56 protein-coding genes, 1 tRNA gene and 2 riboswitches (2 of these 59 running past the window's edge) are annotated in these 54,354 nt (G+C 70.6%); of the genes, 34 read left to right on the top strand and 23 right to left on the bottom strand.

From position 1 onward, the window contains the following. Positions 1-474: the 3' portion of a S16 family serine protease gene (locus tag ACIGEZ_RS05455; protein WP_399825955.1), read on the top strand. The gene continues 321 nt to the left of window position 1, outside the view; the window shows 474 of its 795 coding nt (coding positions 322-795); its start codon lies beyond the left edge, outside the window; the stop codon is at positions 472-474. On the opposite strand, the gene ACIGEZ_RS05450 is transcribed toward ACIGEZ_RS05455, so the two are convergent. The 4 genes from ACIGEZ_RS05450 to ACIGEZ_RS05435 form a co-directional block, all read right to left on the bottom strand. Then, positions 407-1,729, bottom strand: coding sequence for an MFS transporter (locus tag ACIGEZ_RS05450; RefSeq protein ID WP_399825952.1), 1,323 nt, complete (start codon positions 1,727-1,729; stop codon positions 407-409). The two genes, ACIGEZ_RS05455 and ACIGEZ_RS05450, sit on opposite strands and share 68 nt — an antisense overlap. A 43-nt stretch (positions 1,730-1,772) precedes the next feature. Next, entirely contained in the window at positions 1,773-1,952 is a 180-nt protein-coding gene (locus ACIGEZ_RS05445) for a hypothetical protein (RefSeq protein ID WP_399825950.1), read from the bottom strand. Positions 1,953-1,981: 29 nt separating this feature from the next. Further along, entirely contained in the window at positions 1,982-2,599 is a 618-nt protein-coding gene (locus ACIGEZ_RS05440) for an ArsR/SmtB family transcription factor (protein ID WP_399825948.1), read from the bottom strand. Between the two features lie 118 nt (positions 2,600-2,717). After that, positions 2,718-3,197: an Lrp/AsnC family transcriptional regulator gene (locus ACIGEZ_RS05435; RefSeq protein WP_399825945.1), complete on the bottom strand. Its 480-nt coding sequence runs from the start codon at positions 3,195-3,197 to the stop codon at positions 2,718-2,720. Positions 3,198-3,318: 121 nt separating this feature from the next. Here ACIGEZ_RS05435 and hppD point away from each other — a divergent pair, with 121 nt between their 5' ends. Further along, entirely contained in the window at positions 3,319-4,464 is a 1,146-nt protein-coding gene (gene hppD, locus ACIGEZ_RS05430; RefSeq protein WP_399825942.1) for a 4-hydroxyphenylpyruvate dioxygenase, read from the top strand. Positions 4,465-4,596: 132 nt separating this feature from the next. Here the strand turns inward: hppD and ACIGEZ_RS05425 are convergent, their stop codons facing one another. Continuing rightward, positions 4,597-6,033 (bottom strand): tetratricopeptide repeat protein, encoded by a 1,437-nt coding sequence (locus ACIGEZ_RS05425; protein ID WP_399825939.1) that lies wholly within the window; start codon positions 6,031-6,033, stop codon positions 4,597-4,599. 97 nt (positions 6,034-6,130) lie between these two features. Between ACIGEZ_RS05425 and ACIGEZ_RS05420 the strand changes: the two genes are divergently transcribed. After that, on the top strand, positions 6,131-7,519 hold the full coding sequence (locus ACIGEZ_RS05420) for an FAD-binding oxidoreductase (RefSeq protein WP_399825937.1): 1,389 nt from the start codon (positions 6,131-6,133) through the stop codon (positions 7,517-7,519). A gap of 98 nt (positions 7,520-7,617) precedes the next feature. On the opposite strand, the gene ACIGEZ_RS05415 is transcribed toward ACIGEZ_RS05420, so the two are convergent. Next, positions 7,618-8,109: an SsgA family sporulation/cell division regulator gene (locus tag ACIGEZ_RS05415; RefSeq protein ID WP_399825934.1), complete on the bottom strand. Its 492-nt coding sequence runs from the start codon at positions 8,107-8,109 to the stop codon at positions 7,618-7,620. Positions 8,110-8,465: 356 nt separating this feature from the next. On the opposite strand from ACIGEZ_RS05415, the gene ACIGEZ_RS05410 reads away from it, so the two are divergent. Together ACIGEZ_RS05410 and ACIGEZ_RS05405 are read left to right on the top strand one after the other, a co-directional pair. Continuing rightward, positions 8,466-10,295, top strand: a complete 1,830-nt coding sequence (locus tag ACIGEZ_RS05410) for an RDD family protein (protein ID WP_399825932.1) — start codon at positions 8,466-8,468, stop codon at positions 10,293-10,295. 146 nt (positions 10,296-10,441) lie between these two features. Beyond that, positions 10,442-11,200 carry an RDD family protein gene (locus ACIGEZ_RS05405; RefSeq protein WP_399825929.1) on the top strand — a complete coding sequence of 253 codons (759 nt, stop codon included), beginning with the start codon at positions 10,442-10,444 and terminating at the stop codon, positions 11,198-11,200. 21 nt (positions 11,201-11,221) lie between these two features. Here ACIGEZ_RS05405 and ACIGEZ_RS05400 read toward each other — a convergent pair whose 3' ends face one another. Next, on the bottom strand, positions 11,222-11,488 hold the full coding sequence (locus ACIGEZ_RS05400) for a hypothetical protein (protein ID WP_399825926.1): 267 nt from the start codon (positions 11,486-11,488) through the stop codon (positions 11,222-11,224). A 362-nt stretch (positions 11,489-11,850) separates the two neighbouring features. Between ACIGEZ_RS05400 and ACIGEZ_RS05395 the strand changes: the two genes are divergently transcribed. Both ACIGEZ_RS05395 and ACIGEZ_RS05390 read left to right on the top strand, forming a co-directional pair. Further along, positions 11,851-14,259, top strand: a complete 2,409-nt coding sequence (locus ACIGEZ_RS05395; RefSeq protein ID WP_399825923.1) for an immune inhibitor A domain-containing protein — start codon at positions 11,851-11,853, stop codon at positions 14,257-14,259. A gap of 144 nt (positions 14,260-14,403) precedes the next feature. Next, positions 14,404-14,706, top strand: a complete 303-nt coding sequence (locus ACIGEZ_RS05390) for a hypothetical protein (protein WP_399825920.1) — start codon at positions 14,404-14,406, stop codon at positions 14,704-14,706. A gap of 12 nt (positions 14,707-14,718) precedes the next feature. Here ACIGEZ_RS05390 and ACIGEZ_RS05385 read toward each other — a convergent pair whose 3' ends face one another. Together ACIGEZ_RS05385 and ACIGEZ_RS05380 are read right to left on the bottom strand one after the other, a co-directional pair. Then, entirely contained in the window at positions 14,719-15,309 is a 591-nt protein-coding gene (locus ACIGEZ_RS05385) for an isochorismatase family protein (RefSeq protein WP_399825917.1), read from the bottom strand. A 127-nt stretch (positions 15,310-15,436) separates the two neighbouring features. Further along, a complete protein-coding gene (locus ACIGEZ_RS05380; protein ID WP_399825915.1) occupies positions 15,437-16,765 on the bottom strand; it encodes a nicotinate phosphoribosyltransferase in 1,329 nt (442 codons plus the stop codon). Between the two features lie 100 nt (positions 16,766-16,865). On the opposite strand from ACIGEZ_RS05380, the gene clpS reads away from it, so the two are divergent. From clpS to ACIGEZ_RS05330, 10 genes are all read left to right on the top strand, one after another. Continuing rightward, positions 16,866-17,171 carry an ATP-dependent Clp protease adapter ClpS gene (gene clpS / locus ACIGEZ_RS05375; RefSeq protein WP_128981538.1) on the top strand — a complete coding sequence of 102 codons (306 nt, stop codon included), beginning with the start codon at positions 16,866-16,868 and terminating at the stop codon, positions 17,169-17,171. Continuing rightward, a complete protein-coding gene (locus ACIGEZ_RS05370; protein WP_399825912.1) occupies positions 17,171-17,755 on the top strand; it encodes a DUF2017 domain-containing protein in 585 nt (194 codons plus the stop codon). Before clpS ends, ACIGEZ_RS05370 begins: the two co-directional genes overlap by 1 nt. 328 nt (positions 17,756-18,083) lie before the next feature. After that, positions 18,084-19,511: an amino acid permease gene (locus tag ACIGEZ_RS05365; protein WP_399825910.1), complete on the top strand. Its 1,428-nt coding sequence runs from the start codon at positions 18,084-18,086 to the stop codon at positions 19,509-19,511. Between the two features lie 76 nt (positions 19,512-19,587). Continuing rightward, the gene (locus ACIGEZ_RS05360; protein WP_399825907.1) at positions 19,588-20,013 is read left to right on the top strand and encodes a Mov34/MPN/PAD-1 family protein; all 426 of its coding nucleotides are present in this window, start codon (positions 19,588-19,590) and stop codon (positions 20,011-20,013) included. 44 nt (positions 20,014-20,057) lie between these two features. Next, positions 20,058-20,129, top strand: a riboswitch (cobalamin riboswitch). A 62-nt stretch (positions 20,130-20,191) separates the two neighbouring features. Then, positions 20,192-21,160 (top strand): ABC transporter substrate-binding protein, encoded by a 969-nt coding sequence (locus ACIGEZ_RS05355; protein WP_399825904.1) that lies wholly within the window; start codon positions 20,192-20,194, stop codon positions 21,158-21,160. Beyond that, positions 21,157-22,191, top strand: a complete 1,035-nt coding sequence (locus tag ACIGEZ_RS05350) for a FecCD family ABC transporter permease (RefSeq protein ID WP_399825902.1) — start codon at positions 21,157-21,159, stop codon at positions 22,189-22,191. Before ACIGEZ_RS05355 ends, ACIGEZ_RS05350 begins: the two co-directional genes overlap by 4 nt. Beyond that, positions 22,188-22,973 carry an ABC transporter ATP-binding protein gene (locus ACIGEZ_RS05345; RefSeq protein WP_399825899.1) on the top strand — a complete coding sequence of 262 codons (786 nt, stop codon included), beginning with the start codon at positions 22,188-22,190 and terminating at the stop codon, positions 22,971-22,973. The genes ACIGEZ_RS05350 and ACIGEZ_RS05345 overlap by 4 nt, the downstream gene beginning before the upstream one ends. Before the next feature lie 44 nt (positions 22,974-23,017). Next, positions 23,018-23,134 (top strand): putative leader peptide, encoded by a 117-nt coding sequence (locus ACIGEZ_RS05340; protein WP_365756632.1) that lies wholly within the window; start codon positions 23,018-23,020, stop codon positions 23,132-23,134. A 123-nt stretch (positions 23,135-23,257) separates the two neighbouring features. Next, a complete protein-coding gene (locus ACIGEZ_RS05335) occupies positions 23,258-23,536 on the top strand; it encodes a MoaD/ThiS family protein (protein ID WP_399825896.1) in 279 nt (92 codons plus the stop codon). Between the two features lie 5 nt (positions 23,537-23,541). After that, a complete protein-coding gene (locus ACIGEZ_RS05330) occupies positions 23,542-24,492 on the top strand; it encodes a PLP-dependent cysteine synthase family protein (protein ID WP_399825893.1) in 951 nt (316 codons plus the stop codon). A gap of 21 nt (positions 24,493-24,513) precedes the next feature. On the opposite strand, the gene ACIGEZ_RS05325 is transcribed toward ACIGEZ_RS05330, so the two are convergent. Beyond that, on the bottom strand, positions 24,514-24,975 hold the full coding sequence (locus ACIGEZ_RS05325; protein WP_399825890.1) for a type II toxin-antitoxin system PemK/MazF family toxin: 462 nt from the start codon (positions 24,973-24,975) through the stop codon (positions 24,514-24,516). Positions 24,976-25,175: 200 nt separating this feature from the next. Between ACIGEZ_RS05325 and ACIGEZ_RS05320 the strand changes: the two genes are divergently transcribed. Next, entirely contained in the window at positions 25,176-25,928 is a 753-nt protein-coding gene (locus tag ACIGEZ_RS05320; protein ID WP_399825888.1) for an MBL fold metallo-hydrolase, read from the top strand. Positions 25,929-25,989: 61 nt separating this feature from the next. Here the strand turns inward: ACIGEZ_RS05320 and ACIGEZ_RS05315 are convergent, their stop codons facing one another. Continuing rightward, on the bottom strand, positions 25,990-27,255 hold the full coding sequence (locus ACIGEZ_RS05315) for a PTS transporter subunit EIIC (protein ID WP_399825886.1): 1,266 nt from the start codon (positions 27,253-27,255) through the stop codon (positions 25,990-25,992). A 302-nt stretch (positions 27,256-27,557) separates the two neighbouring features. Continuing rightward, the gene (locus tag ACIGEZ_RS05310; RefSeq protein ID WP_399825884.1) at positions 27,558-28,859 is read right to left on the bottom strand and encodes a PTS transporter subunit EIIC; all 1,302 of its coding nucleotides are present in this window, start codon (positions 28,857-28,859) and stop codon (positions 27,558-27,560) included. Positions 28,860-29,092: 233 nt separating this feature from the next. Here ACIGEZ_RS05310 and ACIGEZ_RS05305 point away from each other — a divergent pair, with 233 nt between their 5' ends. The 4 genes from ACIGEZ_RS05305 to rdgB all read left to right on the top strand — a co-directional run bounded on the left by ACIGEZ_RS05305 (position 29,093) and on the right by rdgB (position 31,272). Continuing rightward, the gene (locus ACIGEZ_RS05305) at positions 29,093-29,326 is read left to right on the top strand and encodes a glucose PTS transporter subunit EIIB (RefSeq protein WP_093660495.1); all 234 of its coding nucleotides are present in this window, start codon (positions 29,093-29,095) and stop codon (positions 29,324-29,326) included. A 93-nt stretch (positions 29,327-29,419) separates the two neighbouring features. After that, complete coding sequence (gene rph, locus ACIGEZ_RS05300) at positions 29,420-30,151, top strand: ribonuclease PH (protein WP_399825881.1); 732 nt, start codon at positions 29,420-29,422, stop codon at positions 30,149-30,151. Between the two features lie 91 nt (positions 30,152-30,242). Beyond that, the gene (locus ACIGEZ_RS05295) at positions 30,243-30,629 is read left to right on the top strand and encodes a hypothetical protein (RefSeq protein ID WP_399825878.1); all 387 of its coding nucleotides are present in this window, start codon (positions 30,243-30,245) and stop codon (positions 30,627-30,629) included. Positions 30,630-30,669: 40 nt separating this feature from the next. Beyond that, the gene (gene rdgB, locus ACIGEZ_RS05290) at positions 30,670-31,272 is read left to right on the top strand and encodes an RdgB/HAM1 family non-canonical purine NTP pyrophosphatase (protein ID WP_399825877.1); all 603 of its coding nucleotides are present in this window, start codon (positions 30,670-30,672) and stop codon (positions 31,270-31,272) included. Between the two features lie 55 nt (positions 31,273-31,327). Here rdgB and ACIGEZ_RS05285 read toward each other — a convergent pair. The 4 genes from ACIGEZ_RS05285 to bcp form a co-directional block, all read right to left on the bottom strand. Further along, positions 31,328-31,411, bottom strand: a tRNA-Leu gene (locus ACIGEZ_RS05285). Beyond that, on the bottom strand, positions 31,377-32,414 hold the full coding sequence (locus ACIGEZ_RS05280; protein ID WP_399825874.1) for an HNH endonuclease signature motif containing protein: 1,038 nt from the start codon (positions 32,412-32,414) through the stop codon (positions 31,377-31,379). Before ACIGEZ_RS05280 ends, ACIGEZ_RS05285 begins: the two co-directional genes overlap by 35 nt. 164 nt (positions 32,415-32,578) lie before the next feature. Then, positions 32,579-34,075, bottom strand: a complete 1,497-nt coding sequence (locus ACIGEZ_RS05275) for an MFS transporter (protein ID WP_399825872.1) — start codon at positions 34,073-34,075, stop codon at positions 32,579-32,581. Positions 34,076-34,185: 110 nt separating this feature from the next. Continuing rightward, positions 34,186-34,659: a thioredoxin-dependent thiol peroxidase gene (gene bcp / locus ACIGEZ_RS05270; protein WP_399825870.1), complete on the bottom strand. Its 474-nt coding sequence runs from the start codon at positions 34,657-34,659 to the stop codon at positions 34,186-34,188. A gap of 127 nt (positions 34,660-34,786) precedes the next feature. Here bcp and ACIGEZ_RS05265 point away from each other — a divergent pair, with 127 nt between their 5' ends. From ACIGEZ_RS05265 to ACIGEZ_RS05255, 3 genes are all read left to right on the top strand, one after another. Then, positions 34,787-35,107 carry a DUF3618 domain-containing protein gene (locus tag ACIGEZ_RS05265; protein ID WP_399825868.1) on the top strand — a complete coding sequence of 107 codons (321 nt, stop codon included), beginning with the start codon at positions 34,787-34,789 and terminating at the stop codon, positions 35,105-35,107. A 53-nt stretch (positions 35,108-35,160) separates the two neighbouring features. Continuing rightward, positions 35,161-35,499 carry a GroES family chaperonin gene (locus tag ACIGEZ_RS05260; RefSeq protein ID WP_399825866.1) on the top strand — a complete coding sequence of 113 codons (339 nt, stop codon included), beginning with the start codon at positions 35,161-35,163 and terminating at the stop codon, positions 35,497-35,499. Between the two features lie 63 nt (positions 35,500-35,562). Continuing rightward, positions 35,563-35,635, top strand: a riboswitch (guanidine-III (ykkC-III) riboswitch). A gap of 35 nt (positions 35,636-35,670) precedes the next feature. After that, positions 35,671-35,991, top strand: coding sequence for a DMT family transporter (locus ACIGEZ_RS05255; protein ID WP_399825864.1), 321 nt, complete (start codon positions 35,671-35,673; stop codon positions 35,989-35,991). Here ACIGEZ_RS05255 and ACIGEZ_RS05250 read toward each other — a convergent pair. Next, positions 35,969-38,425 (bottom strand): transglycosylase domain-containing protein, encoded by a 2,457-nt coding sequence (locus ACIGEZ_RS05250; RefSeq protein WP_399825862.1) that lies wholly within the window; start codon positions 38,423-38,425, stop codon positions 35,969-35,971. The genes ACIGEZ_RS05255 and ACIGEZ_RS05250 overlap by 23 nt on opposite strands. A gap of 143 nt (positions 38,426-38,568) precedes the next feature. Between ACIGEZ_RS05250 and ACIGEZ_RS05245 the strand changes: the two genes are divergently transcribed. Then, complete coding sequence (locus tag ACIGEZ_RS05245) at positions 38,569-39,369, top strand: ABC transporter permease (protein ID WP_399826239.1); 801 nt, start codon at positions 38,569-38,571, stop codon at positions 39,367-39,369. A gap of 72 nt (positions 39,370-39,441) precedes the next feature. On the opposite strand, the gene ACIGEZ_RS05240 is transcribed toward ACIGEZ_RS05245, so the two are convergent. After that, the gene (locus ACIGEZ_RS05240; RefSeq protein ID WP_399826247.1) at positions 39,442-39,612 is read right to left on the bottom strand and encodes a hypothetical protein; all 171 of its coding nucleotides are present in this window, start codon (positions 39,610-39,612) and stop codon (positions 39,442-39,444) included. Here ACIGEZ_RS05240 and ACIGEZ_RS05235 point away from each other — a divergent pair. The 3 genes from ACIGEZ_RS05235 to ACIGEZ_RS05225 are packed head-to-tail and all read left to right on the top strand — an operon-like array spanning position 39,581 to position 42,679. Further along, positions 39,581-40,357, top strand: coding sequence for an ABC transporter permease (locus ACIGEZ_RS05235; RefSeq protein ID WP_399826236.1), 777 nt, complete (start codon positions 39,581-39,583; stop codon positions 40,355-40,357). The two genes, ACIGEZ_RS05240 and ACIGEZ_RS05235, sit on opposite strands and share 32 nt — an antisense overlap. A 7-nt stretch (positions 40,358-40,364) precedes the next feature. Continuing rightward, positions 40,365-41,393: an ATP-binding cassette domain-containing protein gene (locus tag ACIGEZ_RS05230; protein ID WP_399825859.1), complete on the top strand. Its 1,029-nt coding sequence runs from the start codon at positions 40,365-40,367 to the stop codon at positions 41,391-41,393. Positions 41,394-41,410: 17 nt separating this feature from the next. After that, a complete protein-coding gene (locus ACIGEZ_RS05225) occupies positions 41,411-42,679 on the top strand; it encodes a DUF445 domain-containing protein (RefSeq protein ID WP_399825856.1) in 1,269 nt (422 codons plus the stop codon). 22 nt (positions 42,680-42,701) lie between these two features. On the opposite strand, the gene ACIGEZ_RS05220 is transcribed toward ACIGEZ_RS05225, so the two are convergent. Together ACIGEZ_RS05220 and ACIGEZ_RS05215 are read right to left on the bottom strand one after the other, a co-directional pair. Continuing rightward, on the bottom strand, positions 42,702-43,001 hold the full coding sequence (locus ACIGEZ_RS05220) for a hypothetical protein (protein ID WP_399825853.1): 300 nt from the start codon (positions 42,999-43,001) through the stop codon (positions 42,702-42,704). Between the two features lie 64 nt (positions 43,002-43,065). Further along, entirely contained in the window at positions 43,066-44,832 is a 1,767-nt protein-coding gene (locus ACIGEZ_RS05215) for a DUF262 domain-containing protein (RefSeq protein ID WP_399825850.1), read from the bottom strand. Positions 44,833-45,038: 206 nt separating this feature from the next. Here ACIGEZ_RS05215 and ACIGEZ_RS05210 point away from each other — a divergent pair, with 206 nt between their 5' ends. Then, positions 45,039-45,827: a hypothetical protein gene (locus ACIGEZ_RS05210; protein ID WP_399825848.1), complete on the top strand. Its 789-nt coding sequence runs from the start codon at positions 45,039-45,041 to the stop codon at positions 45,825-45,827. Between the two features lie 27 nt (positions 45,828-45,854). Here the strand turns inward: ACIGEZ_RS05210 and ACIGEZ_RS05205 are convergent, their stop codons facing one another. Continuing rightward, positions 45,855-48,941, bottom strand: a complete 3,087-nt coding sequence (locus ACIGEZ_RS05205) for a DUF3427 domain-containing protein (RefSeq protein ID WP_399826234.1) — start codon at positions 48,939-48,941, stop codon at positions 45,855-45,857. A 116-nt stretch (positions 48,942-49,057) separates the two neighbouring features. Then, entirely contained in the window at positions 49,058-50,059 is a 1,002-nt protein-coding gene (locus ACIGEZ_RS05200; protein ID WP_399825846.1) for an SEC-C metal-binding domain-containing protein, read from the bottom strand. A gap of 114 nt (positions 50,060-50,173) precedes the next feature. On the opposite strand from ACIGEZ_RS05200, the gene ACIGEZ_RS05195 reads away from it, so the two are divergent. From ACIGEZ_RS05195 to ACIGEZ_RS05185, 3 genes are read left to right on the top strand one after another with little or no spacing between them, the layout of a single operon-like run. Further along, complete coding sequence (locus ACIGEZ_RS05195) at positions 50,174-50,944, top strand: class E sortase (RefSeq protein WP_399825844.1); 771 nt, start codon at positions 50,174-50,176, stop codon at positions 50,942-50,944. A gap of 10 nt (positions 50,945-50,954) precedes the next feature. Then, the gene (locus tag ACIGEZ_RS05190; protein ID WP_399825842.1) at positions 50,955-51,125 is read left to right on the top strand and encodes a hypothetical protein; all 171 of its coding nucleotides are present in this window, start codon (positions 50,955-50,957) and stop codon (positions 51,123-51,125) included. Continuing rightward, positions 51,101-52,762, top strand: a complete 1,662-nt coding sequence (locus tag ACIGEZ_RS05185) for a sodium:solute symporter (RefSeq protein WP_399825840.1) — start codon at positions 51,101-51,103, stop codon at positions 52,760-52,762. Before ACIGEZ_RS05190 ends, ACIGEZ_RS05185 begins: the two co-directional genes overlap by 25 nt. Here ACIGEZ_RS05185 and ACIGEZ_RS05180 read toward each other — a convergent pair. Then, complete coding sequence (locus ACIGEZ_RS05180) at positions 52,725-54,110, bottom strand: MFS transporter (protein WP_399825838.1); 1,386 nt, start codon at positions 54,108-54,110, stop codon at positions 52,725-52,727. The two genes, ACIGEZ_RS05185 and ACIGEZ_RS05180, sit on opposite strands and share 38 nt — an antisense overlap. A gap of 158 nt (positions 54,111-54,268) precedes the next feature. On the opposite strand from ACIGEZ_RS05180, the gene ACIGEZ_RS05175 reads away from it, so the two are divergent. Further along, positions 54,269-54,354: the 5' end (the start) of a winged helix-turn-helix transcriptional regulator gene (locus tag ACIGEZ_RS05175; protein WP_399825835.1), read on the top strand. 445 nt of this gene lie beyond the right edge of the window; 86 of the gene's 531 nt are visible here — the first part of the coding sequence; the start codon lies at positions 54,269-54,271; the stop codon falls past the right edge of the window.

Below are 54,354 nucleotides of genomic sequence, written 5' to 3'. Positions count from 1 at the left end.
AAGTCGGACGAGGAGATCGAGAAGCGCAACCTGGGGCAGATGAAGGAGTCGCAGGACGCGGCCACCCTCGCCGCCCTCGGCTATCTGAAGCTGGATCCGAAGAAGGTGAAGGTCGATCTGCACCTCGCCGATGTCGGCGGGCCCAGCGCCGGGCTGCTCTTCTCGCTCGGCATCGTCGACAAGATCGACGGCGACGGTGACGGCGGCGACCTCACCGGCGGCCGGACCGTCGCCGGTACGGGCACGATCGAGCCCGACGGGACGGTCGGCGCGGTCGGCGGGGTCTCCCTGAAGACACAGGCCGCCGCGCGCGACGGCGCCACCGTCTTCCTGGTGCCGAAGGACGAGTGCTCCCAGGCGCGGTCGGAGCTGCCGAAGGGTTTGCGCCTGATCCCGGTGACCGCCCTCAGCGACGCGGTGTCGTCTCTTCGCGCCCTGGAGCAGGGGCAGGAGTCGAAGGTTCCGAGCTGCTGAGCGTGCTCTTGCCGGGGGCCTCCTGGCCGGGGGACTCCATGGCCCGCCAGGCGGGGAAGACCAGCGGGGCGAGCGTGGCCAGGAAGTAGATGCCGCCGAAGGTGAGCAGGGCGGTGGTCAGGCCTGCCCGCTCGACCAGGAGGCCTGCCGCAAGCCCGCCCAGCGGGGTGGTGAGCAGGACACCGGCCGTGCTGGCGCCGCCCACGCGGCTGCGCAGGTCCTCGGGGACCGTCTCGTAGAAGACGGTGGTGAGGATCGGGTTGAGCACCCCGGCGCCGAGTCCGCCGAGGGCCATCGTCACGAGCAGCGGCAGCGTGGTGTCGGTGAACGCGGCGACCACGTACGAAGGGGCGCCCGCCAGGAGGAAGCCGATCGCGAAGACCGGGCGGCGCGGGAAGCGGTGTCCGACCGCCCCGTAGAGGAGGGCGCCGAGCAGGGCGCTGCCGCCGAAGACCGCCACGAGCAGGCCGAGCGCGGCCGAGCCGCCGAGATCCTGGCGGGCGTGCACCGGCAGCAGCACCGAACTCCAGCTCTGGCCCAGGCCGTTGGTGATCATCACCATGAGGTTGATGCCGAGCAGCAGCCGGGTGCGCAGCAGGAAGGAGTAGCCCTCGCGCAGGTCGGAGCGGTAGGCGGCGAGGGAGAGCGGCGGGGCCTCGCGCAGCGGCTCGGCGGAGGGTATGCCCCGCAGTCCGGCGAGGACGAGCAGCGCGGAGACCGCGAAGGTGGCGGCGTCGACGTACAGCACCGTGTCGGCGCCTATCAGCGCGACGAGCAGTCCGGCCAGCGCCGCGCCGGTCATGCGGGCGCCCCGGGAGACGGCGTCGTACAGGCTCGCGGCGCGGGTGAGCGGTGTGCCGGCCCGGCGGGCGAGGTCGGGGACGAGGACGTGGCGGGCCGTCTCGCCCGGTGCGTGGAAGAGCCCGGTGACGGCCATCAGGGCGCACAGCATCCAGAAGGGGAGCAGGCCGGCCTCGTTGAGGAGCGGGATCGCGGCCAGTGCGAGGCCGCAGACCAGGTCGGAGAGGACGCTGACCCTGCGGCGGCCTATCCGGTCGATGACGGGGCCGCCGGCGATGGCGGAGACGACGACCGGCACGGCGGCGCAGAAGGCGACCAGACCGGCCTTGCCGGGGCTTCCCGTGGTCTCCAGGGCGAACCATGGGACACCGATGAGCGTGAGCGAATTGCCGCTGATGGAGATGGCGTTGGCGGCCAGGACGGTGGCCAGTGGCGTGCGGGCGTGCGCGGGCACGGTGATTCCCCCCGGAATTCTGTTGCTTCGGCAGCCGGCTCGGTCAGGCGGTGGCGCAGATGACCGGGCGGCTCGTGCGCGGCGTGGTCAGCTTCAGGCCGAACTCGACCAGTCTCCACCCCAGTTGGACGCGTACGGGGGTGGAGGGAGCGGTGGTCGCGGCGGTCTGCCGCAGTTCGGCGGCGGTCAGGTGGTGCAGGGTGAGGTGGATGTCGGGGTGCATGCGTTCGGCCTTTCCGGTGGTGGGTCGGGTCAGTTCGCGCCGTGCTGGGGGAAGGCGTGGAGGTGCATCCGGACCCGCTGGCTGTCCGGGGCGTCCGGCTCGGCGGTGTCGCGGTACTCGCCGATCAGCTCGTGGATCCTGCCGTTGAGCTCGCGTGCCCGCTCCGGCGTCAGGTGGAGCGTGAAGTCGCTTATGTCGGAGGCGCCGCTCCACACGTCGACCCACTCGTGCCGGTTGCCGATGAAGGTGTTGAGCTCCTGGGTGTGGATGTTCGCGACCTCGTGGAGGAAGACCTCGACGGCGCCCTGGACCTCGGGGTCGGGGTTCTTGTACAGCGACTCGTCGAAGGCCGTGCCCTGATGGACCGCCTTCCACCAGCGCTCCCGGCCCTTGCCGCGCTCCGGGTCGTCCTCGACGAAGCCGTGGGCGGCGAGCTGGCGCAGGTGGTAGCTGGTGGCACCGCTGGACTCGCCCAGCCGCTCGGCGAGTTGGGAGGCGGTGGCGGGGCCGTGGCGGCGCAGGGAGCGGAGCAGCTGGATCCGCAGGGGGTGGGCGAGGCCGCGCAGGGAGCGCGGGTCGAGCACCCGGCTGCCGGGGGGTGCGGGCTTGTCTTCGGGTGCGGGCTCGGGCTCGGGCTTCTCGGGCATGACTCCACAGTAGAGTTGCAAAGGAATCTCTGCAAGGGTTTTTTGCAGAGACTTCTTTGCAAGTCGTGCCGACGGGTCGCCCCCCGCTGGTGCCCTGCGGCCCCCCGGCACGGGGGCGTCACCGCGGGGCGTCGTCCCCCGCGGCCTGTTCCACCAGCGGGATGATCCGCAGCGGCACCGGGTTCTCCATGACGATCGCCGTGGAGGCCCGGACGATGCCGTCGAAACCGACGACCCGGTCGATCACCCGTTGGAGATCGGCGTTGGAGCGGGCCACGAGCCGGCACAGCATGTCCCCGTGGCCGGTGGTCGTGTGCAGCTCCAGGACCTCCGGCACGGTCGCCAAGTGGCCGCGTACGTCGGCTCCTTGGCCCTGCTTGATCTCCAGGGTCGCGAAGGCCGTCACCGGGTAGCCGAGGGCCGCGGGGTCGACCTCGGGGCCGAAGCCGCGGATGACTCCGTTCGACTGAAGCCGGTCGAGCCGCGCCTGGACCGTGCCGCGCGCCACGCCGAGGCGGCGCGAGGCCTCCAGGACCCCGATCCGCGGCTCCTGTGCGAGCAGCACGATCAGCCGTCCGTCCAGATGATCGATCGCCACGACGCCCTCCCGATGGTCATGATGTACAAGTCGCACCCGAAAACGGGCGCGCCACTGGGCAGACTGACCAGTGGAACAAGAAACTATTGCGCAGCTTGCCGGACGGCGCGACTCTGCTGCCATGACTGAGACCATCGACCACACCCCGACCACCGAGCGCGAGGCCGATCCCTTCCCGGTGAAGGGAATGGACGCGGTCGTCTTCGCCGTCGGCAACGCCAAGCAGGCCGCGCACTTCTACTCCACGGCCTTCGGCATGAAGCTGGCCGCCTACTCCGGACCGGAGAACGGCAGCCGCGAGACCGCCAGCTACGTCCTCACCAACGGCTCCGCCCGTTTCGTGTTCACCTCCGTCATCAAGGCCACCAGTGACTGGGGCCGCTTCCTCGCCGACCACGTCGCCGAGCACGGTGACGGCGTCGTCGACCTGGCGATCGAGGTGCCGGACGCGCGTGCCGCGTACGCCCACGCCGTCGAGCGCGGTGCCACCGGCCTCGTCGAGCCCTACGAGCTCAAGGACGAGCACGGCACCGTCGTCCTCGCCGCCATCGCCACCTACGGCAAGACCCGCCACACCCTCGTCGACCGCTCCGGCTACGACGGCCCGTACCTGCCCGGCTACGTCGCCGCCAAGCCGATCGTCGAGCCGCCGGCCAAGCGCACCTTCCAGGCCATCGACCACTGCGTCGGCAACGTCGAGCTCGGCCGGATGAACGAGTGGGTGACCTTCTACAACAAGGTCATGGGCTTCACGAACATGAAGGAGTTCGTGGGCGACGACATCGCGACCGAGTACTCGGCGCTGATGTCGAAGGTCGTCGCCGACGGCACCAAGAAGGTCAAGTTCCCGATCAACGAGCCGGCGATCGCGAAGAAGAAGTCGCAGATCGACGAGTACCTCGAGTTCTACGGCGGCCCCGGCGTCCAGCACATCGCGCTCGCCACCAACGACATCGTCGCGACCGTGCGCGCGATGCGGGCGGCCGGCGTCGAGTTCCTGTCCGTCCCCGACACGTACTACGACACGCTCGGCGAGTGGGTCGGCGACACCCGTGTCCCGATCGACGAGCTGCGCGAGCTGAAGATCCTCGCCGACCGCGACGAGGACGGCTACCTGCTGCAGATCTTCACCAAGCCGGTCCAGGACCGCCCGACCGTCTTCTTCGAGATGATCGAGCGGCACGGCTCCATGGGCTTCGGCAAGGGCAACTTCAAGGCCCTGTTCGAGGCGATCGAGCGCGAACAGGACAAGCGCGGCAACCTCTGAGGGCTGCCGCACCTGAACGAGGGGCCCGGCCCGGGGACATCCCCGGGCCGGGCCCCTTCACGCCCCGGGCGGGTTACGGGGGGCTCGCCCGGGGCCTCTGCCGCGGTCACGGTCCTTGCGTGACGGCCTTCTCTACGGCACGGCCCTTTGCGTGACGGCCTTCTGCGTCACGGTCTTCGTCGGCGGCGCCTGCTTCGCCGGCTCCTCCGGGCGCAGCTCCTTCGGCAGCTCGTCGGGCGGGTCGCCCAGAGCCGTGACGGCCTCCCTCGCGCGGGGGGCCAGGCGCGGGGAGAAGTACGGGTTGGTACGCAGGGCCTCCGACACGTGGCGGCGGGCCGGGCCGTAGTCGTCGAGGGCGCGCTCGATCTCGCCCCGGTGGTACGCGAAGAGGGCGCTGCGCAGGCCCAGGTCCGTGGCCCGTTTCGCGTACTCCAGCGCCTCCTTGGACTCGCCCGAGCGGTGCAGGGCCCAGCCGAGGGCGTCCGCCACCTGGACCGAGCGGTGGCCCCGGTCCCACTCCGCGCGCAGCCGCCGTACCGCCTGGGCCGGGTCGCCGTGGTCCGCCTCCAGGAGGCCGAGGACCGCCTCCGCGCGCGTCCAGGAGCCGGTCCGCAGCCGCTCGTACAGCGCCTGGGCGTCCCCGTCCAGGTCGAGCGACTCGTACAGCTCGCCCGCCTCCAGGAGGTACTCCGGCAGGGGCAGCCGCTCCAGGGCGGCCCGCCAGGCCTGTACCGCCTCCTGCGGGCGGCCGAGCGCCGCGAGGGCCCGCGCCCGGCCCGCGAGGGACGGCCCGTGATCCCGTACGACACGCAGCGCCGTCCCGTACTGGTTGAGGGCCTCCGCCGGCTCGCCCCGCTCCCACGCCAGGTCGCCGAGGCGGGCGAGCGCCGCGGCCTTGTCGGCGCCCGTCTCCGCCAGCGCCACCGCGTCGAGCGCCGCCGCGCCGGCGTCCTCGCGCCAGCCGTGGTCGCGGAACAGCTGCGCCGAACGCGTGCTGACCGCCGCCCCCGAGTGCAGGTCGGCCAGCGTCTCCGTCGCCTTCTGGGCAGCCTTGTAGTCGCCGAGGCCGTTGTAGGCGTCGATCAGCACCGGATACGCCGACCAGCGCTTCGGGTTCGCCTTGCGCACCCGCTCGCCCCACTCCTTCGCCGACTTCCAGTCGCCGCGCGCGTTCGCCAGGGCGGCCATGCCCAGCTGCGCGTCCACGTTCCCGCGGGCGGCCGGCAGCTCGGCGAGGGAGCGCTTCAGGGCGCTCTCCGCCCGCGGGAAGTCCGCCGCGTCCCCGCGCCGCAGCCCCCGCTCCGTATAGGCCGCGCCGAGCACCGCCCATGAGGCGTCGTCACCGGGGTGGGCCTTCAGCCACTGCTCCCGGTCGCCGATCAGCGCGACCAGGTCCGGCAGCGCCGCCTGCGCCCCCGCGTTCGCCGCGTTCGCCGCCCGCTGCGCGGGACCGGGCGCGGGCGGCGGCGTACGGCCGAACAGTTCGGGTCCGTACAGCAGCGCCGTCGCCGCGAGCACCGCGCCCACCCCGCAGGCCAGCACCGTCCTCGACACGTTCTCGCTCTTCATGGCGCTCACTGTGCTCCCGCGGGCCGCTGTACGAAGAGCACACGAGCTCCCGGTCCGGCGGGTTCACACCGATGGCCCCGGGTGCCACGCTGGACGCATGGACGATCTTCAGACGCGGTCCCGTGAACTCCACGAGGCCCTCCGGGCCGGTCTCCCCGCCGAAGCGCTGCTCACCGACCCCGACGTGACGGCCTCCTACGCCCACGACATGGCGAGCTTCTGTACGGCCGGCACCCCCGCGGCCGTCGTGCTCCCGCGCACCGTCGAACAGGTCCAGCACGTCATGCGCACCGCGACCGCCCTGCGCGTCCCGGTCGTCCCGCAGGGCGCCCGCACGGGTCTGTCCGGCGCCGCCAACGCCTCCGACGGCTGCATCGTCCTGTCCCTGGTCAAGATGGACCGCATCCTGGAGATCAGCCCGGTCGACCGGATCGCCGTCGTCGAACCGGGCGTGATCAACGCCGTGCTCTCCCGCGCCGTCGCCGAACACGGCCTGTACTACCCGCCGGACCCCTCCAGCTGGGAGATGTGCACCATCGGCGGCAACATCGGCACCGCGTCCGGCGGCCTGTGCTGCGTGAAGTACGGGGTCACCGCCGAGTACGTGCTCGGTCTGGACGTCGTCCTCGCCGACGGCCGGCTGCTCAGCACCGGCCGGCGCACCGCCAAGGGTGTCGCCGGATATGACCTGACGAGGCTCTTCGTCGGCTCCGAAGGCAGCCTCGGCATCGTTGTCAGGGCGGTCCTCGCGCTCAGGCCGCAGCCGCCCGCGCAGCTCGCGCTCGCCGCCGAGTTCCCCTCCGCGGCGGCCGCCTGCGACGCCGTCTGCGCGATCATGGAGCGCGGCCACACTCCGTCGCTCCTCGAACTCATGGACGGCACCACCGTCCGGGCCGTCAACAAGCTGGCCCACATGGGTCTGCCCGACACCACCGAGGCGCTCCTGCTGTGCGCCTTCGACACCCCGGACCCTGCCGCCGACCTGGCCGCGGTCGGCGAGCTGTGCCGGGCCGCCGGGGCCACCGAGGTCGTACCGGCCGAGGACGCCGCCGAGTCCGAACTGCTCCTCCAGGCGCGCCGGCTGTCGCTCACGGCCCTGGAGACGATCAAGAGCGCGACGATGATCGACGACGTGTGCGTACCGCGCACCAAGCTCGCCGCGATGCTGGCGGGCACGACGGCGATCGCGGAGAAGTACGGGCTGACCATCGGGGTCTGCGCGCACGCGGGCGACGGCAACACCCATCCAGTCGTGTGCTTCGACCACGCCGACGAGGACGAGTCGCGGCGGGCGCGGGAGTCCTTCGACGAGATCATGGCGCTCGGCCTGGAGCTGGGCGGCACGATCACCGGCGAGCACGGGGTGGGCGTACTGAAGAAGGAGTGGCTGGCGCGGGAGTTGGGGCCGGTGGGGGTGGAGTTGCAGCGCGGGATCAAGCGGACGTTCGATCCGCTGGGCCTGCTGAACCCGGGCAAGCTCTTCTGAAACTATTGGCTCTTCCGGCTCCTTCGGCTCTTCCGGCCCTTTAGGGTCTTCTGCCTCCTCTGGCCCTTCCGGCTCTTCGGGGCTCGCCTCCCGTGGGGTCACGCCTCACCGTCCGTGGACTCGTCCGACGGCCACGGGTCGCGCAGCCACAGGTCGTCGGCGACCACGGTGGTGGCGAGGAGTTCGGCCAGCCCGTCGTCGATGCCGAGCTGCTCGGTCTCGGTGCCCGGCGGCACGGCGCGCAGGGTCCGCTCCAGCCAGGCGGACACCTGCGCGGACGGCGCCTCCAGGAGGGCGTCACCGTCGGGTGAGGAGAGCGCCATCAGGATGACGTTGCGGCCCTCGACCTTGGTCGGCCAGATGCGGACGTCGCCGTGGCCGCAGGGCCGGAACACGCCCTCGACGAGGAGCTCGCGGGCGAAGGTCCAGTGGACGGGATGGTCGGAGCCGACGTGGAAGGTGACGTGGACCGCGTACGGGTCGTCGACGCGGTAGGCGAGGCGGGCGGGGACGGGGATGGAGCGCTCGGGGGAGAGGACGAGCTTCAGCTCGAGCTCGCGCTCGACGACGTTGTTCTCGGTGTTCTGCATGGCGGTGCCGCCTCTCTGGTCGGGGCCCAGGGGTGGGCCTTCATGGGGAGAGAGGGGGGTGGGGCGGATCCATTACGCGACTTCCGAAAACTTTCCGGGGAATTTTTCCGGGAGGGCGGGGAAGGTGGGAAACCCGCGGCGACCGCTGCGGCGGCCCACGCGGCGGGCGCGGCGAACCCACGGCCCGAAGATCACGGTGAGTGACGAAAGGGCGGGTCCGTCCCCCGAAGGCGGGGCTTTCTGGCGGGCTCCTTGTCCCCTCGGGGGCGTTCTTCGTTACTGTCCTCCTTGGGCACGGCGCGGTCGGGGCGTGGCCGTGCGGATCAAAGGCGTTGTGACTGAACGGAGTCGGGGCAGTGGCTACTCCTCCTGGAGGCGGCGGAGACGTACCGCAGGCGGGCTACTACCCGGATCCGTCGATCCCCGGGTACATCCGGTACTGGAACGGCGGCGCCTGGGTCCCCGGCACGAGCCGCCCTGCCCCCAAGGAGGGCGAAGCCCTCCCGGCCCCGCCCGTCTCGGTCGCCCCGCTGCTGGCCTCCAGCCCGGCCCCGGCCCCTGCGCCGGTCCCGGTCGCCGCGGTCGAGGAGACGGGCCCCGTCTTCCTCGACGCCGACCCGGAACCGGCCTCTCAGGAGCCCTCCTCCGCCTGGCAGGCGACGACCTCCGGCCAGACGGGCTTCGGCGGCGAACGCGACCAGAGGGTCTCGTGGGGCACGCCTGACACCGCCGGCGCGCCCGCCGATCCGCGCTCGGCCGCGGCATCCGCATGGCCGGCGGCCGACCCGCGCGAGGGCGGGCAGGGTGCCGGATCGGGGCACGGGACCGGCAGTGCCCGCGACGCCGACGCTCGTACGGGTGACGCTGGGGCCGCCGCGTCCACGAACCGGCCCGCCGGCGGCGGACAGCGGCAGGTGGACCAGGGGTCCGGCGGCTCCTCGGCGGCGGCCGCCTGGCCTGCGGCCGGTGGGCAGGGGGAGCCCGAGCAAGGGTCCGGCGGCGCCGCTGGGGGCGCCCGCGACGGTGGCCGCGTGGCTCGTGCCGCCTCGAACTCCCCGGCCGGGAGCGGCAACACCGGCGCCCCGACCGCGTGGCCCGCGGCCGCCGGCCAGGCGGTGCCGGGCCAGGGACCCGGCGGCGTGGCCGACGCCGGCGCCCGTGGGGGCGGCACCTCCTCGACTCCGGCCGGACCCGTCGCAGGCGGGCAGGTCCCTGCTCCGGACCGGTCGTCCGGCAGCGCCCCGGCGGCCGCCTGGCCTGCGGCCGGTGACGCCGCGCCAGTGGCCGCCCCGGCCCGGCAGGCGAACGCCGGTGCGCCCGCGCCCGCCTGGCCCGCGGCCGGTGGCGCCGCCGATACCGGTCGCGAGGCAGGCTCTGCCTCGGCCCTGCCGGGCCAGCGGCCCGGCGGCGCGGGCGCGGCCCCCGCGCAGGACGCCCCTGCCACCGGCGCTCCCGCCCGGCTCGGCGGCATGCCCGTCACGCCCTCCTGGGCGGCCCAGCAGGCCCCGTCGCAGGCCCAGGCCCAGCAGGCCCAGGCTCAGCAGGCCCAGCCCCACGCCCAGGCCCAGCCGCAGGCCCCCGCCCAGCAGGCTCACGCGCACGCTCCGGCCGTCCAGCAGTCCGCCCCGCAGGAATCCCAGCCCGTCGTCCCGTGGAAGCCGGTCGTCGAGGATCCGTTCCTGTCGGTGGCTCGGGCGCAGGCGTCCGCTCGGCCGGCCGGGATGGGGCGGCGGTTGGCGGCGCGGCTCATCGACACGGTCGTGCTCGGCGCGGCCGTCGGGGCCGTGTCGTACCCGTTCGTCACCGCCGCCCTCCAGCACATCGACGACAAGATCGAGGCCGCCAAGCAGTCCGGCCTCACCGTCCAGGTGTGGCTGATCGACTCGACGACCTCCCTGCAGTTCGGCATCGCCCTGGCAGCCCTGCTCGTGCTCGGTGTGCTGTACGAGGCGCTGCCCACCGCCAAGTGGGGGCGCACGCTCGGCAAGAAGGTGTGCGGGATCGAGGTGCGGGACATCGAGGCGCACGAGCCGCCCACGTTCGGGGCCGCACTGCGGCGCTGGCTGGTCTACAGCGTGCTCGGGCTGCTCGTGCTCGGGGTGCTCAACGTGCTGTGGTGCCTGTTCGACCGCCCCTGGCGGCAGTGCTGGCACGACAAGGCGGCCCGTACGTTCGTAGCCGGTTAGGGCGTGTCCGGCGGATCAGAGCCGGATGGGCCGCCCCTGATCCGGCCTGATCGACGAGGCACCCGTAGCCGGGCCACTTCAGCGCCCGTCCCCCTAACGGGCGGCGATTCCTTGCGGGGGCCCTGGTCCCGGGGTGCACTGCCCCCATGAGCAACGATCAGCCGCCGCCGCCTCCGGGCCAGCCGCCCGAGGAGGATCCGTTCGCCAAGAAGCCCCGGGAACCGAGTCCACCCCCCGGCGGCACCCCGCCCTCCGGTGGCACCCCGCCCCCGGGTCCGCCGCCCGGGGAGGACCCGTTCGGCAAGGGGCCCCAGGAGCCGCCCCCCGGCGGCCCGTCGTCCGGGAACCCGTACGACAACATGCCCCCGCCCCCACCCCCGCCCTACGGCGGCTACGGCGGCGGCTACGGCGGTGCCGATCCGCTCGCCGGGATGCCGCCGCTCGCCGACTCGGGGCGGCGGATCTTCGCGCGGATCATCGACTGGCTGATCATCGCCGTACCGCTCGCGATCATCGGCATCCCGTTCGACATCTACCAGCGGGCGACCAAGAACGACAACGACTTCGGCGACACCCTCAACAGCCTCAACGGAGGCAGCCAGCTCGTCTTCCAGCTCATCACCATCGTCGCGTACGTCGCCTACGACACCGTGATGACCGCCAGGAACGGCCAGACCCTCGGCAAGAAGCTGATGAAGCTGCGGGTCGCGATGCTCAACGACGGCTCCACGCCGCCAATGAACGCCTCCCTCATCCGCGCGATCGTGCTCTGGCTGCCCGCGCTGATCTGCTGCGCCTGCCTGTGGCCGCTGCTGATCCTGATCCTCATCCTGGTGGACAAGCCGTACAAGCAGGGCCTGCACGACAAGGCCGCCAAGACCGTGGTGGTGGCCGTACCCCAGTAACCAGACGAAAGGGACCAGGAGTTACGAACCCATCCGGGTATCGGCCCCCGCGCCCACGGGCGCGGCCGGTACCCGGATTTCGTCCGTGCGGGCGGTGCCGGAGGTCTTGACGGGCGTCGCCCGTACCGGCATCGTCACCGCCACCAGCACCCCGAGCATCAGCCCCGCTGCGCAGATCACCGCGATGCCGAGCGTCGTGGTCGTGCGGGAGAGCAACAGCAGGGCGACGGTCGCTAGCACGACGGTGGCCGAACCGTAGGCGAACTGTGCGGCGTTCGGACGCTGCATGACGGATACCGTCCCTCGAGGATCGGGGTGCGTCGGCGGAGTCGTACTGTCGAGCGACTCTACGACGGTGGATGCCCGAGCGGAACAGGAAGTAAGCGTGACCTAACCCACGGTACCCGCCGGAGTGGTGCACGGGGGGCGCATGGAGTCATCGCGCTGTTCGTTTGTCCGCAATGATGCGCCTGTGCGGTGTTCGACTATCGGAAATCCGCTCCCGCATAGTGCAGTTGGTCTGTCCAAGTCAAGATCTGTCTTTTCTCCTCCAACTCCGGTCGAATGTCGTCACTTGTGACGCGCGAACCCGCCGAGCGGACACCCCACCACCGGTCCGCGGCGAGGGGCGCCGGGGAGGACAAATCCAAGTGACCAACAGACGACGGGCGATCAGAGCGTCCGCAGTCGTCGTGGCGCTCGCGGCCACCGCCGCCACCGCCTCGACCTTCACCACCGCATGGGCCGATAACCACGGAAGCGCTCCGACGAGCGGCGCGCAGGCTGTCGACAAGACCACGGTCGACCACGACCTCGAAGGCCCCTTCAGCCGGCAGCAGGAGCAGCAGCGCAAGGCTGCCCTGGAGCAGGTCATGAGCGGCGAGACCAAGGTCGAGCGCCGTGGCGGCTCCCAGGTGGTCAAGCTCGACAACAAGAAGTACGTCGAGCTCGGCCGCGAGAAGACCGACAAGATCTTCACCATCCTCGTCGAGTTCGGCGACCAGGTGGACAACACCACCCTGGTCGACCGCAAGGACGACGACACGACCGAGCTGAAGCCGAAGTTCGGCGGCCAGCCCGGCCCGCTGCACAACTCCATAGCCAAGCCGGACCGCAAGACGGACAACTCCACGGCCTGGCAGGCGGACTACAACCGGCAGCACTTCCAGGACCTGTACTTCGGCACCGGCAAGGACAAGAACGGCCAGCCGAAGCAGTCCCTGAAGACCTACTACGAGCAGACCTCGTCCGGCCGTTACTCGGTCGACGGCCAGGTCGCCGACTGGGTCAAGGTCCCGTACAACGAGGCCCGTTACGGCTCGAACTACTGCGGCCAGACCAACTGCGCCAACGTCTGGGACACGGTCCGCGACGGTGTCACCGCGTGGGTCGCCGACCAGAAGGCCAAGGGCCGTACCGACGCCCAGATCAAGGCCGACCTGGCGCAGTACGACCAGTGGGACCGCTACGACTTCGACGGCGACGGCAACTTCAACGAGGCCGACGGCTACATCGACCACTTCCAGATCGTCCACGCGGGCGAGGACGAGTCGGCCGGCGGCGGCAAGCAGAAGACCGACGCCCTGTGGGCCCACCGCTGGTACGCCTACGGCACCAACGCGGGCAAGACCGGCCCCGAGGGCAACAAGGCCGGCGGCACGCAGATCGGCGACACCGGCATCTGGGTCGGCGACTACACGATGCAGCCGGAGAACGGCGGCCTCGGCGTCTTCGCCCACGAGTACGGTCACGACCTCGGTCTGCCGGACCACTACGACACCTCGGGCGGCGAGAACTCCACCGGGTTCTGGACCCTGATGTCGTCCGGCTCCTGGCTCGGCACCGGCAAGGACTCGATCGGCGACCTGCCCGGCGACATGACCGCGTGGGACAAGCTCCAGCTCGGCTGGCTGAACTACGCCAAGGTCAACGACTGGCAGCGGGGCACCAAGACCACCCACACGCTGGGCGTCTCGGAGTACAACACCAAGAACCCGCAGGCGCTCGTCGTCGAGCTGCCGAAGCAGAACGTCACCACCGATGTCGTGGCCCCCGCCGAGGGTGCCACCCAGTGGTGGAGCAACATGGGTGACGACCTCAAGAACACCCTGACCCGCCCCGTCGACCTGACCGGCAAGACGAAGGCCTCCCTGGAGCTCCAGGGCTGGTACGACATCGAGCTGGACTACGACTACCTCTACACCGAGGTGTCGACGGACGGCGGCACCAACTGGACCGCCGTGGACGGCACCGCCGACGGCAAGCCGCTCCCGCGTGACGCGTCCGGCGCCCCGGCGCTGACCGACGTCTCCGGCGCGTACAAGAAGCTCGTCTACAACCTGGACGCGTACGCGGGCAAGAAGTTCGACCTGCGCTTCCGCTACCAGACGGACGGCGGCGCCGGCGGCAAGGGCTTCGCGGCCGACGCCATCACCCTGAACGCCGATGGCGCCACCGTCTTCTCGGACAACGCGGAGAACGGCGACAACGGCTGGACCGCCAAGGGCTTCTCACGCATCGGCAAGGGCTTCACGAAGCAGTACGAGCAGTACTACATCGCGGAGAACCGCCAGTACGTGTCCTACGACGCGACCCTCAAGGTCGGCCCGTACAACTTCGGTTTCACGGGTGACAAGGCCGCCTGGGTCGAGCACTACGCGTACCAGAACGGCCTGCTGATCTGGAAGTGGGACCTGTCCCAGAAGGACAACAACACCTCCCAGCACCCGGGCAAGGGTCTGGTCCTCCCGATCGACTCGCACCCGAGCCCGCTGAAGTACTCGGACGGCACCCTGATGCGCAACCGCGTCCAGGCGTACGACTCGCCGTTCAGCCTCTCCCGCACGGACGGCTTCCCGCTCCACAAGGCCGGCGTCTCGACCTGGGTCCCGTCCCAGGCCGGCAACCCGATCTTCGACGACCGCAAGGGCGTCTACTGGTTCAAGGAGACCGAGCGCGCCGGTGTCCAGGTAACTGACACCAACACCAAGATCCAGGTCGTCAAGGAGCCGAAGAACGGCCAGACGATCACGGTCCAGGTGGGCCCGTCGACCAAGTGACGCTGATGTAATTCACATCGTCGCAGGTCAAAGCGTGATCGGCCGTCGCCCTCTAGCGGGCGGCGGCCGATCGTGTTTAGGTGCGTCTTACGGCCTCGGCCGCCCGACCTTATTGACAGTCGACCCACGGGGGAGTGGTTCCGCATGCCCAATGGAGGGTTCTGCAGATTGCCGGGAGGCAGCGTCGTCGTCGCCATCGGACTGCCCAGTCCGGCCGGCGACGGGGCCACCGTCCGCTTCCTCGTGCACGCCGCGAACCGCGCCCGCGCCCTGACCCGGCTGCGGAACCTGGGCCTGCGGGCGGTCTACCTGCGCGGCAACAGCGAGCCGCCGACCCCGGACGAGGTCACGGCCGTCCTGCACCACCCGGACGGCCTGCTGTGGCGGAGCACCGCCCAGGAGCTCTGGCACCCCATACGCTCGCTCCCGAAGGCACCGGCGGCCTGAACCGCCGAGTGGCTACGCCACCACCGGCTTCCCGGTCAGCTCCACGCCCGCCTCCCGCAGCTCCTCCAGCGCGCGCTCGGTGCTCTCCTTCGCCACCCCCGCCGTCAGGTCGAGCAGCACCTGCGTACGGAAACCCTCGCGCGCCGCGTCCAGGGCGGTGGCGCGCACGCAGTGGTCGGTGGCGATGCCGACCACGTCGACCTCGGTGATCTCCCGCTCCCGCAGCCAGTCCGCGAGCGTCTCGCCGTTCTCGTCGCGGCCCTCGAAGCCGCTGTACGCGGCGTCGTACGCGCCCTTGTCGAAGACGGCGGCGACGGCCCCGGAGGCGACGGCCGGCGCGAAGTTCGGGTGGAAGCCGACGCCCTCCGTGCCGGCGAGGCAGTGCTTCGGCCAGGAGACGACGTAGTCCGGCTGCTCGGAGAAGTGCCCGCCCGGGTCGATGTGGTGGTCGCGGGTCGCGACGACGTGCTGGTAGGCGGCGCCCGCCGCGTCGCCGACCAGGTCGGTGATGGCGGCGGCGACGTCCGCGCCCCCCGTCACCGCGAGGCTGCCGCCCTCGCAGAAGTCGTTCTGAACGTCCACAACGATCAATGCGCGGTGCATGGCGGGTGTCCTTAGCGCGTCGGATGGGCTGGGATCGAGCCTAGAGACTTCCCCCTCCGGAGGGGAGGGGGCGTCTCCGTGGCGTTTCGGGGCATCTGCAGGCGCATCGGTACGCCCCCGGGGCCGCTCAGGCGTACTCCGTCGCCAGCACCGGCTCCCCGCGGGACAGCTGGATCGCCGACATCGGCAGCCCGGCCCGGGCCGCGATGTGCCGGGACCGCGCCGCCTCCAGGGGCTCGCGGGCCACCACGTCGCCGCCCTTCACCAGCTCCACCAGGAGCTGACGGTCGACGAGCTCGGCCGGCACGGGACCGGTGCCGATGACCTCGGCCTCGGCGACGCCGGTGGCGTCCGTCCGGCGGGCGGCCCACTTGCGGCCGCCGATGGAGGCCTTGCCGCCCACCGACTTCTTGGCGACCGCGGTCAGCGGGGCCTTCGGGTCGGCCGAGGAGGCGCGCGCGACCAGCTTGTAGACCATCGAGCAGGTCGGGTGCCCGCTGCCGGTGACCAGCTGGGTGCCCACGCCGTACGCGTCGACGGGGGCGGCCGCGAGCGAGGCGATGGCGTACTCGTCGAGGTCCGAGGTCACCACGATCTTGGTGTCCCGGGCGCCGAGCTCGTCGAGCTGGGCCCGTACCCGGTGGGCGACCAGCAGCAGGTCGCCGGAGTCGATCCGTACCGCGCCGAGCCCGGTGCCGGCCACCTCGACGGCGGTACGGACGGCCTCGGCCACGTCGTAGGTGTCGACCAGGAGAGTGGTGCCGCTGCCCAGCGAGTCGACCTGGGCCCGGAAGGCGTCGCGCTCGCTGTCGTGCAGCAGGGTGAAGGCGTGGGCGGACGTGCCGACGGTGGGGATGCCGTAGCGGAAGCCGGCCGCGAGGTCGGAGGTGGAGTCGAAGCCGCCGACGTACGCGGCGCGGGAGGAGGCGACGGCGGCGAGCTCGTGGGTGCGCCGGGCGCCCATCTCGATGAGCCGCCGGCCGCCCGCCGCGGCCGACATGCGGGAGGCGGCGGCCGCGATGGCGGAGTCGTGGTTGAGGATCGAAAGGATCACGGTCTCCAGGAGCACGCACTCGGCGAAGGAGCCCTCGACGCGCAGGATCGGCGATCCGGGGAAGTACACCTCGCCCTCGGGGTAGCCCCAGATGTCGCCGGAGAAGCGGTAGCGCGCGAGCCACTCGAGGGTGGGCTCGTCGACGATCCCGTGCTCGCGCAGGAAGCCGAGCACGCCCGGGTCGAAGCGGAAGTTCTCGACGGCGTCGAGAACGCGTCCGACGCCCGCCACCACTCCGTACCGCCGCCCCTCGGGCAGCCGGCGGGTGAAGACCTCGAAGACGGACCGGCGGTCCGCGGTGCCGGCCCTGAGGGCCGCCTGGAGCATCGTCAGCTCGTACTGGTCGGTGAAGAGCGCCGTCGACGGAACGTCCACCGGCAGCCCAAGGTCCGCAGCGTTCATAGGAGGATGCTACCGCAGTATTCGTCACTCTGACGAATAGGGGAGCTGTGCGGGTGACCCGTTTGTGCGACCGGCCGGTGCGGGTGGCAGCATGGGGTAAGTGAGCGTCGCGCCAATTGAGATCGAACGGACCGAATCGGCCGAGGAGGTCTCCGCCGTCGTCGAACCCGACGTGCCCTGGGTGACCATCGTCCACAACGACCCGGTCAACCTGATGAGCTATGTGACCTACGTCTTCCAGGCGTACTTCGGTTACTCCAAGGACAAGGCGCACAAGCTGATGCTCGACGTGCACAACAAGGGGCGCGCGGTGGTCTCCAGCGGCACCCGCGAGGAGATGGAACGGGACGTGCAGGCGATGCACGGCTACGGCCTGTGGGCGACGCTCTCCCAGGACCGCGGCTGATGGCCGGCCGCTTCGGACCGCTGCCCGGCGGTGGCGCCGCCGTCGCCCTCGACGAGGTCGAGATCTCCATCCTCCGCTCGCTCGCCGTACAGCTCATGGAGCTGATCGGCCCGGGCGACGAGCCCGTGGAGGGCGAGGACCCGCTGGCCGCGCTCTTCGCCGAGGGTCCGAGTGAACCGCCCGCCGACCCGGCGCTGCGCCGGCTCTTCCCCGACGCGTACGGGGACGACAGCGACGAGCTGCGGCAGGCCGCCGCGGACTTCCGCCGCTACACGGAGAACGACCTGCGGGCCCGCAAGCGCGAGGACGCGCTCACGGTGGTCCGCAGCCTCGACGCGCTCTCCACGGACGCGGCCGGCGAGGGCGGGGCGGTCCTCGAGCTGAGCCCGGACCAGTCGCGGGCCTGGCTCGTCGCGCTCAACGACCTGCGGCTGACCATCGGCACCCGTCTCGAGGTCACGGACGACGACGAGAGCGAGCAGCTGTACCGGCTGCCCGACTCCGACCCGCGCAAGCCGATGGTGATGGCCTACCTGTGGCTGGGGGCGCTGCAGGAGTCGCTCGTCGAGACGCTGATGGCGTAGCCGGAGGCCCGTCTCCTGGGGTCGTTCGCTCAGCGGACGCTCAAATCCGGATAACGAATACGTTATTCAGCCGCCCCCGTTGCTCTCTCGGGTCCTTTTTGTCTGCCTTTTCGTGTGGTTCCCGTCACACGCGCCCCCGTCGATCAGTGTGAACACCGTGATAAATCTTCACGACCACCCGAGGACGCCACCCCTGTCCTCGGGGGCGCTTTGACCGGCTGACCGCCGGTGGCACTCCATCCACATCCGGGGGGATCAGGACCTGATCCGCAGCACGAACGGCCCGCGCGGCCGGTGCGCGGATCAGCATGGAGAAAGGCGCACCACCATGACCTCAGTGCAGGTCGACAAGCAGCACGACGGCACCGACGGGGCCGTGGGCGGCGGCGAGGGCTACCAGCGTGGCCTCGGCGCCCGGCAGATCCAGATGATCGCGATCGGCGGCGCCATCGGCACCGGCCTCTTCCTCGGCGCGGGCAAGGCCATCGCCAAGGCGGGCCCCAGCCTGATCCTCGCGTACGCCATCGCGGGTCTGGTCATCTTCTTCATCATGCGGGCCCTGGGCGAACTGCTCATGTACCGCCCCGTGTCGGGCTCCTTCTCGGAGTACGCCCGGGAGTTCATCGGCCCCTTCGCGGGCTTCGTGACCGGCTGGACGTACTGGCTCTTCTGGGTCGTCACCGGCATCACCGAGGTCACCGCCGCGGCGACCTACATGACGTACTGGTGGGACATCCCTCAGTGGCTGTCCGCCCTCGTCTTCACCGTGGTCCTCTACGGCGCCAACCTGATCTCCGTGAAGCTCTTCGGTGAGCTGGAGTTCTGGTTCTCCATGGTCAAGGTCACCGCCATCATCGGCATGATCCTCATCTGCGCCGGCATCCTCACCATCGGCTTCTCCGACGCCGCCGACACCGCGACCGTCGCCAACCTCTGGAACGACCGCGGCTTCTTCCCGCACGGCATCGGCAGCACGCTGATGACGCTCCAGATCGTGATGTTCGCGTTCCTCGCCGTCGAGCTGGTCGGCGTCACCGCCGGCGAGTCCAAGGACCCGAAGACCGTCCTGCCCAAGGCCATCAACACCGTGCCGTGGCGCATCGCCGTCTTCTACGTCGGCGCGCTCGTCATGATCCTCTCGGTCGTCCCGTGGTCCGAGTTCCAGCCGGGCGTCAGCCCCTTCGTCCACGCCTTCGAGAAGATGGGCCTCGGCATCGGCGCCGCCATCGTCAACTTCGTCGTGCTGACCGCGGCCCTGTCCTCCTGCAACTCGGGCATGTACTCCACCGGCCGCATGCTCCGCGACCTCGCGCTCAACGGCCAGGGGCCGAAGGCCTTCACCAGGCTGACGAAGAACGGCACCCCGCTCCTCGGCACCACCTTCTCGGCCGCGCTCATGCTGGTCGGCGTCTGGATCAACTACGTCGCCCCCGGCAAGGCCTTCGAGTACGTGGTCTCCTTCGCCACCATCTCCGGCATGTGGGCCTGGATCATGATCCTGGTCTGCCAGATCCGCTACCGCGCCAAGGCCAACCGCGGCGAGCTGCCCGAGTCCACCTTCAAGGCCCCGGGCGCGCCCTGGACCAGCTGGTTCGCGCTGCTCTTCATCGGCATGGTCATCGTGATGATGGGCATCGACGAGGGCGCCCGCGTCTCGCTGTACTGCGCGCCGCTGTGGGGCCTGATCCTGGGCGTCTCCTACCTGGTGCTCAAGGCCCGCAACCCCGAGGGTGCGGCCTTCGTGAAGCGCTCCTGACCTGCACCGTCTCGGCATTCGGGCCGTTCCGTACCACGCATCGGTACGGGGCGGCCCGTCTGCTTATCCTGTCGGCATGCTGACCATCACCCGAGCCCTGTACGACCGGATCGTGGAACACTCCCGCGCGGACCACCCCGACGAGGCCTGCGGCGTGGTCGCGGGTCCGGTCGGCACCGGCCGCCCCGAGCGCTTCATCCCCATGCTCAACGCCGCGCGCTCGCCCACGTTCTACGAGTTCGACTCCGCGGACCTCCTCAAGCTCTACCGCGAGATGGACGACCGGGACGAGGAGCCCGTGGTCATCTACCACTCGCACACCGCGACCGAGGCCTACCCGTCCCGTACGGACATCTCGTACGCCAACGAGCCGCAGGCCCACTACGTCCTCGTCTCCACCGCCGACACCGACGGCGCCGGGCCCTTCCAGTTCCGCTCCTACACGATCGTCGAGGGCGTCGTGGCGGAGGAAGAGGTCAAGATCGTCGAGGCGTACGAGTGAGAGCCCGAGTGAGAGACTGACCCGGACCAACGGGCGGCAGGACCCAGGAAGCCGGTGCGAACCCGGCGCGGTCCCGCCACTGTGACCGCCCCCTCGGGGGCGGGAGCCAGGAACTGACCTGCCGCCTCTCACCACCGATCGGGGACGTGGAAATCCCCGTCAGGAGGCACGTTCCGTCATGTCCCGGCGCCGCCCGCTGCTGTCCGCCGCCCTTCTCGTACCCCTGCTCGCCGCCTGCTCGGCACCGGCCGCCGAGCCCACCGCGAAGGCCGCACCCGGCTTCCCGTACACCGTCACCAACTGCGGTGTGAAGACCACCTACCAGGCCCCGCCGAAGCGCGCGGTGACCATGAACCAGCACGTCACCGAGGTGATGCTCGCCCTCGGCCTGGAGAAGTCCCTGGTGGGCACCGCCTACCTGGACGACGCGATCCTCCCCGCGTACAAGAAGGCGTACGACACCGTCCCCGTCCTCGCCAAGGAGTACCCCTCCAAGGAGGCGCTCCTCGCCGCCGACCCCGACTTCGTGTACGGGGGTTACGCCAGCGCCTTCGACGCCAAGGCCGGCCGCGGCCGCGACGACCTGAAGCGCTCGGGCATCGACTCCCGCCTCAACACGGAGTACTGCCCCTCCGGCGCCTCCTCCCTCGACGACCTCTACCGCGAGGTCGGCGAGGTCGGCCGCACCTTCGGCGTCGCCGGCCGGGCGGAGAAGTGGGCCCGCGAGGCCCGCGCCGGCGTCGCCGCCACCGAGCAGCGGCTGCGCGGCGCCGCGCCCGTGTCCGTCTTCGTCTACGACAGTGGCGACAAGACCGCGTTCACGGCCGGCGGCAAGGGCATCGGCAACGAGCTCATCACCCGCGCCGGCGGCCGCAACGTCTTCGCCGACCTCGACAAGACCTTCGGCGACGCCACCTGGGAGCAGGTCGTCGCCCGCAAGCCCGAGGTCGTCCTCATCTACGACTACGGCTCCACCACCGTCGCCCAGAAGAAGCAGCGGCTCCTCGACGACCCCGCCCTGCGCGAGGTCCCCGCGATCAAGAACCGCCGCTTCGCCGTGCTCCCGCTCTCCGACGCGGTGCTCGGCGTACGGGCCCCCGGCGCCATCGGGAAGCTGGCGGCCCAGCTCCACCCCGCCGCCCGATGACCCGGGTCCGCCACGCGTCCGTCGTCTCCGGACTGCTCGTGGCGCTCGCCCTGGCCGTCCTCGCCTCGCTCGCCCTCGGCTCCGTCCGCATCCCGCCCGGCCAGGTGCTCGACGCCCTGACCGGGCAGGCCGGGCCCTCGCCGTACCGGACCATCGTGCTCGACGTCCGGCTGCCCCGGGTCCTGCTCGGGGCGGTCGTCGGGGCCGGGCTCGCCGTCGTCGGCGCCGTCCTGCAGGCCCTGGTCCGCAACAGGCTCGCCGACCCCTTCCTGCTCGGCATCTCCTCAGGGGCGTCGGCGGGCGCGGTGGCCGTGATCGTCCTCGGCACCGGGGTGTTCGGCGGGGTCCTCGGCGGAGCCACCACCACCGTCGCGCTGCCCGCCGGGGCCTTCGCCGGCGCCCTGCTCGCGCTCGTCCTCGTCTATGCCCTGGCCCGGCGCGGCGGCACCATGACCGGCGCCCGGCTCGTCCTCGCCGGGGTGGCCGTCTCGTACATCCTGTCCGCCCTGACCACCCTGCTCCTCGTCGTCGCCGGCCGGCCCGAGCAGTTCCAGGAGGCGCTGTTCTGGTCCCTCGGCGGGCTCGGCAGCGCCCGCTGGGACAGCCTGGCCCTGCCCGCCGCCGTCCTCGCCCTCGGCATCGGCGCCCTGCTCACCCTCGCCCGCCCGCTCGACCTGCTGCTCGTCGGCGAGGAGGGCGCCACCGTCCTCGGCCTGGACACGGCCCGCTTCCGCGCCGCCGTCTTCGTCCTCGCCTCGCTGGTCACCGCCGTCATGGTCGCGGCCAGCGGAGCCGTCGGCTTCATCGGCCTGATGGTCCCGCACGCCGCCCGCCTGGCCGTCGGCGCCCCGCACCGCCGGCTGCTGCCGGTCTGTGCGCTCGGCGGGGCGCTCGCCCTCGTCCTCGCCGACCTGGCCGCCCGCACGGTCGCCGCGCCCCAGGACCTCCCGGTCGGCGTCCTCACCGCGCTGACCGGCGGCCCCTTCTTCCTCTGGCTGATGCGCCGCCGCCCCGAAGGAGCCACCCTGTGACCGAGCTGCGGGTCGAATCCCTCTCGTACGAGGGACGGCTGCGGGAGATCGACCTCGTCGCCCGCCCGGGCGAGACCGTCGGCCTCGTCGGACCCAACGGCAGCGGCAAGACCACCCTGCTGCGCTGCGTCTACGGCACCCTCACCGCCACGTCCGGCCGCGCCCTCCTCGACGGCGACGACCTGCACGCGCTCGGGCCGCGGGCCCGGGCCCGCCGGGTCGCGACCGTGCCGCAGGACAGCGCCGCCGAGTTCGAGCTGACCGTCCGCGAACTGGTCGCCCTCGGCCGCTCACCGCACAAGCGCTTCTGGGAGGGCGACACCGGACAGGACCGGGCACGGGCCGACCGGGCGCTGGCCCGGGTCGGCATCCAGGACCTCGCCGACCGCCCGTACCCCGGCCTCTCCGGCGGCGAGCGCCAGCGCGCGCTCGTCGCCCGGGCGCTCGTCCAGGACCCGGCGCTGCTCGTCCTCGACGAGCCCACCAACCACCTGGACATCCGCTACCAGCTGGAGATCCTCTCCCTCGTACGCCACTTGGGCACCACCAACCTCCTCGCCCTGCACGACCTGACCCTCGCGGGGGCCTACTGCGACCGGCTCTACGTCCTCAAGGACGGCCGGGTCGTCGCCGAGGGGCCGCCGGCCGAGGTCCTCACGCCGGCCCTGCTCGCCACCGTCTACGGGGTGGAAGCCGAGGTCATCGCGCATCCGCGGACCGGAACCCCGCTCGTCGTCTATCTGGCCAGTCCGGCAGCCGAACACAATCTGTCCGCCATGTGAGATCACATTCCGGAACCCGGACCGGGAATCGATACGATGACCGCATGGTTTCCCACGACGTGAGCGAAGAGACGCCGGGCACACCCCTGCTCGTGGCGCGGCTGCACGTCGACCTGTGCCGCCTCGCGAGCGCGATGTGTCCGCCGCGCGCCGCGCTCTGAACCACCGGCCACGGCCCGAGCGCACCCGCACCACCCGTACGACCCCCCGCGGCGCGGGGGCCCCACGCGCGCGCCCACCACGCCACCACCCTCGTCTCGCCCCTTCCGACAGGAGCCCACGTCATGGCCATCGAGGTCCGCATCCCGACCATCCTCCGCACCTACACCGACGGCGCCAAGGCCGTCGAGGGCAGCGGTGACACCCTCGCCGCGCTCTTCGCCGACCTGGAGTCCCGCCACGCCGGGATCGAGGCCCGCATCGTCGACGGCGACAAGCTCCGCCGCTTCGTCAACGTCTACCTGAACGACGAGGACGTCCGCTTCCTCGACGGCATCGACACCAAGCTCACCGACGGCGACAACGTCACGATCCTGCCCGCGGTCGCGGGTGGCATGGTCTGATCCACATGCGCTACGACTCCCCGCTGGCGGCGGTCGGCAACACACCCCTGGTCCGGCTGCCGCGGCTGTCCCCCTCGGACGACGTCCGCATCTGGGCCAAGCTGGAGGACCGCAACCCCACCGGCTCGGTCAAGGACCGCCCCGCGCTCCACATGATCGAACAGGCCGAGAAGGACGGCCGGCTCACCCCCGGCTGCACCATCCTGGAGCCCACCAGCGGCAACACCGGCATCTCGCTCGCCATGGCGGCCAAGCTCAAGGGCTACCGCATCGTGTGCGTCATGCCGGAGAACACCAGCGAGGAGCGCCGCCAGCTGCTCGCCATGTGGGGCGCCGAGATCATCTCGTCCCCCGCGGCCGGCGGCTCCAACACGGCCGTCCGCGTCGCCAAGGAGCTCGCCGCCGAGAACCCGTCCTGGGTGATGCTCTACCAGTACGGCAACCCGGACAACGCGGGCGCCCACTACGCCACCACCGGCCCCGAGATCCTCGCCGACCTGCCCTCCGTCACCCACTTCGTGGCCGGCCTCGGCACCACCGGCACCCTCATGGGCGTCGGCCGCTACCTGCGCGAACACAAGCCCGACATCAAGATCGTCGCCGCGGAGCCCCGCTACGACGACCTGGTCTACGGCCTGCGCAACCTCGACGAGGGCTTCGTTCCCGAGCTGTACGACGCCTCCGTGCTCACCACCCGCTTCTCGGTCGGCTCCGCGGACGCGGTCACCCGTACCCGTGAACTCCTCCAGCAGGAGGGCATCTTCGCGGGCGTCTCCACCGGCGCGGCCCTGCACGCGGCCATCGGCGTCGGAAGGAAGGCGGTCAAGGCGGGCGAGAGCGCCGACATCGTCTTCATCGTCGCGGACGGCGGCTGGAAGTACCTGTCGACCGGCGTCTACACGGCCGCCACGACGGAAGAGGCCATCGCGACCATGCGCGACCAGCTCTGGGCGTAGCCCGCTTCTCGGTGAGCCCCACTACCGCGCCAGATGGCGGACCTGGTCCCAGACCACCGGGTCCGCCATTCCCACTCTCCGGCGGAACTCCCACACCGGCACGTCCCGCAGCTCGTCCGTCTCCAGGAAGCTCGGCCGCCCGTGCGCGTCGCCCACCGAACCCGGCGGCAGCGCGATCACCCCGGGCCGCTCGTCGTGGTACTTGCTGGTGATCTTGGCGACCAGCACGTTGTCGCCGCGCAGCACGAGGACGAGACACGGCCGGTCCTTCGAGCCCGGACCGTCCTCGTACGGAACATCCGCCCACCAGATCTCACCCGGCCGCGGCAGCCGCTCCGGCGCCCTCCCGCGCGGCGCCGGCCGGGCGGGCGGGCGCGTCCGGCCCGCAGGGCGGCGACCCGAGCGCCGCCATCCGTCGGCGACCGCCACCACCAGCGCGATCACCACGACCGCGACGAGTGCGGGCCACCACGACGTGTCCATACCTCAAGACCGTACCGTCGCGCCCGCCACAGCGCCGCCGCGCCCCGCCATCCATCCGAACCGGTGACAGAGCCCGTGAGTTCGCCCACAACGGGCCGCCACGGAGGAGCGACGGGCCGCGACGCGCCTTACGCTCGACAGACCGCACGACCTCCCCTCTCAGCGCGCTTTCCGCACCCGTCCACGGAGGTTCACGCTCCATGAAGCTCACCGTCGTCGGCTGCTCCGGGTCGTTCCCGTCCGCGGACTCGGCCTGCTCGAGCTACCTCGTAGAGGCCGACGGCTTCCGGCTGCTCCTCGACATGGGCAACGGCGCCCTGGGCGAGCTGCAGCGACACATCGGTCTGTACGACCTCGACGCGATCTTCCTCAGCCATCTGCACGCCGACCACTGCATCGACATGTGCGGCTATTTCGTCGCCCGCTACTACCGCCATGACGGAGGCCGCTGCCCCGCGATCCCCGTCTACGCGCCGGAGGGCGCCGAGCAGCGGCTGACCACGGCGTACGCGGACACTCCTTCGCCGACCGCGATGGGCGAGGTCTTCGACTTCCGCACACTGAAGTCGGGCTCCTTCGAGATCGGCCCGTTCTCCGTCCGCACGGAGCGGGTCCAGCATCCGGTGGAGGCGTACGGCATCCGTGTCGAACACGACGGCAAGGTGCTCACCTACTCGGGCGACACCGGGGTGTGCGACGCCCTGGAGGAGCTGGCCGCGGGCGCGGACCTGTTCCTGTGCGAGGCCTCCTTCACCCACGGCAAGGAGGACATCCCGGCCCTCCACCTCAACGGCCGCGAGGCCGGCGCCCACGCCACCCGGGCGGGGGTCGGCCGGCTGGTCCTGACCCACATCCCGCCGTGGACGGACGGCGGGATCAACCTGGCGGACGCACGGGAGACGTACACGGGGCCGTCGGAGCTGGCGTACGCGGGCGCGGTGTACGAGATCTGAGCATGCGGGAAGGGCCCCGGAACCGTCTGGTTCCGGGGCCCTTCGGGTACTGCCGTGAGGCTCACGCCTTGGTGAGTTCCTCGATCTCCTCGTCGGACTCGCGGCCCGGGGTGGGGAGGTTGAACTTGGTGATCGCGAAGCGGAAGACCACGTAGTAGATCGCCGCGAAGACCAGACCGATCGGGATGATCAGCCAGGGCTTGGTCGCGAGGTTCCAGTTCAGCAGGTAGTCGATGAGTCCGGCCGAGAAGGTGAAGCCGGCGTGGACACCGAGCGCCCAGGTGACGGCCATCGAGACGGCGGTCAGGATCGCGTGGATCGCGTACAGGACCGGCGCGATGAACATGAAGGAGAACTCGATCGGCTCCGTGACACCGGTGACGAAGGAGGTCAGGGCCAGCGAGATCATCATGCCCATGACGGCCTTGCGGCGCTCGGGGCGGGCCGAGTGCGCGATGGCCAGGGCGGCGGCGGGCAGACCGAACATCATGATCGGGAAGAAGCCCGACATGAAGAGTCCGGCGCTGCCGTCACCGGCGAAGAAGCGGTTGAGGTCGCCGTGGACGACCTCGCCGGCGGCGTTGGTGAAGTCGCCGATCTGGAACCACGAGACGGTGTTGACGAACTGGTGCATGCCGACCGGGATCAGTGCACGGTTGATCAGGCCGAAGAGGCCCGCGCCGCCGGCGCCGAGGCCGGTCATCCACTCGCCGAAGTTGGAGATGCCGTTGCCGATCGGCTCCCAGACCAGGCCGAAGACGACACCGACGAGGGTGCCGACGAAGGCCATGATGATCGGGACGAGACGGCGGCCGTTGAAGAAGCCGAGCCAGTCGACGAGCTTGGTGCGGTGGTACTTCTGCCACAGCACGGCGGCGATCAGACCCATGAGGATGCCGCCGAGGACACCCGGGTTGTTGTACGTCGCGGCGACGTCGACGCCCTTGTTGGCGGTGGTGTTGACGACGGCGTCGGTGACCGGGAAGGCCTTCAGCACGTTGCTGTAGACCAGGAAGCCGACCAGGGCGGCGAGGGCGGTGGAGCCGTCGGCCTTCTTGGCGAAGCCGATGGCGACGCCGATGCAGAACAGCATCGGCAGGTTGTCGAAGACTGCGCCGCCTGCGGTGGCGAAGACCGAGGCGACCTTGCCCCACCCGAGGCCGTCGGCGCCGAAGACGTCGGGCTGGCCGAGACGGAGCAAGATACCCGCGGCCGGCAGCACGGCGATCGGCAGCTGCAGGCTGCGACCGACCTTCTGCAGGCCCTGGAACAGGCCGGATCCGCGCTTCTTCGCGGGAGCGGCGGCCTGGGCGGTGGCCGTACTCATCAACTTCCTCCAGTAGGGCAAGGCGCCGCCAGAGGACAGTGAAAGGGGGCGACGGCGGCGTCTCGTGGAACGCGGTGGTCTGGACCGCGTGGTCTACACCAATGTGTGGTGTAGACCAGTTGTAGCACGTGTGACTTAGATAAGGAACCTGCGAATTCCGTGCGCTCGGCGAAAGCCCGGCACGGCGTGACGAAGGGCCCCCGGACCATGAGGTCCGAGGGCCTTTCCGGGTCTGGCCGAGGGGTCGAAAGCCCCGCGGAAGTCAGGATTCCAAGGTCATCGGCGGGTCGGGGCCGGCCAGGTCACGCCTTGGTGACGTCGCGCTCCATCTCCTCGCCCAGCTCGTCCGGTTCGCGGCCCGGGGTGGGGAGGTTGAACTTGATGATCGCGAACCGGAAGATCGCGTAGTAGACGATCGCGAAGCCCAGGCCGATCGGGATGATCAACCAGGGCTTGGTCGCCAGGTTCCAGTTGATGACGTAGTCGATCAGGCCGGCCGAGAAGCTGAAGCCGTCCTTCACGCCGAACGCCCAGGTCACCGCCATCGACACACCCGTGAGCACGGCGTGGATCGCGTAGAGAGCCGGAGCGATGAAGAGGAACGAGTACTCGATCGGCTCGGTGATGCCGGTGACGAACGAGGTCAGCGCCACCGAGAGCATCATGCCGCCGACGGCCTTGCGCCGATGCGGCTTCGCACAGTGGGTGATCGCGAGCGCCGCCGCCGGGAGGGCGAACATCATGATCGGGAAGAAGCCCGTCAGGAACTGGCCGGCGTTCGGATCGCCGGCCAGGAACATGGGGATGTCGCCGTGGACCGTCGTGCCGTCCGGCTTCTCGTACGTGCCGAACTGGAACCAGATGGGCACGTTCAGGAACTGGTGCAGGCCGATCACCAGCAGCGCGCGGTTGGCGACGCCGAAGATGCCCGAACCCCACGCACCCAGACCCACCAGCCAGTCGCTGAAGTTCTCCAGGGCGTCGCCGATCGGCGGCCAGATCCACACGCACAGGGCCGCGAAGGCGATCGCCACGAACGTCATGATGATCGGCACGAGCCGGCGGCCGTTGAAGAAGCCCAGCCAGTCGACGAGCTTCTTGCGGTGGTAGCGCTGCCAGAACCAGGCCGAGAGCAGACCGATGACGATGCCGCCGAAGACGCCCGGATTCTGGTACGTGTACCCGCTGAAGACCTGCTCGGGCGCCAGGCAGCCGCCGTTGATGTCCACCGTGCCCTTGGGGCAGTCCTTGGGGAACTGGCGCAGCACGTTGTAGTAGACGAGGAAGCCGACCGTGGCCGCCAGCGCCGTCGAGCCGTCCGCCTTCTTCGCCATGCCGATCGCGACACCGATGCAGAACAGCAGGGGCAGTCCCAGGTTGCCGTCGAGCAGGGCGCCGCCGGCGCCCGCCATCACCTTGGCGACGTTGTCCCAGCCGAGCCCGTCGGCGCCGAAGACGTCGGGTTGACCGAGCCGGTTGATGATGCCTGCCGCCGGCAGGACGGCGATGGGGAGCTGGAGGCTGCGCCCCATCTTCTGCAGCCCCTGGAAGAGCCCGCCCCACATCGACTTCTTCGGCACGGCGGCCGGGCTGTCCGTACTCATCGGCGTCCTCCCTGACCCGGAACCAGCCGAGCCCTGCTGACGTTGCACACTGGTGTAGACCAGTTGCGATAGGCTCCCGGTGGTCGCCGAGGGCAGGCCGCCGGTGATCGTCATCATTCGGCAGAACGGCCGCATGCGCTCGCGAGGTTGGGCCAACCGTGGGTTACCGTGACAAAGCGGACCATCGGTGCGCGAGACTCACGTTCTTTTAACAGGACGGACAGGGAGAACACATGGCCAGCAAGGCTGAGAAGATCGTCGCCGGGCTCGGCGGGATCGACAACATCGAAGAGGTCGAGGGCTGCATCACCCGCCTCCGCACCGAGGTCGTGGACCCGTCCAAGGTCGACGAGGCCGCCCTCAAGGCCGCCGGCGCCCACGGCGTCGTCAAGATGGGCACCGCCATCCAGGTCGTCATCGGCACCGACGCCGACCCGATCGCCGCCGACATCGAAGACATGATGTGAGTGGAAGACCCGACGCGAGCAGCTGACCCGCGTCCGCAGGGGCCCGTTCCGGCAGGGGAACGGGCCCCTTCGTCGTACGGCTACGCTCAAGACATGTCTCGTATCGACGGCCGTACCCCCGAACAGCTCCGCCCCGTCACCATCGAACGCGGATGGAGCAAGCACGCCGAGGGCTCCGTCCTCATCTCCTTCGGCGACACCAAGGTCTTCTGCACCGCCTCCGTCACCGAAGGCGTACCGCGCTGGCGCAAGGGCAGCGGCGAGGGCTGGGTCACCGGCGAGTACTCCATGCTGCCCCGCTCCACCAACACCCGCGGCGACCGCGAATCCGTCCGCGGCAAGATCGGCGGCCGCACCCACGAGATCTCCCGCCTCATCGGCCGCTCCCTGCGCGCCGTCATCGACTACAAGGCGCTCGGCGAGAACACCATCGTCCTCGACTGCGACGTCCTCCAGGCCGACGGCGGCACCCGCACCGCCGCCATCACCGGCGCGTACGTGGCCCTCGCCGACGCGGTCGCCTGGGCCCAGGGCAAGAAGCTGGTCAAGGCCGGCCGCAAGCCCCTCACCGGCACCGTCTCCGCCGTCTCCGTCGGCATCGTCGACGGCACCCCCCTCCTCGACCTCTGCTACGAGGAGGACGTCCGCGCCGACACCGACATGAACGTCGTCTGCACCGGCGACGGACGCTTCGTCGAGGTCCAGGGCACCGCCGAGGCCGAGCCCTTCGACCGCAAGGAGCTCAACGCCCTCCTCGACCTGGCCTCCGGCGGCTGCGCGGAACTCGCGGAAATCCAGCGCAAGGCCCTCGAAGGAACTCTCTGACGCCCCTGGGCGTCCCTGTGCATACGGGCGCACGGTTCCACGCCGTGCGCGCCGTCCAGATCCGAACGTACGTAGGGGGAGGACCCGACTCGTGAAGCGCCGCCGCTCCATAGCACTCGCCGTCGCCACGGCCGCCGTCGCAGTCACCGGCCTGGTCGGCTGCGGGGCGCTCGACAAGGCCATGGACTGCGTCAAGACCGCCGACGCGATCGCGACCTCGGTCGACAAGCTCTCGCAGGCCGTCTCCAGCGCCTCCAACGACCCGACGCAGATCGAGGAGGCCCTGAACAGCATCGACACCGAACTGGGCAACCTCAAGAACACGACGGACAACGCGGACCTGTCCAAGGCGGTGGACGACCTCAACAAGGGCGTCGACACCGTCCGCACGGCGGTCAAGAACGGCGACACGACCCCCGACATCAAGCCGATCACGGACGCGGCCGGCGAGGTCGCCAAGGTCTGCACCCCGGGTTAGGACGTCCCAGGCGGTCCGGCGGGGGCCGGATAATCGGGTCATGACCCGTCTGATCCTCGCCACCCGCAACGCGGGCAAGATCACCGAACTCCACGCGATCCTCGCCGACGCAGGCCTCGACCACGAGCTCGTCGGCGCGGACGCGTACCCCGAGATCCCCGACGTCAAGGAAACCGGCGTCACCTTCGCGGAGAACGCCCTCCTCAAGGCCCACGCCCTCGCCCAGGCCACCGGCCTGCCCGCCATCGCCGACGACTCGGGCCTGTGCGTCGACGTCCTGAACGGCGCCCCCGGCATCTTCTCCGCCCGCTGGGCCGGCACCCACGGCGACGACAAGGCCAACCTCGACCTGCTCCTGGCCCAGCTCTCCGACATCGCCGACCCCCACCGCGCCGCCCACTTCGCCTGCGCCGCGGCGCTCGCGTTGCCGGACGGCACGGAGCGGGTGGTCGAGGGCCGCATGCCGGGCACCCTCCGCCACGAGCCCATCGGCACCAACGGCTTCGGCTACGACCCGATCCTCCAGCCGCAGGGCTACGAGGTGACCTGCGCACAGCTGACCCCGGACCAGAAGAACGCGATCAGCCACCGGGGCAAGGCCTTCAGGGCGCTGGTACCGGTGGTGCGCGAGCTGCTGGGCTGACGCCTCGCAACGGAACGGCCTGCGCATCGATCCTTCGATGCGCAGGCCGTATATGTGCGGCGGAAGGGATTCGAACCCTCAAGCCCGATCAAGGGCCACAGATCCTAAGTCTGCTGTGTCGCCATTGCACCACCGCCGCTCAATTGCCTGCCATCGTACCGGGTGCCGCCACGACACCAGGTGGCGGTGATCGCATGGCAGTTGGGGCAAAGGTAGCGGAGGTTCTCCCGGCGGTTGTCGAGCCAGTCGCCGTTGATGTGGTCGATCTGCAGGGTGATGCGTCCACCCCGCCACTCGCCCCTGTTCCCGCACTCGACGCAGCGGTAGGGGACGCCCACCTCGGTGAGGGCCCGATGGAGCCGGTCGCGGTTCTCGCGCGAGGATCCCGCGGGGCGTACCCGGAAGACCGTGTCCGCGATGCTCCTCGGAGCTTTGGTCCGGACTGCGCCCCAGGTCCGTCGCTTGAAGTGAGAGGTGTCGAGGTCGAGCCCGGTCACCCACCGCCTCACCCGCCGGTGATTCTGGTCGCTCACCGGGAGTCCGAGGGCGCGCATCACATCGGCGAAGCTGGTGGACTCGACCACCGCCGTCCGCAGACGGTCCTCGGGTACATCGGTGCGCCTGTAGGTGAAGTGAGAGATGTCGATGCCTTGCTTGTCGAGCATGTGTCTGAGCGCGGCCCGGGACCGGCTGTCATCGCCTACGCCCAACAGGCGGGCCATTTCCCTGACGCTGCGCGTCGAAGCCGCGGCCATTCGGAGCTCGTCCGTGGTGAACGGCAGGACCGTGGCTGAGCGGTTCAGCCCGGGAAAGTGGCTGACGTCGATTCCTGCCGCCTTGATACGGCGCCGGATGTGCGAGAGGGTTCCGGTCGCTGGCGGCACCCCGAGCTTCCGTACGACTTCGCGCAGCGTCGTCGAGGTGGCGACTGCTTCGGCGATGGCGCTGTCCGTGTACTTGCGCCAGGGGCTGCGCTGCTCGAAGTGGCTTGTGTCGATGCCGTACTCGGCGACCTTCGCCTGCAGCGTCCGCCGTCGTCCGCCGCTCTCCGCGACGCCGAGTCGACGCATCAGGTCCGCCCACCCCCTCGACTCCGCCACGGCGGTGCCGAGACGTTCCCTCGAGTACACGCTGGCCCCCATGAGTCCCCTCCTTGTGTGCGGACCTCGTACGGGCTAACGAGCCGCATATCGGACGGTCACCTCATATCGCGTACGGACATCGCAAGCGGCGGGAGCGCCGAACGGCCCGCGCCGATGGTGATCGGTGCGGGCCGTTCAGGGCAGGGGGCGGCGGAGCCGGCGGGTCAGAACCTCGGTTCGGGGGCCTGCGCCAAGATCATCTCGACTGCCTCCTCCGGGGTTTCCACCGCCGGCGGGGAGCCGTCCAGGGGGCGCTGTGCCGTCTCCTTCATGCAGGCGACCGCGGCCACGCCGACCAGGGCCGCGCCCATCGCGTAGTACGCGGGCATCAGCGGGCTGCCGGTCGCGCCGATCAGGGCGGTGATCACCAGTGGGGTCGTACCGCCGAAGAGGGACGCGGAGAGGTTGTAGCCGACCGAGAGGGAGCCGTAGCGGACCCGGGTGGGGAAGAGGGCCGGCAGGGCCGCCGACATGGTGGCGAGCAGGCAGACCAAGGACAGGCCGAGCATCAGCATGCCCGCCGTGATCGCCGCCAGGCCGCCCTGGCCGATCAGCAGGAACGCGGGGAGGGAGAGGAACAGGAAGCCCAGCATGCCCGTCATCAGCACCGGCTTGCGCCCGAACCGGTCGTTCAGCCGCCCCACTCGCGTGATGACCGACATCAGGAGGACCATCACGAGCAGCAGCACGAGCAGGCCGTGCGTGTCGCTGTAGCCGAGCTCGTCGGACAGGTACGTCGGCATGTACGACAGCAGCATGTAGTCGCAGATGTTGTACGCGCCGACCAGCGCCACGCACAGGATCAGCGCCGGCCACTGCTCCCGGAAAATCTTGCCAAGGTCGCCCTTGGCGGAGGTCTCCACCGCGTCCGCGGTCGCCGACGGGCGAACCGGGTCCGACTCCAGCCGCTGGAACGCGGGGGTCTCGTCGAGCCGCATCCGCAGGTAGACGCCGACCAGGCCCAGCGGCCCCGCCACCAGGAACGGCACCCGCCAGCCCCAGGACTCCATCGTGTCGGAGCCGAGCCAAGCGGTGAGCGCGGTGACCAGGCCGGCGGCGCCGACATAGCCCGCCAGGGTGCCGAACTCCAGGAAGCTGCCGAAGTACCCGCGCCGGCGGTCCGGCGCGTACTCGGCGATGAACGTGGAGGCGCCGCCGTACTCACCGCCCGTCGAGAAGCCCTGGAGCATCCGGAAGAAGACCAGCGACGCCGGCGCCCAGAAGCCGATGTCGGCGTAGGACGGGATCAGGCCGATCGCGAAGGTACCGAGCGCCATGAGGATCATGGTCAGGGCCAGCACCCTCTTGCGGCCCAGCCGGTCGCCCATGGGGCCGAAGACCAGGCCGCCGAGGGGACGCACGAGGAAGGCGACCGCGAAGGTCGCGAAGGACGACAGCAGCTGGACCGTGGCGTTGCCGGTAGGGAAGAAGACGTGCCCGAGCGTGACGGCGAGGTAGGCGTAGATGCCGAAGTCGAACCACTCCATGGCGTTGCCCAGGGAGGCCGCTCGCACGGCCCGCCGGACCGCGGCCTCGTCGGTCACCGTGATGCCCGTACGGCGCAGTCGTGGCTGTTGCCGCCGCGCCAGGGCCCGGAAGAGCCGCGGGTGACGCTTCCGGGCCCCGGCATCCGGTGTGGGCTCGCGATCTGTGGGCGGCATGACCGTACGTCCTCTCGCTGGTGGTGCTCCAGGGAGGACTTCTGTGCGGTCGTGCCGTCCACAAACGCCCGCGGACGGGGATTGGGACGTGCGTCACGTCCCCGAGGGGGTCAGCCCTCGATCTTCAGGTCCTTGATGATCTTGGCTACGTGGCCGGTCGCCTTCACGTTGTACAGGGCGCGTTCGACCTTGCCCTCCTCGTCGACGACGACCGTGGAGCGGATCACGCCGGTCACCAGCTTGCCGTAGAGCTTCTTCTCGCCGAAGGCGCCGTACGCCTCCAGGACCTTCTTCTCCGGGTCGCTGACCAGGGTGACCTTCAGGTGCTCCTTCTCGCGGAACTTCGCCAGCTTCTCCGGCTTGTCGGGGGACACGCCGATGACGTCGTAGCCCGCGCCCGCCAGCAGGTCCAGGTTGTCCGTGAAGTCGCAGGCCTGCTTGGTGCAGCCGGGCGTCAGGGCGGCGGAGTAGAAGTAGACGATGACCTTGCGGCCCTTGTGGTCCGCGAGGGAGACCTCATTGCCGTCCGCGTCGGGCAGGGTGAAGGCGGGGGCGGTGTCGCCGGGCTGCAGTCGCTCGCTCATGGCTGGCTCTCCTCGGGAATGTTCGCGTACGCGATTGAGAGCCTAATGGGGGTCGGGGACAACCCGCGGGCGAGGAAGCTGACAGACTGTCTGTCAACGACCGGAACACGACTACGGAGGCAGCGCGGTGTCGGACGCCAGGACCCCTGCGCAGATCGAGGCGGACATCGTCCGCCGGCGCGAGCAGCTCGCCGTCACTCTCGACGAGATCGGCATTCGGATGCACCCGAAGACGATCGTCGGCGACGCGAAGGCCAAGGTCGCCGCGCAGGTCGACCACACCGCCGGCCGCGCGTTCGTCGCCGTGAACCGGGTCGTCTCGGACGTGAAGGCCCGCTTCACCCACGAGGACGGCGCCCCCCGCCTGGAGCGCGTCGTGCCGGTGGCGCTGGTGGCCGTCGCGGTCGTCGGGCTGCTCGCGGTGTCCTCCCGTAGGGGCAGGCGATGACGGATCGCCCGTCCCTGGTACGGACGACACGCCCGGGCAGGTAGGTTCGGACCGTGAGCGACAACACGCACGACAAGCTGCCCATCCGGATGCTGCACGACCGGGTTCTGGTCCGGACCGACACCCCCGAGGGGGAGCGGCGCTCGGGCGGCGGCATCCTGATTCCCGCCACCGCGGCCGTCGGGCGCCGGCTGGCCTGGGCCGAGGTCGTCGCGGTCGGACAGAACGTCCGGACCGTCGAGATCGGTGACCGGGTTCTCTACGACCCCGAGGACCGCGCCGAGGTCGAGGTGCGGGGCGTGGCGTACGTCCTGATGCGCGAGCGCGACCTGCACGCGGTCGCCGCGGACCGCTTCCAGGGCGCGACCGACTCGACCGGGCTGTATCTGTAAGGCTGCTCCAGCCGCCGTAGGGCGCTGCTCGAAGGGCCTGGTGACGGGTGTCACCAGGCCCTTTGCCCGTTCTTTGCTAGCCTGGAACCACCCCGACGAGACGCGCCGTACCGGGTTCACGACAAGACGACGCACCCCTTGTTGATCCGTCTCTCGGAGGTGTTCGTCGTCATGGCCTGGGTTCTTCTCCTCGTCGCCGGTCTGCTCGAGGTCGGCTGGTCGATCGGCATGAAGTACACCGACGGGTTCACCCGCCTCTGGCCCAGTCTCCTCACGGGCGCCGGGATCGTCGCCTCCATGATGCTGCTCTCGCAGGCCGCCAAGACGCTGCCGATCGGTACGGCGTACGGCGTCTGGGTCGGCATCGGCGCGGCCGGTGCGGCGGTGCTCGGCATGGTGGTGCTCGGTGAGCCCGCGACCGCCGCCCGGATCTTCTTCGTGTGTCTGCTGCTCGTGGCCGTGGTGGGTCTCAAGGCGACGTCGGGGCATTGAGCGGGGTCCGGTCCCCCGGCGGGGCGCCGGCCGGGTCATCGGCCGGGGCTGGGGTGCCCGCCGTCGGCCGGACCGGGAGCGGTAGCGGAAGCGGCTGCGACGGTGGTGGCTGGGCGGGAGCCTGCTGGGCCGGGGCCTGTTGGGGCGGCTGGGGTCCGTCCTGGGGCAGGCCCGGCTGCTGCCAGGGCTGCCAGGGCTGCCGGGGTTGCCCGCCGGGCCCGCCGGGCCCGGTCGGCCCGGCCTGACGCTCCCGCTCCAGCCGCCCCGCCGCCCCCGGCCGCCACTCGCCCCCCGGCCGGGGTCCCGTCCCCGGCCGCGCGCCCGGCCGCGCCCCCGGCCCCTCGTAGCCCTCCGTGTCCTCCGGGTCCCCCTCCGCGTACTCCCACGCCGGCGGCTCCGGCGGCGGCTCCTCCGCCCCCGGCAGCAGCTTCAGGTCGAACTCCTTCGGCGCGACGCCCGCCAGCGCGTCGCGGGTGAACTGGGCCCAGATCTCGGCCGGCGCCCCGCCCCCGTTGATGCGGGGCTGCCCCAGCGCCCCGTACAGCGACTTCTGGCGGCCCGATTCCGGGTCCTGGCCCATCATCGCCACGACGGTCGCGAGTTCGGGGGTGTAGCCGGCGAACCAGGCCGCCTTGTCGTCCTCCGCCGTGCCCGTCTTGCCCGCCGCGGGCCGTCCTGCGGCGAGCGCCGCCGTGCCGGAGCCGCTCTCGACGACGCCGCGCAGCACGGCGGTCGTGGTGTCGGCGGCCTCGCGGCCGATCGCCTCGTGGCCTCCGGCGGCGGGCAGGTCGAGTTCCTCGCCGTCCTTGGCGACCTTCTCGACCAGGGTGTACGTGCCGCGGGTGCCGTGGTTGGCGAGGGTCGCGTACGCCTGCGCGAGGTCCAGGACGCTCGCGGTGGCCGGGCCGAGGGCGATGGAGGGGGAGGAGGTGAGGTCGGGGGTGTTCACGGGCAGGCCGAGCGCGACGGCGGTCCGGCGGACCCGGGCGGGGCCGGCGTCGACCGCCATCTGCGCGTACACGGCGTTCACGGAGTGGTCGGTGGCGGACCGTACGGTGATGTCGCCGTAGTTGGTGTCGTCCTCGTTGGCCGGGTCGTACTGCGGTCCGTTCCAGCCCTGCACGGGGCGGCGGTTGTCGCCGTCGTAGTAGGTGTTGGGGGTGATCGGCTCGCCGTACTGGGTCTGGGCGCCGTGCTGGAGCGCGGTGGCGAGGACGAAGGGCTTGAAGGTGGAGCCGACCTGGTAGTCGCGGCGGGTGGCGTTGTTGACGAACTGCCGGGTGTAGTCGACGCCGCCGTAGACGGCGACGACCTTGCCGCTCGCCGGGTCGATGGCCGCGCCCCCGACCCGTACGTAACGGTCGGCGGGGTTGGCCTGCGGGTCGAGCCGGGAGGTCACGTGGGCCTCGACGGCCTCGACGAAGGCGTCCTGCTTGGCGCGCTCCAGGGTGGTGGTGATCCGGAAGCCGCCGGCGGCCAGGGTCTTCTCGTCGACGATGCCGCGCTCGGTCAGGTACTGCTCGACGGCCTGGACGAGGTAGCCGCGCTGGCCGGACAGGCCGGCGGAGGGGCGGACGGCGCGCGGGGAGGGGAAGACGGCTGCGGTGCGGGCGGCGGGGGAGAGCCAGCCCTCCTTGACCATGCCGTCCAGGACGTAGCGCCAGCGGGCGAGGGCCCGGGGCCGGTTCTCGGGGTGGGCTGCGACGTCGTACACGCTGGGGGCGTTGAGCAGCGAGGCGAGGTACGCGCCTTCGGCGGTGTCGAGGTCCTTGGCGTCCTTGCCGTAGTAGGCGCGGGCGGCGGCCTGGATGCCGTAGGCGTTGCGGCCGAAGTAGCTGGTGTTCAGATAGCCCTCGAGGATCTCGTCCTTGCTCTTCTCGCGGCCGAGCTTGATCGCGATGAAGAACTCCTTGGCCTTGCGGGTGAGGGTCTGTTCCTGGCCCAGGTAGTAGTTCTTGACGTACTGCTGGGTGATGGTGGAGCCGGACTGCCGTCCCTTGCCGGTGAGGGTGTTCCAGGTGGCGCGGATCATGGCCCTGGGGTCGACGGCGGGTGAGGTGTGGAAGTCGCGTTCCTCGGCGGCGAGTACGGCGCGCCGGACGGGGACCGGGACGCGTTGCAGGCCGACGTTCTCGCGGTCGACCTCGCCGGCCCGGGCGAGCTGGGTGCCGTCGCGGTAGAGGTACAGGTTGGACTGGGCGACCGCGGTGGCGTTGGCCGGCGGGATGTCCACGAGGAGATAGCCGGCGACGAAGCAGCCGAGCAGCAGCAGGGTGCCGAAGACGACGAGGCCGAGCAGCCGTCGCAGGATGCGGCGGGGGCGGCGGCGCCGGCCGGGCGGGCCGGGGAGGGTCGGGTCCCGCGGCTCCCAGGCCGCCTGGTCGGGGGGCTGGTATTCGCTCGCACCGGACGGCAAACCGGATGAAGTGGACATAGCACACCATCCTGCACGTGCGGCGCCGGAAGTCGGCAAAACGACTCGACCCGACTCGGCCCGTCGCACTAAGGTCGGGCGCTTTGGTGCCGCGCGATCGGCCGTGGTGCCCCGGCTTTCGGCTGGAGGGAGCGGAGAGCATGCTGCGGCTGTACGCGACGGTCGCCGCGGGCGGTTTCCGGCGCCATGCCACCTATCGGGTGGCCACGGCGGCAGGGGTGTTCACCAACACGGTCTTCGGCTTCGTCCTCTCGTACACCTACATCGCCCTCTGGGACGCCCGTCCCACGCTCGGCGGATACGGCATGGGTGACGCGCTCGCCTACGTGTGGATCGGTCAGGCCCTCATCACCGTCTGCGGGCTGATGGGCGGAGGTTTCGAGGAGGAGCTGATCGAAAGGATCAGGACCGGTGACATCGCGGTCGACCTCTTCAGACCCGTCGATCTTCAAACCTGGTGGTTTTCGGCCAATCTGGGGCGCGCCGCCTACCAGTTGCTCGGCCGCGGCGTCGTCCCGATGGTCTTCGGCGCCCTGGTCTTCGACCTGACCCTGCCGTCCCGGCCCTGGACCTGGCTCGCCTTCCTCGGATCGGTCGCACTCGGCTCCGTCGTCAGCTTCGCCATCTGGTACCTGGTCGCGATGAGCGCCTTCTGGCTGCTCGACGGGCAGGGCGTGCTGCAGGTGGCGTGGCTCGGCGGCCTGTTCTTCTCCGGGATGATGCTCCCGCTCAACGTGTTCCCCGGCCCCCTGGGCGAGCTGGCGCGGCTGCTGCCGTGGGCGTCGATGCTCCAGGTGCCGGCGGACGTGTACCTGGAGCGGTACGAGGGGTGGGGGCTGCTCGGGGCGTACGCCTTCCAGGCGGGCTGGGCGGTCGTGCTCCTCGGGGCCGGGCGGGTCGCGCAGGGGGCGGCGACGCGGAAGGTGGTGGTGCAGGGTGGCTGAGCGGACCGCGTCGGTGCCGGGCGGGGGCGAGCCGGGGAGTACCTATGGGACGGCGGCCGAGCCGGGGAGTACCTACGGGACGGCGGCGGGGAGCGAGCCGGGGCGGGCGTACGGGACGGCGGGCGGCGAGCCGGGGCGGGCGTACGGGACGGCGGGCGGCGAGCCGGGGCGGGCGTTGCGGACGGCCGCGGAGTCATGGCGTACGTACCGCATGGTCGCGGCCATGTGGATCCGCTCCACCATGACGTACCGCTCCTCCTTCGCCCTCACCCTCCTCACCTCCTTCACCGTCACCTTCTTCGACTTCGTCGTCATCCTCCTGATGTTCGGTCAGGTGCAGGGCCTCGGCGGCTTCTCCTTCGCCGAGGTGGCCTTCCTGTACGGGACGACGGGGACCTCGTTCGGCCTGGCGGACCTGGTGATGGGCTCGCTGCCGCGGATGGGCAAGCGGGTGCGCGACGGTTCGCTCGACACCTTCCTGCTGCGCCCCGCGCCGGTCCTCGCCCAGGTGGCGGCCGACCGTTTCGCGCTGCGGAGGCTGGGGCGGATCGCCCAGGGCCTGCTCGTCCTGGTCTGGGGCCTGGTGCTGCTCGACGTGGCCTGGACGCCGCTGAAGGTGCTCCTGGTGCCGGTGATGCTGCTGAGCGGGGCGCTGATCTTCGCCGCGGTGATGGTGCTCGGCGCGTCCTTCCTGTTCTGGCTGCAGGACGCGGCCGAGGTGACGAGCTCGTTCACGTACGGCGGCAACACCATGCTCCAGTACCCGCCGACGATCTTCGCCCAGGACCTGGTGCGGGGCGTCGTCTACGTCGTACCGCTCGCCTTCGTCAACTGGCTGCCCGCCCTGTACGTCCTCGGGAGGACGACGCCGGCCGGGGTGCCGGGGTGGACGGCGTTCGCGTCGCCGCTGGTGGCGGCGGTGTGCTGCGCGGTGGCGGGCGTGGCGTGGCGCGCGGGTCTCCGTAGCTACCGATCGACAGGAAGCTGATTCGCACATGCCCCCTTTCATCGAACTGGACGGCCTGGAGAAGACCTTCATGGTCCGCCGGAAGGCGGGCCTGCTCCGCCGCGAGAAGCGCGAGGTCCGGGCGGTCGACGGCATCTCCTTCACGGTGGAGCAGGGCGAGATGGTCGGGTACATCGGCCCGAACGGCGCCGGAAAGTCCACCACGATCAAGATGCTGACCGGCATCCTCACCCCGACCGGCGGCCGGCTGCGCGTCGCCGGCATCGACCCGTCGCGGGAGCGGACCCGCCTCGCCCAGCGGATCGGCGTCGTCTTCGGCCAGCGCACCACGCTGTGGTGGGACCTGCCGCTGCGCGACTCGTACCGGCTGGTCCACCGGATGTACCGGATCCCCGACGACCGTTACGCCGCGAACCTGGCCCGCTGCGTGGACCTCCTCGACCTGGGCGACCTGCTCGACGTACCCGTACGCCAGCTCTCCCTCGGCCAGCGGATGCGCGGCGACATCGCGGCGGCGCTCCTGCACGACCCGGAGGTGCTGTACCTCGACGAGCCGACGATCGGCCTCGACGTCGTGTCGAAGGCGAAGGTCCGCGGCTTCCTGCGCGAACTCAACACGGCCGGCGGCACCACGGTCCTGCTGACCACCCACGACCTCACGGACATCGAACAGCTCTGCTCCCGCGTGATGGTCATCGACCACGGCCGCCTGATGTACGACGGGGAGCTCGCCGGCCTCCACGCGGTAGGCGACAGCGAGCGCCTCCTGGTGGTCGACCTGGCCCGCGATACCGCCCCGATCGAGGTGCCCGGCGCCCGCTTCGTACGGGCGGAGGGTCCGCGCCAGTGGCTGGCGATCCCGGCGTCGGCATCGGCGGCCCCGGTGGTGGCGGCGGTGGCGGCGACGTACCCGCTGGTGGACCTGTCGGTGCGGGAGCCGGACATCGAGGCGGTGATCGCGAAGATGTACGGAGGGGCGGGCGGGCCGACGGACGAGGGGACGCCCGGAGGTGCTGCCGGGGGAACTCCGGATGCGCCCCAGGAGTCACTGAGATAAGGAGGTGAGGTGAGGTGATGGTCGGCTTCACGTACACGGCGGCGGACGAGGAGAAGAGCAGGGGCGTCCGGCGGATGAAGGCCACGGCGACGGGCCTGCTGGCTCTGGTCGCCGTCGTCTACGCCCTGGCCACCTGGGCGCGGAACGCGGACGCGGGCCCCTGGGCCGGCTATGTGGCGGCCGCGGCGGAGGCGGGCATGGTGGGCGCGCTGGCCGACTGGTTCGCGGTGACCGCCCTCTTCCGGCGCCCCCTGGGCCTGCCGATCCCGCACACGGCGATCATCCCGACGAAGAAGGACCAGCTGGGCGCCTCGCTGGGCTCATTCGTGGGCGAGAACTTCCTGTCGGCCGACGTCGTACGGGGCAGGCTGCGCGGCTTCGGCATCGCGCGCCGCCTCGGCATCTGGCTGGCGGACCCGGCCCACGCGGGCCGCGTCACCTCGGAACTCGCCGCCGCCCTGCGCGGCGCCCTGACGGTGCTGCGCGACTCGGACGTGCAGGCGGTGGTCGGCGAGGCGATCACGCGGCGCGCGGAGGCGGCCGAGATCGGCCCGGGCCTCGGCAAGACCCTGGACCGGATCGTCGCCGACGGCGCCCACCACCGGGCGGTGGACCTGGTCTGCGCCCGGGCGCACGACTGGCTGGTGACGCACGGCGACTCGGTGATGGACGCGGTGCAGGGCGGGGCACCGGGCTGGACCCCACGCTTCGTGGACCGCAAGGTAGGCGAACGCGTCTACCGCGAGCTCCTCCGCTTCGTGACGGAGATGCGGGACATGCCGGGCCACCCGGCGAGGGGAGCGATCGACCGCTTCCTGACGGACTTCGCGGCGGACCTGCAGGCCGACACCGACACACGGGCCCGCGTGGAACGCCTGAAGTCCGACCTGCTGGCCCGCCCCGAGGTCCAGGACATCATCGCCTCGGCCTGGTCCTCGGTCCGCGCCCTGATCCTGGCGGCAGCGGAAGACGACCAGAGCCAACTCCGCCGCCGCGCCCGCGCCTCCCTGATCTCGCTGGGCAGCCGCCTGTCCACCGACGCCCGCCTCCAGGCCAAGGTCGAGGGCTGGGCGGAGGACGCGGCGGCGTACGTGGTCACTACCTACCGCGCCGAGATCACGTCCCTGATCACGGACACGGTCGCCGGCTGGGACGCCACCCAGACCTCGAAGAAGATCGAGGCCAACATCGGCCGCGACCTCCAGTTCATCCGCATCAACGGCACGGTGGTCGGCGCCCTGGCCGGCCTCCTGATCTACACGATCAGCCACGCACTGGGCGGCTAGGGGGCGGGCAGCGGATCACGGTCTAGCGCTTGCGGGTCACGGCCCACGAGGTGGCGGCCATGGCTCCGGCCACCGAGAACACCGCGGGCCACGCCCCGACCTTCTTGGCGAGCGGATGCGACCCGGCGAACGCGGCGACGTACGCCCCCGTCAGCCCGGCCGCCGCCTTCCCGCCTGCCACCTGCCGCCACTCCCGAGCCGCAACCCCACCGGCCACCGCAAGCACCACCCCACCGAGCGGCCTCTTCTTGGTCCACCGAGCTACGGCATATCCGCCGACAAGACCGGTGGCGGCGATGGCGGGGGAGGGGATGCGGGGCATGGGGTCACCTCGTGTTCGAATCGGCGTCTCTCCGTACGAGCCTAACGAGGGCCCCTTGCCCTCCTCAGCGCCCGTCGTCCCTGCGGGAGCCGACGGGCCACACGTCCACGGCGATCTTGGCGAGATCAGCCTGCCGCTCCTCGATTCCGCGTGCTCGCCAGCCGCCCAGCTCGGCGTCCCAGAGTCGCTCGATGCCCGAGTCGTACGTGATGAGCAGGGACGAGGAACTGTAGGCGTCGACCTTCTCCGGGTACGCCTTGTTGGAGGCGATCCGGTTCTTCCGACCGTGCAGAAGCGTCTGGTTTCCCAAGCGGTTGACCCAGACCGTGTGGTCGTCGAGGCGGAACTCGGGCTCCGGGGACTGCGGGTAGATGTGCTCGACGTGGACGGCCGTCGCGCCGGCCACGACCACGTCATCCACACCGGCCGTCCGGCGGAGGTGCTGCTCGATGGTGGAGAGCAGGTAGCGGGCCTGGGTGCTGCGCGGGATGGGGGCCTGCTCGAAGTCCGCCTGGAACGTCGCGTCGTCGGGGGTCCAGCTGGTGATCTGGTCGAACACCCCATCGGTGCTCAGACCGGCGCTGACCTGCTTGGCCAGGTCGAAGAGCTTCTCCTCCAGCAGCGTGGACTCGCGCCGCCCCACGACCGTCCAGCGGACGTAGTAGCTGATGAGGGCCTGGGTGACCTGCTCCATCTCGGCGTACGGGGACTTCTCGGAGACGGCGAGGAGCAGCGGGTAGGCCGCGTCCGCGTTGAGGCTCTTCACCTCGTCCAGCAAGGTGTCGAGCGTCTCGACGGTCGTGCTGGCCGTGATGAGTTCGATGTACCGGCCCGACGCGTTCTGAAGTTCCGCGGCGAAGGTACGCACTTCGTAGCGGGGCGCCACCGTCTCGAACCGCTTGGTGAGGTCCTTGCGGATCGTCGTGTAGAGGCTGTGCGAACGCACGTCGCCGTGGCGGGCGACCCAGAAATGGCGCAGGAACTTCTCTATGTCCTCACGCCGCTCGAATCCGTCGAGAAGGGACCGCCACGCATTGTTCACGCGATCCTTCTCCTCGTCGTCCCGGCTCTTTTCCATCAGGAAATTTCGGACGAGGTCGACGGTAGAGAGGTCTTTTCCGCGGGAGTTGATGGTCTCGAAGACCTCGTTTGCATCGCTGGAGGTCGGTGTCTGGACTTCGACGAACACCAGACCCTTGACCAGGCAATCGGCCAACTCATCCAGCCAATCGAGTCGGTCTTCCTCGGCGTAAATCTCCTCCAGTGCGGTGGAAATGTGGCCCTTGAAGGCCGAGTATGCGTCCTGGATGAGCTTGTGCGAAGGTCGAGAGGGCTGCTCCGTGGTGGCGATCCTGCCCGCGCTCTCGCTCCAGTTCTGGATGTAATCCTTGAAGAAGTCCCGGTCGAAAAGCGAAAGGGTGAGGAAATACTGGGGCCGCGAGTGCCGGCCGTCGCGGCGTGCGATGTAATCGCGTTGGATGTTGTTCGCCATGACACGGGCCTCGGTCGAAGCCATGGTCCCGAGGGTGTCGCGTATGGCGGCGATCAGGATGGTCGAGGTGGTGAGGCGCTGCTGGCCGTCGAGGAGCGACCGGGCCGTGATCTTGTCGTCGGTGATGGTCACAATGGGGCCGATGAAGTATTCGGACGACGCCTGGCTACCGGTTCGCCGAGCCCGCATGAATTTCTGGATATCGGCCCAGTAGGTGTCCACCTCGCGCTTTCCCCACGCGTATTGGCGCTGACTGTCATTCGGTACCTCAACCGGCGGGTTGTTGGCTCCGATGAGCTGGCCGAGCGTCTGGCGGGCGGCGTTCTTGATGATGGCCATGGCGGTCCTCCCCGAGTCTTGGAAGAGGCTATCCCGCCAGGCGTTGGCTGCGCCGCGCATGTCGCTATCTACGTCATGACCTGCGTAGTTTATGGCGAATTGTCGCTACCTATTGGGGAGTCGGGAGCGGGTTGTCTCCTCCAGGTTCCACCACCCCGATCTGGTAGTTTCGTTGTTTCTGAGCTGCTCAAGCTGTGAGGTGGGGGATGGAGATGAGAATTCCCGGCACGAGTGCCCACGGTCTGCACGAGATTCTGGTGCGCGTCTGGGAGTCGGGGGCTCATAACTTCCGGGGTGGATGGGCCGATGCGCTGGGCGCCGAGTGGGGCTCCTCGGAGTTCGCTCGACGGCATGCTGAAGTGGCCGGCCTGCTCGCCGAGACAATTCGGCAGGTGCAGGCGCTGCCGGATGCCCAGCAGAATCGATACTCCCGCTATTTCCCGCAGTGGTGGACGGCTGTGGTGCAGCCGGACGTGAGCTGGTCGGATCCGGGGCGCCCCGCCCGCGTACTGGTCACACAGGAGACGCTTGACCATCTCGCGTCGGCGGCCGACCTCCTCAAGGGCGCGCTCCAAGGCACCAGCTCGGCGCCCTCGGGTGCCAACCTGGAAGGACTGAGGGAGAGTTGTCACTCCTGGCTCGACATTCTGGCGGAGATGCCCGAGGGCGAGTTGCCCCTCTCCTTGCAGGAGGAGATCACGGCTCAGATCCGTCACCTCCTGTGGCTCATCGACAACGCGGCTCTGTTCGGTGCGGCCCGGATCGCGCGCGAGTCCTCCTCCGTGGTCGGCGCTTTGGCGCAGGCGTCCACAGTGCTGACCGGCCAGGACGCCCAGACGAGCGGGAAGTGGAAGCGCGGGTTCTTGGCCTTCGTCACGGCCTCGGCGCTCTTCGCCACCGGAGCCACGCAGGTTCAGACGGCGATCGACGCCGGCTCGGGTCTCGTGAAGGAGATCGCCCAGGTCGTGGAGAGCGGGACCGGCCCGGCGAAGTAGCGGGCCGGTTCGAGCGGACCGCCGGAGCTACCCCGCCGTGACCGCGGAGTACGTCCACACGTCGGCGGGCATCTCGTGGAGCAACCGCCACGTGATCCCCATCGGCTTGCTTCCCTTGTGCGTGACGTACTCCGCGGGTCCGAGCAGGAGCCACGGCTGAGGGCCACCGATGTCCGTCTTCTTGTAGCGGCGGACGAAGAGCAGGACGTGGGAGCCGCCCTCCTGGTGCGTCTGGTAGCGCCGGCCCGTCGCGGAAGTGTCCGACGTTCGGTTCTGCGACTCCCAGTGGAAGAGGGATTCGTTCAGTGCGTAGTCGTGGTACCGCGTCTGCGGGGAGAAGTCCTTCTCGTCCTTCTCGAGCGTGATGAAGAGCGCGTCGGTCCCGATGCCCTCGCACCATCTGATGCCCTCCCGGAAGTGGCCTGGCACCTCGCGGTCGATGAAGGACTGTCCCAGGGCGGGCAGGATCTCCTCGCGACTGTAGGAGGCGTGGACCGTCAAAGGCAGGCTGGCAAGCGGACCTTCCAGGCTGATCGGAACATGGTCCAGACGGTCGAGCACGTACGCCAGCACCTGACGCAGCTCGTCGCGGACGGCGTGCTGGGGGCGGAGTGACTCCAGACCCTCCTCGTAGCTGGTGAAGCCGCTCAGGGGCCAGAGCGAGAAGTAGAGCATGCGCGCGAAGGCTTGCTCGCGCTCAGTGAGCTCGCCGTAGCGTGGTGCGTCATCCTCGAGGAGCTTGGAGTACAGGGCGATCCGCTCCGGATCATCCGTGTGGTGGAAGGCCGAGACGCGCTTCAGGAGCGCGTCCTCGCCGTGCGGGGCCTCCTTCGGTAGCAGCCCAGAGCGTCGGAGCAGACCGGTCCAGGAGTTGCCGGTACCGCGGTAGAGCTCCTTCAGATCGCGGCCGCTCTCCCTGAGATACGTCGCGAGCTGCGGCTCGCCGTACCGCCGTACTTCCTGTGCGAGTTGCGTGACATTGACACTGATCTGACTGCGAATGTTGTCGATGATCATTTCCTTGGCCTTGGACTCAAGGATGATCTGACAGCCGGAGGGAAGCTGGGGAAAGTCCTGCTCGATGTTGGCCAACAAGCGGTTACGCGTGAGGTTGGTCAGGGCCCGGAACTGTTCCTCGAAACGGAACTCCCTGCGGTGCTGCCCAATGAAGTCGAGCACCGTCAGTACAGCCTTGTCCTGGGTGCGGCGCAGCCCGCGGCCCAGCTGCTGAAGGAAGATCGTGGCGCTGGACGTGGGGCGCAGCAGAAGCAGGGTGTCGACATCCGGGATATCCAAGCCCTCGTTGAAGAGGTCCACAGAGAAGATCACTTGTATCTCTCCGGACCTCAACGCATCCAGCGCGGCTTTACGTTCCTCTCGGGGGGTCTCGCCAGAGAGCGCGACGGCGTTGAGGCCGGCGCGACGGAAGAACTCCGCCATGAACGCGGCGTGGGAGACGGATACGCAGAAGCCGAGCGCCCGCATGCTGCCAGGGTCAGACACCTTGTCCCGCACGGCCTGCACCACGAGTCGGGCCCGGGCGTCATTGCCCGTGAACAGATTGCTCAGGACCGACGCGTCATAGGATCCGCGCTTCCAGGCGATGGCGCTCATGTCCGTGTTGTCGGTGACGCCGAAGTAGTGGAACGGGCTCAGCAGGTCGTTCTCCAGCGCCTCCCAAAGGCGCATCTCCGCCGCGATGCGCCCGCCGAAGAACTCGTCCTGGACGTTGCGGCCGTCCATGCGCTCGGGGGTGGCGGTGAGCCCGAGGAACTCGACGGGTCGGAAATGGTCAAGTATCTGGCGGTATGTGGAGGTGACGCCGTGGTGGAACTCGTCGATGACGATGATGTCGAAGTGGCTCGGATCAAGCGCTTCGAGTCGCTCCGAGGTCAGTGACTGGACGCTTGCGAAGACGTACCGCCACTTCTCTGGTGTGATCCCGCTGTGCAGTTCCTCGCCGAAGTTCGCGTCTACGAGGACGTCCTGGTACGTGCGGAGGGACTGGCGGAGGATCTCCTGCCGGTGGGCGACGAAGAGCAACCGCAGGTCTCGGCCGTGCTGTTGGCGCAGATGCTTGTAGTCGAGGGCGGCCATGACGGTCTTCCCCGTGCCCGTGGCCGCCACGAGGAGATTGCGGTGTCGGTCATGCACCTCCCGTTCGACCTGGAGGCGTTCCAGCATGTCGCGCTGGTGGGGGTACGGGCGCACCTCGAGCCCCGACAAGGTGATCGGGCGATCCGTACCTCGGTCGTTACCGCGGCCGGCGGCCGTCCGGAGGGCCTGATCGAGGCGCGTCGCGTCCCTATCCGGGTCGTACGTCTCGAAGGCGGGGTCGCTCCAGTACGAGTCGAATGTCGCCTCGAACTTGCGCATCGCGTCCGGCGTCGCGACGGAGGACAGTCTGACGTTCCACTCCAGCCCGTCGAGTAGAGCCGCCTTCGACAGGTTGGAGCTGCCGACATACGCGGTGTCGTAGCCGCTGCTCCGCCGGAAGAGCCAGGCCTTGGCATGCAGGCGCGTGGAGCGGAGCTCGTAGTTGACCTTCACTTCGGCGTCGAACCGCTGCACGAGTCGATCGAGCGCGCGGCGGTCGGTGGCGCCGATGTACGTCGTCGTGATGACCCGTATGGGGACACCCCGTGCGTGAGCCGCCTCGAGGGACTGCTCGATGACCCGCAGCCCGTGCCACTTCACGAAGGCGCAGAGGAGATCCACACGGTCGGCCGTGGCCAGCTCCGCGCGCAGCTCGAACCCCAGGCTGGGGTCGTCCGGCGCATTCGTGATGAGGGCCGCTTCGGCCAGCGGGGTGGCGGGGCGGATCCGATAAACGCCCTTGGCCTCCTGCTGGGCGAGTGCGAGTAGTTGGCGAGGTCCGTCGGAGACGAGATCGACCCACTCCCGGGCGCCGTCGATGCTGTTCATCGAGTCGAGGATGTGGTTCGCCGCGTGCACGCGGTCCGCTGGAGGCAGTCCTTCGAGGATGCGGCGCACCGTGTCCGCCACGTGCTTCGCGATGACCCGCGGGGAGGATTCAGGGCCGACGGTGTCGTCGATCGCCTGCCAACCCTGCTCCGCGAGCGCGGCGAGCTGGGTCTCCAACCGCAGGGTCATGAGCTGCTCGTAGAGCCCCGCGGCTGGCTCGTCGGCACTGGTAAGACTGGTCACTTCTTCCCCTCCCCGCTCCCGAGGCACCAGTCATACCAGCCGTCCCCGACAGCGGCTGCCGGTCACTCCGCCCCGTGGCACTCCCCGTAAGTCCGGCCCGACCCGCACCAGCAGGATGCCGAGCGGAGTGGGGGCCATGGGGTGGCGCGGCCGCGGGCGGCGAGGGTGGTGGCGTACTGGGGGAGGAGGTCGGGGTTGGCGGGGGAGGAGGTCTCCGAGGCGGCGAAGGCCTCGTAGGAGGGGACGGTGGCCGGGACGATGCCCAGGTTGGGGGTGCCGGCCTGGGCCAGTTCGCGGAGGGAGGCCTCGATGTCGGTGAGGTGGGCGCGGTACGTGGGGTACTCCGCCTCCAGCTCCGGGTACGCGGCCAGCAGCTCGTCCAGTTCCCGTTCCGGCCAGTGCAGGACCGCCACCGGGAACGGGCGGGACAGGGCCGTGCGGTAGGAGCCCAGCTCCGAGCGGAGGCGGGCGATCTCCGCCTGGAGCTCGGCCGGGTCCGATGAGCCCAGGGACCACAGGCGCTTCGGGTCGTGCAGCTCGTCGAGGGGGACCTGTCCCGTGTGCAGGCGGTCCGCCAGCGTGTCGTAGGCGTCGTGGGGCAGGGCCAGCAGGCGGCGGACCCGGTGGCGGCCCGACAGGAGGGAGTGGGTCGCGTAGGGGAGTTCCTCGTCCGACGGCGACACCAGCAGGCGGGCCGCCTCCGTGAAGGTCGCCTCCGCCTCCTCCAGCTCGTCGTGGGACTCCAGCGTCTCCGCCGCGATCGCCCAGGGCGCCGCCTCCGCGGGGCGTTCCCGCCGTACGCCCTCGATGATCGCCCGGGCCTCGGCCTCGTGGCCGTACTCCCACAGGTTCGCGGCCTTCAGCGACCTGATGAGGAGCGGGTCGGCCGGGTCGGTGGCGAGCAGGCTGTCGTACAGCGCCGTCGCCCGCTCGCGGTCGCCCGCCAGCTCCAGGTGGGCCGCCGCGCGCAGCAGGAGCGGCTCGCGGTCCTCCGGGTACTGCCCCGCGGTGCGGAGCAGGCGCTCGGCTTCGGTGGTGTGGTCGGCAGGAATATCGGGGCGCATGCCCACCACCGTACTGCTGTACGGCCCTGGAGAGTTGGCGCTCCAGCGCTTATCGTGCCCGCCGTGCGGGGTCGGCAGGGGCGTGTACAGGGGTTTGTACAGGGGCGTGTTCCGGTGGTCGTGCAGGCGCGCGCGGGGCGCGGTCCCGTGGCCCGCGCCCTGTGGGTGTCCGCCGAGGTCTTCGTAACCTGCGGTGTTGTCGTGCTGCTCTTCGTCGTGCACCAGGTCTGGTGGACCAACCAGCAGGCCCGCGCCGAGGCCGGTCAGCAGGTGCGCAACCTCGAACGGGCGTGGGACTCCTCACCCTCGCCCTCACCCCCGCTCCCGTCCCCGTCGATGGCAACCGTGCCGGATGCCCCGGATTCCGCCGACTCCTCCGACTCCGTGGGCGGGAGTCCGCCTCCAGGCGGCGGCCCCCCTGTGCCCGCGGCCCCGCCCGCCACCGCCTCCGCCTACGCCGTCCTCCGCATCCCCCGTCTCGGCCTCACCGTCCCCGTCGCCTCCGGTGTCGGCAAGCGCAAGGTCCTCGACCGCGGGTTCGCCGGGCACTACCCCGGCACCGCCGAGCCCGGCCGTACCGGCAACTTCGCCCTCGCCGGGCATCGCAACACCCACGGCGAGCCCTTCCGGTACGTCAACCGCCTCCGGCCGGGCGACACCATCACCGTCCGGACCCGCGACAGGACGTACACCTACCGCGTCGACCGGGTCCTCCCGCAGACCTCGCCCCGTGACACCGGCGTCATCGCCCCCGTGCCGCGGTCGCTCTACAAGCCGTCCTACGGGTACGACCGACCCGGGGCCTTCCTCACGCTCACCACCTGCACCCCGGAGTACACCTCCACCTACCGGTTGATCGTCTGGGCGAAGCTGGTGGCCGATTAGTCTCGGGCGGGTGATCAGACGTCGGCCCCAGCTGCTTTGGCTGCTTGTTCCCTACCTCCTGTTCGTCGGCGTGCTGCCGTTCGTCAACCGGGTTCCGCTGCTCTTCCTCTGGCTGCTGGGGGCCACCGTCCTCACCCCCATGGCCGTGGCCATGGCATGGCGGGGGGACCGGAAGCGGTGAGTGCCGCGGTCTGGATCCTCGCCGGTTTCCTGGCGCTCACGGTCGTCCTCGGGCTGCTCGCCGCCCGGCGGCAGGAGCGTGGCGGGCTCGCCGACTGGTCCGTCGGCGGGCGGTCGCTCGGACCCGTGTTCATCTGGGTGCTGATGGCCGGCGAGGGCTACACCAGCTTCAGCTACCTCGGCGCCGCCGGCTGGGGCTACAACTACGGCGCCCCGGTGCTGTACGTCGTCGCGTACATGTCCTGCGGCTACGCCGTCGGCTATCTCGTCGGGCCCATGCTCTGGGGGTACGCCCGCAAGCACGGCCTCGTCTCCCTCAGCGACATGGCCGCCCACCGCTACCGCAGGCCCTGGCTCGGCGCCGTCGTCGCCGTGCTCGCGACCGTGTTCCTCCTGCCGTACATCCAGCTCCAGATCACCGGCATGGGCGTGGTCGTGTCGACCGTCTCGTACGGGAGGATCGGGCTCGACCTCGCCTACTTCCTCGCCTTCGCCGTCACCACCGGCTTCGTCGTCGTCAGCGGGCTGCGCGGCAGCGCCTGGGTCTCCGTCCTCAAGGACAGCCTCGTCATCCTCACCCTCGGCTTCCTCATCGTCTACGTCCCGCTGCACTACTTCGGCGGGTACGGCCACTTCTTCCAGCGGCTCGTCGACGAGAGGGGCGAGTGGCTGGAGCTGCCCGGGCACGGTGGCGAGCAGAGCGGGTACGGGGTCGGGTGGTTCGCCTCCACCACGCTCCTCAACTCCCTCACCGTCGTCGTCTTCCCCACGACCGTCGCCGGCTACCTCGGCGCCCGCGACGCCGACACCCTGCGCCGCAACGCCGTCTGGCTGCCCGCCTACAACGTGCTGCTCTTCGTCCCCATGCTGCTCGGCATGGCCGCCCTCTTCGTCGTCCCCGGGCTCACCGGCGCCGAGTCGAACCTCGCGCTCTTCAAGCTGGTGACCGACTCGCTGCCCGGCTGGGCGGTCGGGCTCGTCGGGGTCGCCGCGGCACTGTCGTCGATCGTGCCGATGGCCGTGTTCATGCTGGTCATCGGGACGATGTGGGGGCGCAGCGTGCTCTCGCTCGTGCCGCGTCCGAAGGCGCGGGAGAAGGGGCTCTCGCAGGTGGTCGTGGTCGTCGCCGGGACGCTCGCGCTGGTCATGACGTACACCGCGCCCAACACCCTCGTCCGGCTCTCCCTCATCTCGTACGAGGGGATGGCCCAGTTCCTGCCGCTGCTGCTGCTCGGCCTCGTCTGGCGGCGGATGAGTCTTCACGGGGGCGTCAGCGGGCTCGTGGTGGGCGTCGGGATCGTCTGCGGGCTCGTCTTCAGCGGAAACGATCCCCTGTGGGGCGTCAACGCGGGGCTCCTCGCCCTCCTCGCCAACCTCGCCGTCGCCGTCCTCGTCAGCCTGTACGGGCCCGCCGGCGCCCCCGACGAACGGGAGGACGAAGAGGTGCTCGCCCGCGAGGAGTTCACCGACGCCCGGCTCCCCGCGAAGGTGGGTGGGGGGCGGGGGCGGGGACGGGTGAGGGCGTCCGTCCCCCGGCGGTGTGCCGCAGAGGCGTTCGTCCCGCGGCGCCGCCCGGGTCAGCGCGCCGCCCCGCCGCACCTCACCGGCGCCCGGTTCCCCCTGCCACCGCGACCGTGAGTGCCGCTCCCGCGAGCCCCAGCGCCGCCGACACCAGCAGGGTCACGTCGGCGCCCGCAGTCGACAGGGCCAGGGCCAGGGCCACGCCCGCCGAGGAGCCGATGTAGCGGGCCGTGTTGTTGGCGCCCGAGCCCATCGCCGCGCGCGCCTGCGGTACGGAGTCCACCGTGAGCCGGGGCAGTGCCGCGTTCAGGAGGCCGCTGCCCACGCCGGCCACGACCAGGCCGGGCAGGAGGCGCGGCCAGCTCGCGCCCTCCAGCGCGCCGTACAGGGCGAGGACGCCCGCCGTCGAGAGGACGAAGCCCAGGGCCAGTTGGTACGTGGCGGGGACCCGGCCCGCGAGGCGGCGGACCTGCAGGGCCACCAGGAACGCCGTGCCCGACCAGAGGAGGAAGAGCCAGGCCGTCGTCAGGGGCGACATCCCGGAGCCCTTCTGGAGCAGCGCCGGCAGCACACTGAAGAAGCCGATCACCGCCAGGCCCGTGAACAGCGCCGCCGCCGTCGCCGCCCGGAACGCCGGCCGCCGGAACAGCGCCAGGTCGATCATCGGCGCCCGGCTGCGCCGCTCCACGAGCACGAACAGCGCGGTCAGCAAAGCCGCTGCGCCCAGCAGCAGGCCCACCGGCGGGCGCAGCCAGCCGTCCCGGCCCAGCGTGAGCGCGGTGAGCAGGGCGGCCAGGGCGAGCCCGAGGGTGAGCGCCCCGGCGGTGTCCGGGCGTCCCTCGCGCGGGGCCCGGGACTCGACGAGGGTACGGGTGCCCAGCGCGGCCACGATCAGCGTGGCGGCGCCGAGGACCTCGTACGTGAGGCGCCAGTCGGCCAGGCTGCTCAGGGTCGCCGCGAGCAGCGGTCCGATCGCGGTGCCCGCGCTGACGAAGGCGCCCCACACCCCGGTCGCCCTGATCCGGGCCGCGCCCGAGGGGTACGCGTGGGCCAGCAGGCCGAGGCTCGCGACGAGTACGGCCGCGCCGGCCGCGCCCTGCGCGATGCGGGCGAGCGTGAAGGTGAGGGTGGAGTTCGCGAGGCCGCCGAGGGCGGTGGTGAGGCCCATGCCGAGGGTGCCGAGCAGGAAGACCCGGCGTCGCCCGTGGTCGTCGGCGAGGCTGCCGGCCACCAGGAGGAGCATGGCGAGCCCGAGCGGGGTGCCGTTGAGCAGCCAGGCCTGCGCGGAGGCGGGGGTGCCGAAGGCGCGGGCGGTGCTCGGCAGGGTGAGCATCGGGGCCGCGTAGTTCATCAGCATGAGGGCCGTGGCGGCGCTGGTGACGGCGAGGGTCGCGCCGGGGCGGACGGTGGCCGCGCCGGTCGTCTGCTGAAGCGCGGGGGGCGCGCCGGTCGTGAGCTGGGGCATTGCCGGAGACCTCGTGACTTCGTGGGAGGAGGAAGCGGGGGAGAGCGGGGGAGCGCGGGGCGGGAACGCGGACGTGGGTTCGTTCACTGAACCTTCCCTTTCGTCCCACCGTACCAGTAGAGGTTCAATCATTGAACCTGGTCCGCTAGACTCGTCCCATGGCTCTCGGCAAGGACTACGCGACCCAGCAGTGCTCCATCGCCCGCGCCCTCGAAGTCGTCGGCGAGCGCTGGACCCTCCTCGT

The organism is Streptomyces sp. NPDC085481, assembly GCF_044541845.1.
GTDB lineage: Bacteria > Actinomycetota > Actinomycetes > Streptomycetales > Streptomycetaceae > Streptomyces.
The sequence above is the reverse complement of the archived record's forward strand: the minus strand, read 5'-3'. Positions and strand labels throughout refer to the sequence as shown.

Coding starts and splice junctions, on each gene's coding strand:
- ACIGEZ_RS05255 (WP_399825864.1), top strand. CDS start 35,671: ATGGCCTGGGTTCTTCTCCTCGTCGCCGGTCTGCTCGAGGTCGGCTGG.
- ACIGEZ_RS05225 (WP_399825856.1), top strand. CDS start 41,411: ATGGTCGGCTTCACGTACACGGCGGCGGACGAGGAGAAGAGCAGGGGC.
- ACIGEZ_RS05320 (WP_399825888.1), top strand. CDS start 25,176: ATGAAGCTCACCGTCGTCGGCTGCTCCGGGTCGTTCCCGTCCGCGGAC.
- ACIGEZ_RS05370 (WP_399825912.1), top strand. CDS start 17,171: ATGGCCGGCCGCTTCGGACCGCTGCCCGGCGGTGGCGCCGCCGTCGCC.
- ACIGEZ_RS05400 (WP_399825926.1), bottom strand. CDS start 11,488: ATGCAGCGTCCGAACGCCGCACAGTTCGCCTACGGTTCGGCCACCGTC.
- ACIGEZ_RS05340 (WP_365756632.1), top strand. CDS start 23,018: ATGGTTTCCCACGACGTGAGCGAAGAGACGCCGGGCACACCCCTGCTC.
- ACIGEZ_RS05415 (WP_399825934.1), bottom strand. CDS start 8,109: ATGCAGAACACCGAGAACAACGTCGTCGAGCGCGAGCTCGAGCTGAAG.
- ACIGEZ_RS05405 (WP_399825929.1), top strand. CDS start 10,442: ATGAGCAACGATCAGCCGCCGCCGCCTCCGGGCCAGCCGCCCGAGGAG.
- ACIGEZ_RS05230 (WP_399825859.1), top strand. CDS start 40,365: ATGCCCCCTTTCATCGAACTGGACGGCCTGGAGAAGACCTTCATGGTC.
- ACIGEZ_RS05360 (WP_399825907.1), top strand. CDS start 19,588: ATGCTGACCATCACCCGAGCCCTGTACGACCGGATCGTGGAACACTCC.
- ACIGEZ_RS05220 (WP_399825853.1), bottom strand. CDS start 43,001: ATGCCCCGCATCCCCTCCCCCGCCATCGCCGCCACCGGTCTTGTCGGC.
- rph (WP_399825881.1), top strand. CDS start 29,420: ATGTCTCGTATCGACGGCCGTACCCCCGAACAGCTCCGCCCCGTCACC.
- ACIGEZ_RS05335 (WP_399825896.1), top strand. CDS start 23,258: ATGGCCATCGAGGTCCGCATCCCGACCATCCTCCGCACCTACACCGAC.
- ACIGEZ_RS05280 (WP_399825874.1), bottom strand. CDS start 32,414: ATGGGGGCCAGCGTGTACTCGAGGGAACGTCTCGGCACCGCCGTGGCG.
- ACIGEZ_RS05355 (WP_399825904.1), top strand. CDS start 20,192: ATGTCCCGGCGCCGCCCGCTGCTGTCCGCCGCCCTTCTCGTACCCCTG.
- ACIGEZ_RS05440 (WP_399825948.1), bottom strand. CDS start 2,599: ATGCCCGAGAAGCCCGAGCCCGAGCCCGCACCCGAAGACAAGCCCGCA.
- ACIGEZ_RS05390 (WP_399825920.1), top strand. CDS start 14,404: ATGCCCAATGGAGGGTTCTGCAGATTGCCGGGAGGCAGCGTCGTCGTC.
- ACIGEZ_RS05425 (WP_399825939.1), bottom strand. CDS start 6,033: ATGAAGAGCGAGAACGTGTCGAGGACGGTGCTGGCCTGCGGGGTGGGC.
- bcp (WP_399825870.1), bottom strand. CDS start 34,659: ATGAGCGAGCGACTGCAGCCCGGCGACACCGCCCCCGCCTTCACCCTG.
- ACIGEZ_RS05205 (WP_399826234.1), bottom strand. CDS start 48,941: ATGACCCTGCGGTTGGAGACCCAGCTCGCCGCGCTCGCGGAGCAGGGT.
- ACIGEZ_RS05315 (WP_399825886.1), bottom strand. CDS start 27,255: ATGAGTACGGCCACCGCCCAGGCCGCCGCTCCCGCGAAGAAGCGCGGA.
- ACIGEZ_RS05210 (WP_399825848.1), top strand. CDS start 45,039: ATGGAGATGAGAATTCCCGGCACGAGTGCCCACGGTCTGCACGAGATT.
- ACIGEZ_RS05350 (WP_399825902.1), top strand. CDS start 21,157: ATGACCCGGGTCCGCCACGCGTCCGTCGTCTCCGGACTGCTCGTGGCG.
- ACIGEZ_RS05420 (WP_399825937.1), top strand. CDS start 6,131: ATGGACGATCTTCAGACGCGGTCCCGTGAACTCCACGAGGCCCTCCGG.
- ACIGEZ_RS05445 (WP_399825950.1), bottom strand. CDS start 1,952: ATGCACCCCGACATCCACCTCACCCTGCACCACCTGACCGCCGCCGAA.
- ACIGEZ_RS05250 (WP_399825862.1), bottom strand. CDS start 38,425: ATGTCCACTTCATCCGGTTTGCCGTCCGGTGCGAGCGAATACCAGCCC.
- ACIGEZ_RS05325 (WP_399825890.1), bottom strand. CDS start 24,975: ATGGACACGTCGTGGTGGCCCGCACTCGTCGCGGTCGTGGTGATCGCG.
- ACIGEZ_RS05330 (WP_399825893.1), top strand. CDS start 23,542: ATGCGCTACGACTCCCCGCTGGCGGCGGTCGGCAACACACCCCTGGTC.
- ACIGEZ_RS05200 (WP_399825846.1), bottom strand. CDS start 50,059: ATGCGCCCCGATATTCCTGCCGACCACACCACCGAAGCCGAGCGCCTG.
- ACIGEZ_RS05385 (WP_399825917.1), bottom strand. CDS start 15,309: ATGCACCGCGCATTGATCGTTGTGGACGTTCAGAACGACTTCTGCGAG.
- ACIGEZ_RS05275 (WP_399825872.1), bottom strand. CDS start 34,075: ATGCCGCCCACAGATCGCGAGCCCACACCGGATGCCGGGGCCCGGAAG.
- rdgB (WP_399825877.1), top strand. CDS start 30,670: ATGACCCGTCTGATCCTCGCCACCCGCAACGCGGGCAAGATCACCGAA.
- ACIGEZ_RS05380 (WP_399825915.1), bottom strand. CDS start 16,765: ATGAACGCTGCGGACCTTGGGCTGCCGGTGGACGTTCCGTCGACGGCG.
- ACIGEZ_RS05305 (WP_093660495.1), top strand. CDS start 29,093: ATGGCCAGCAAGGCTGAGAAGATCGTCGCCGGGCTCGGCGGGATCGAC.
- ACIGEZ_RS05215 (WP_399825850.1), bottom strand. CDS start 44,832: ATGGCCATCATCAAGAACGCCGCCCGCCAGACGCTCGGCCAGCTCATC.
- ACIGEZ_RS05310 (WP_399825884.1), bottom strand. CDS start 28,859: ATGAGTACGGACAGCCCGGCCGCCGTGCCGAAGAAGTCGATGTGGGGC.
- ACIGEZ_RS05365 (WP_399825910.1), top strand. CDS start 18,084: ATGACCTCAGTGCAGGTCGACAAGCAGCACGACGGCACCGACGGGGCC.
- hppD (WP_399825942.1), top strand. CDS start 3,319: ATGACTGAGACCATCGACCACACCCCGACCACCGAGCGCGAGGCCGAT.
- ACIGEZ_RS05235 (WP_399826236.1), top strand. CDS start 39,581: ATGGTCGCGGCCATGTGGATCCGCTCCACCATGACGTACCGCTCCTCC.
- ACIGEZ_RS05185 (WP_399825840.1), top strand. CDS start 51,101: ATGGCGGGGGGACCGGAAGCGGTGAGTGCCGCGGTCTGGATCCTCGCC.
- ACIGEZ_RS05180 (WP_399825838.1), bottom strand. CDS start 54,110: ATGCCCCAGCTCACGACCGGCGCGCCCCCCGCGCTTCAGCAGACGACC.
- ACIGEZ_RS05240 (WP_399826247.1), bottom strand. CDS start 39,612: ATGGTGGAGCGGATCCACATGGCCGCGACCATGCGGTACGTACGCCAT.